Annotated in this window: 52 protein-coding genes and 7 pseudogenes (1 of these 59 running past the window's edge); 25 read left to right on the plus strand and 34 right to left on the minus strand. The window is 70.6% G+C overall.

Annotation, left to right across the window (positions count from 1 at the left end; all coding sequences use genetic code 11):
• Positions 1 to 201 precede the first annotated feature (201 nt).
• The gene (locus tag ACIQCJ_RS24705; RefSeq protein ID WP_402712550.1) at positions 202 to 402 is read right to left on the minus strand and encodes a hypothetical protein; all 201 of its coding nucleotides are present in this window, start codon (positions 400 to 402) and stop codon (positions 202 to 204) included.
• Positions 403 to 510: 108 nt separating this feature from the next.
• Positions 511 to 1,701: an MFS transporter gene (locus ACIQCJ_RS24710; protein WP_402712551.1), complete on the minus strand. Its 1,191-nt coding sequence runs from the start codon at positions 1,699 to 1,701 to the stop codon at positions 511 to 513.
• Between the two features lie 80 nt (positions 1,702 to 1,781).
• Between ACIQCJ_RS24710 and ACIQCJ_RS24715 the strand changes: the two genes are divergently transcribed.
• The 4 genes from ACIQCJ_RS24715 (at position 1,782) to ACIQCJ_RS24730 (ending at position 4,600) form a co-directional block, all read left to right on the plus strand.
• Positions 1,782 to 2,171 (plus strand): MerR family transcriptional regulator, encoded by a 390-nt coding sequence (locus ACIQCJ_RS24715; RefSeq protein ID WP_266608394.1) that lies wholly within the window; start codon positions 1,782 to 1,784, stop codon positions 2,169 to 2,171.
• Between the two features lie 890 nt (positions 2,172 to 3,061).
• Positions 3,062 to 3,319, plus strand: a complete 258-nt coding sequence (locus ACIQCJ_RS24720) for a hypothetical protein (RefSeq protein ID WP_402712552.1) — start codon at positions 3,062 to 3,064, stop codon at positions 3,317 to 3,319.
• Positions 3,320 to 3,525: 206 nt separating this feature from the next.
• Positions 3,526 to 3,753, plus strand: coding sequence for a hypothetical protein (locus ACIQCJ_RS24725; RefSeq protein ID WP_402712553.1), 228 nt, complete (start codon positions 3,526 to 3,528; stop codon positions 3,751 to 3,753).
• Positions 3,754 to 4,093: 340 nt separating this feature from the next.
• The gene (locus ACIQCJ_RS24730; protein ID WP_402712554.1) at positions 4,094 to 4,600 is read left to right on the plus strand and encodes a hypothetical protein; all 507 of its coding nucleotides are present in this window, start codon (positions 4,094 to 4,096) and stop codon (positions 4,598 to 4,600) included.
• Positions 4,601 to 4,775: 175 nt separating this feature from the next.
• On the opposite strand, the pseudogene ACIQCJ_RS24735 reads toward ACIQCJ_RS24730, so the two are convergent.
• Positions 4,776 to 5,393, minus strand: a pseudogene (locus ACIQCJ_RS24735) (IS701 family transposase); the annotation flags it as partial.
• 146 nt (positions 5,394 to 5,539) lie between these two features.
• Positions 5,540 to 5,758, minus strand: a pseudogene (locus ACIQCJ_RS24740) (transposase); the annotation flags it as partial.
• A gap of 53 nt (positions 5,759 to 5,811) precedes the next feature.
• Between ACIQCJ_RS24740 and ACIQCJ_RS24745 the strand changes: the two are divergent.
• Positions 5,812 to 5,976 (plus strand): hypothetical protein, encoded by a 165-nt coding sequence (locus tag ACIQCJ_RS24745; protein ID WP_402712555.1) that lies wholly within the window; start codon positions 5,812 to 5,814, stop codon positions 5,974 to 5,976.
• Positions 5,977 to 6,179: 203 nt separating this feature from the next.
• On the opposite strand, the gene ACIQCJ_RS24750 is transcribed toward ACIQCJ_RS24745, so the two are convergent.
• The 3 genes from ACIQCJ_RS24750 to ACIQCJ_RS24760 all read right to left on the minus strand — a co-directional run bounded on the left by ACIQCJ_RS24750 (position 6,180) and on the right by ACIQCJ_RS24760 (position 11,226).
• Positions 6,180 to 8,033 carry an SGNH/GDSL hydrolase family protein gene (locus ACIQCJ_RS24750; protein ID WP_402712556.1) on the minus strand — a complete coding sequence of 618 codons (1,854 nt, stop codon included), beginning with the start codon at positions 8,031 to 8,033 and terminating at the stop codon, positions 6,180 to 6,182.
• A 1,711-nt stretch (positions 8,034 to 9,744) separates the two neighbouring features.
• Positions 9,745 to 10,038 (minus strand): VOC family protein, encoded by a 294-nt coding sequence (locus tag ACIQCJ_RS24755; protein WP_402712557.1) that lies wholly within the window; start codon positions 10,036 to 10,038, stop codon positions 9,745 to 9,747.
• A 537-nt stretch (positions 10,039 to 10,575) separates the two neighbouring features.
• Positions 10,576 to 11,226 carry a hypothetical protein gene (locus tag ACIQCJ_RS24760; protein WP_401307578.1) on the minus strand — a complete coding sequence of 217 codons (651 nt, stop codon included), beginning with the start codon at positions 11,224 to 11,226 and terminating at the stop codon, positions 10,576 to 10,578.
• A 258-nt stretch (positions 11,227 to 11,484) separates the two neighbouring features.
• Here ACIQCJ_RS24760 and ACIQCJ_RS24765 point away from each other — a divergent pair, with 258 nt between their 5' ends.
• The 3 genes and pseudogenes from ACIQCJ_RS24765 to ACIQCJ_RS24775 form a co-directional block, all read left to right on the plus strand.
• The gene (locus ACIQCJ_RS24765) at positions 11,485 to 12,375 is read left to right on the plus strand and encodes a helix-turn-helix domain-containing protein (RefSeq protein ID WP_402712558.1); all 891 of its coding nucleotides are present in this window, start codon (positions 11,485 to 11,487) and stop codon (positions 12,373 to 12,375) included.
• A 194-nt stretch (positions 12,376 to 12,569) separates the two neighbouring features.
• A pseudogene (locus ACIQCJ_RS24770) lies at positions 12,570 to 12,770 on the plus strand (transposase); the annotation flags it as partial.
• A gap of 247 nt (positions 12,771 to 13,017) precedes the next feature.
• Positions 13,018 to 13,299 (plus strand): annotated as a pseudogene (locus ACIQCJ_RS24775) (transposase); the annotation flags it as partial.
• Here ACIQCJ_RS24775 and ACIQCJ_RS24780 read toward each other — a convergent pair.
• Positions 13,182 to 13,598, minus strand: a complete 417-nt coding sequence (locus ACIQCJ_RS24780) for a hypothetical protein (RefSeq protein WP_402712744.1) — start codon at positions 13,596 to 13,598, stop codon at positions 13,182 to 13,184. The pseudogene ACIQCJ_RS24775 and the gene ACIQCJ_RS24780 sit on opposite strands and share 118 nt — an antisense overlap.
• A gap of 382 nt (positions 13,599 to 13,980) precedes the next feature.
• On the opposite strand from ACIQCJ_RS24780, the pseudogene ACIQCJ_RS24785 reads away from it, so the two are divergent.
• Positions 13,981 to 14,737, plus strand: a pseudogene (locus ACIQCJ_RS24785) (IS5 family transposase).
• A 170-nt stretch (positions 14,738 to 14,907) separates the two neighbouring features.
• Positions 14,908 to 17,601, plus strand: a complete 2,694-nt coding sequence (gene mgtA / locus ACIQCJ_RS24790) for a magnesium-translocating P-type ATPase (protein WP_402712559.1) — start codon at positions 14,908 to 14,910, stop codon at positions 17,599 to 17,601.
• A gap of 120 nt (positions 17,602 to 17,721) precedes the next feature.
• Here the strand turns inward: mgtA and ACIQCJ_RS24795 are convergent, their stop codons facing one another.
• The 3 genes from ACIQCJ_RS24795 to ACIQCJ_RS24805 all read right to left on the minus strand — a co-directional run bounded on the left by ACIQCJ_RS24795 (position 17,722) and on the right by ACIQCJ_RS24805 (position 19,164).
• Entirely contained in the window at positions 17,722 to 17,949 is a 228-nt protein-coding gene (locus tag ACIQCJ_RS24795) for a cation transporting ATPase C-terminal domain-containing protein (RefSeq protein ID WP_402712733.1), read from the minus strand.
• Between the two features lie 153 nt (positions 17,950 to 18,102).
• Entirely contained in the window at positions 18,103 to 18,324 is a 222-nt protein-coding gene (locus ACIQCJ_RS24800) for a cation transporting ATPase C-terminal domain-containing protein (protein WP_402712560.1), read from the minus strand.
• Between the two features lie 63 nt (positions 18,325 to 18,387).
• On the minus strand, positions 18,388 to 19,164 hold the full coding sequence (locus ACIQCJ_RS24805; RefSeq protein ID WP_402712734.1) for an ATP-binding protein: 777 nt from the start codon (positions 19,162 to 19,164) through the stop codon (positions 18,388 to 18,390).
• 136 nt (positions 19,165 to 19,300) lie between these two features.
• On the opposite strand from ACIQCJ_RS24805, the gene ACIQCJ_RS24810 reads away from it, so the two are divergent.
• The gene (locus ACIQCJ_RS24810; RefSeq protein WP_402712561.1) at positions 19,301 to 19,585 is read left to right on the plus strand and encodes a hypothetical protein; all 285 of its coding nucleotides are present in this window, start codon (positions 19,301 to 19,303) and stop codon (positions 19,583 to 19,585) included.
• Here the strand turns inward: ACIQCJ_RS24810 and ACIQCJ_RS24815 are convergent.
• A pseudogene (locus tag ACIQCJ_RS24815) lies at positions 19,577 to 21,057 on the minus strand (transposase). The gene ACIQCJ_RS24810 and the pseudogene ACIQCJ_RS24815 sit on opposite strands and share 9 nt — an antisense overlap.
• Positions 21,058 to 21,125: 68 nt before the next feature.
• Positions 21,126 to 21,401 (minus strand): hypothetical protein, encoded by a 276-nt coding sequence (locus ACIQCJ_RS24820; RefSeq protein ID WP_401854492.1) that lies wholly within the window; start codon positions 21,399 to 21,401, stop codon positions 21,126 to 21,128.
• Between the two features lie 309 nt (positions 21,402 to 21,710).
• Between ACIQCJ_RS24820 and ACIQCJ_RS24825 the strand changes: the two genes are divergently transcribed.
• Both ACIQCJ_RS24825 and ACIQCJ_RS24830 read left to right on the plus strand, forming a co-directional pair.
• Positions 21,711 to 22,040: a substrate-binding domain-containing protein gene (locus ACIQCJ_RS24825; protein WP_391162708.1), complete on the plus strand. Its 330-nt coding sequence runs from the start codon at positions 21,711 to 21,713 to the stop codon at positions 22,038 to 22,040.
• A gap of 154 nt (positions 22,041 to 22,194) precedes the next feature.
• On the plus strand, positions 22,195 to 23,661 hold the full coding sequence (locus ACIQCJ_RS24830) for a glycoside hydrolase family 6 protein (protein ID WP_402712562.1): 1,467 nt from the start codon (positions 22,195 to 22,197) through the stop codon (positions 23,659 to 23,661).
• Positions 23,662 to 23,831: 170 nt separating this feature from the next.
• Here the strand turns inward: ACIQCJ_RS24830 and ACIQCJ_RS24835 are convergent, their stop codons facing one another.
• Positions 23,832 to 24,167: a cellulose binding domain-containing protein gene (locus ACIQCJ_RS24835; RefSeq protein ID WP_402712563.1), complete on the minus strand. Its 336-nt coding sequence runs from the start codon at positions 24,165 to 24,167 to the stop codon at positions 23,832 to 23,834.
• A 294-nt stretch (positions 24,168 to 24,461) separates the two neighbouring features.
• Here ACIQCJ_RS24835 and ACIQCJ_RS24840 point away from each other — a divergent pair, with 294 nt between their 5' ends.
• Entirely contained in the window at positions 24,462 to 24,893 is a 432-nt protein-coding gene (locus tag ACIQCJ_RS24840) for a DDE endonuclease (protein WP_402712564.1), read from the plus strand.
• A gap of 3 nt (positions 24,894 to 24,896) precedes the next feature.
• On the opposite strand, the gene ACIQCJ_RS24845 is transcribed toward ACIQCJ_RS24840, so the two are convergent.
• The 3 genes and pseudogenes from ACIQCJ_RS24845 to ACIQCJ_RS24855 form a co-directional block, all read right to left on the minus strand.
• Positions 24,897 to 25,397 (minus strand): hypothetical protein, encoded by a 501-nt coding sequence (locus tag ACIQCJ_RS24845; RefSeq protein ID WP_391047897.1) that lies wholly within the window; start codon positions 25,395 to 25,397, stop codon positions 24,897 to 24,899.
• Positions 25,398 to 25,480: 83 nt separating this feature from the next.
• Positions 25,481 to 25,726 carry an NUDIX hydrolase gene (locus tag ACIQCJ_RS24850; protein WP_401854487.1) on the minus strand — a complete coding sequence of 82 codons (246 nt, stop codon included), beginning with the start codon at positions 25,724 to 25,726 and terminating at the stop codon, positions 25,481 to 25,483.
• Positions 25,727 to 26,858: 1,132 nt separating this feature from the next.
• A pseudogene (locus ACIQCJ_RS24855) lies at positions 26,859 to 27,038 on the minus strand (hypothetical protein); the annotation flags it as partial.
• 140 nt (positions 27,039 to 27,178) lie between these two features.
• Here ACIQCJ_RS24855 and ACIQCJ_RS24860 point away from each other — a divergent pair.
• Positions 27,179 to 27,535, plus strand: a complete 357-nt coding sequence (locus ACIQCJ_RS24860) for a hypothetical protein (RefSeq protein WP_402712565.1) — start codon at positions 27,179 to 27,181, stop codon at positions 27,533 to 27,535.
• Positions 27,536 to 27,540: 5 nt separating this feature from the next.
• Here ACIQCJ_RS24860 and adh read toward each other — a convergent pair whose 3' ends face one another.
• The 5 genes from adh to ACIQCJ_RS24885 form a co-directional block, all read right to left on the minus strand.
• A complete protein-coding gene (gene adh / locus ACIQCJ_RS24865) occupies positions 27,541 to 29,058 on the minus strand; it encodes an aldehyde dehydrogenase (RefSeq protein ID WP_188283206.1) in 1,518 nt (505 codons plus the stop codon).
• Between the two features lie 187 nt (positions 29,059 to 29,245).
• A complete protein-coding gene (locus ACIQCJ_RS24870) occupies positions 29,246 to 30,478 on the minus strand; it encodes a GAF domain-containing protein (RefSeq protein ID WP_402712566.1) in 1,233 nt (410 codons plus the stop codon).
• 313 nt (positions 30,479 to 30,791) lie between these two features.
• A complete protein-coding gene (locus ACIQCJ_RS24875) occupies positions 30,792 to 31,238 on the minus strand; it encodes a hypothetical protein (protein ID WP_391047891.1) in 447 nt (148 codons plus the stop codon).
• Positions 31,239 to 31,415: 177 nt separating this feature from the next.
• Positions 31,416 to 33,314, minus strand: coding sequence for a coagulation factor 5/8 type domain-containing protein (locus ACIQCJ_RS24880; protein ID WP_402712567.1), 1,899 nt, complete (start codon positions 33,312 to 33,314; stop codon positions 31,416 to 31,418).
• A 195-nt stretch (positions 33,315 to 33,509) separates the two neighbouring features.
• Positions 33,510 to 33,929 carry a TOBE domain-containing protein gene (locus ACIQCJ_RS24885; protein ID WP_355335071.1) on the minus strand — a complete coding sequence of 140 codons (420 nt, stop codon included), beginning with the start codon at positions 33,927 to 33,929 and terminating at the stop codon, positions 33,510 to 33,512.
• Between the two features lie 242 nt (positions 33,930 to 34,171).
• On the opposite strand from ACIQCJ_RS24885, the gene ACIQCJ_RS24890 reads away from it, so the two are divergent.
• Positions 34,172 to 34,567, plus strand: a complete 396-nt coding sequence (locus ACIQCJ_RS24890) for a molybdopterin-binding protein (protein ID WP_188283203.1) — start codon at positions 34,172 to 34,174, stop codon at positions 34,565 to 34,567.
• 60 nt (positions 34,568 to 34,627) lie between these two features.
• Here ACIQCJ_RS24890 and ACIQCJ_RS24895 read toward each other — a convergent pair whose 3' ends face one another.
• The 4 genes from ACIQCJ_RS24895 to ACIQCJ_RS24910 all read right to left on the minus strand — a co-directional run bounded on the left by ACIQCJ_RS24895 (position 34,628) and on the right by ACIQCJ_RS24910 (position 37,492).
• On the minus strand, positions 34,628 to 35,935 hold the full coding sequence (locus ACIQCJ_RS24895; protein WP_402712568.1) for a hypothetical protein: 1,308 nt from the start codon (positions 35,933 to 35,935) through the stop codon (positions 34,628 to 34,630).
• A gap of 134 nt (positions 35,936 to 36,069) precedes the next feature.
• Entirely contained in the window at positions 36,070 to 36,417 is a 348-nt protein-coding gene (locus tag ACIQCJ_RS24900) for a hypothetical protein (protein WP_402712569.1), read from the minus strand.
• Entirely contained in the window at positions 36,410 to 36,943 is a 534-nt protein-coding gene (locus ACIQCJ_RS24905) for a SigE family RNA polymerase sigma factor (RefSeq protein ID WP_391162695.1), read from the minus strand. Before ACIQCJ_RS24905 ends, ACIQCJ_RS24900 begins: the two co-directional genes overlap by 8 nt.
• Positions 36,944 to 37,030: 87 nt before the next feature.
• Complete coding sequence (locus ACIQCJ_RS24910) at positions 37,031 to 37,492, minus strand: SRPBCC family protein (protein ID WP_402712570.1); 462 nt, start codon at positions 37,490 to 37,492, stop codon at positions 37,031 to 37,033.
• A gap of 218 nt (positions 37,493 to 37,710) precedes the next feature.
• On the opposite strand from ACIQCJ_RS24910, the gene crcB (ACIQCJ_RS24915) reads away from it, so the two are divergent.
• Complete coding sequence (crcB, locus tag ACIQCJ_RS24915; RefSeq protein WP_402712571.1) at positions 37,711 to 38,232, plus strand: fluoride efflux transporter CrcB; 522 nt, start codon at positions 37,711 to 37,713, stop codon at positions 38,230 to 38,232.
• A complete protein-coding gene (crcB, locus tag ACIQCJ_RS24920; protein ID WP_402712572.1) occupies positions 38,229 to 38,603 on the plus strand; it encodes a fluoride efflux transporter CrcB in 375 nt (124 codons plus the stop codon). The genes crcB (ACIQCJ_RS24915) and crcB (ACIQCJ_RS24920) overlap by 4 nt, the downstream gene beginning before the upstream one ends.
• 13 nt (positions 38,604 to 38,616) lie before the next feature.
• On the opposite strand, the gene ACIQCJ_RS24925 is transcribed toward crcB (ACIQCJ_RS24920), so the two are convergent.
• Entirely contained in the window at positions 38,617 to 39,414 is a 798-nt protein-coding gene (locus ACIQCJ_RS24925) for a hypothetical protein (RefSeq protein ID WP_402712573.1), read from the minus strand.
• A gap of 75 nt (positions 39,415 to 39,489) precedes the next feature.
• Positions 39,490 to 40,365, minus strand: coding sequence for a LysR family transcriptional regulator (locus tag ACIQCJ_RS24930; protein WP_401720368.1), 876 nt, complete (start codon positions 40,363 to 40,365; stop codon positions 39,490 to 39,492).
• A 214-nt stretch (positions 40,366 to 40,579) separates the two neighbouring features.
• Between ACIQCJ_RS24930 and ACIQCJ_RS24935 the strand changes: the two genes are divergently transcribed.
• The 5 genes from ACIQCJ_RS24935 to ACIQCJ_RS24955 all read left to right on the plus strand — a co-directional run bounded on the left by ACIQCJ_RS24935 (position 40,580) and on the right by ACIQCJ_RS24955 (position 46,160).
• On the plus strand, positions 40,580 to 42,070 hold the full coding sequence (locus ACIQCJ_RS24935; protein WP_402712574.1) for an FAD-linked oxidase C-terminal domain-containing protein: 1,491 nt from the start codon (positions 40,580 to 40,582) through the stop codon (positions 42,068 to 42,070).
• 1 nt (position 42,071) lies between these two features.
• A complete protein-coding gene (locus ACIQCJ_RS24940) occupies positions 42,072 to 43,298 on the plus strand; it encodes an FAD-binding oxidoreductase (RefSeq protein WP_402712575.1) in 1,227 nt (408 codons plus the stop codon).
• The gene (locus ACIQCJ_RS24945; RefSeq protein WP_402712576.1) at positions 43,299 to 44,981 is read left to right on the plus strand and encodes a (Fe-S)-binding protein; all 1,683 of its coding nucleotides are present in this window, start codon (positions 43,299 to 43,301) and stop codon (positions 44,979 to 44,981) included.
• A gap of 180 nt (positions 44,982 to 45,161) precedes the next feature.
• Complete coding sequence (locus ACIQCJ_RS24950; protein ID WP_355335042.1) at positions 45,162 to 45,518, plus strand: hypothetical protein; 357 nt, start codon at positions 45,162 to 45,164, stop codon at positions 45,516 to 45,518.
• Between the two features lie 288 nt (positions 45,519 to 45,806).
• A complete protein-coding gene (locus ACIQCJ_RS24955; RefSeq protein ID WP_355335039.1) occupies positions 45,807 to 46,160 on the plus strand; it encodes a PRC-barrel domain-containing protein in 354 nt (117 codons plus the stop codon).
• 159 nt (positions 46,161 to 46,319) lie between these two features.
• Here the strand turns inward: ACIQCJ_RS24955 and ACIQCJ_RS24960 are convergent, their stop codons facing one another.
• The 4 genes from ACIQCJ_RS24960 to ACIQCJ_RS24975 all read right to left on the minus strand — a co-directional run bounded on the left by ACIQCJ_RS24960 (position 46,320) and on the right by ACIQCJ_RS24975 (position 52,027).
• Positions 46,320 to 47,600: an alpha/beta hydrolase gene (locus ACIQCJ_RS24960; protein ID WP_402712577.1), complete on the minus strand. Its 1,281-nt coding sequence runs from the start codon at positions 47,598 to 47,600 to the stop codon at positions 46,320 to 46,322.
• Positions 47,601 to 47,610: 10 nt separating this feature from the next.
• Positions 47,611 to 48,363 (minus strand): response regulator, encoded by a 753-nt coding sequence (locus tag ACIQCJ_RS24965; RefSeq protein ID WP_391162682.1) that lies wholly within the window; start codon positions 48,361 to 48,363, stop codon positions 47,611 to 47,613.
• Complete coding sequence (locus ACIQCJ_RS24970) at positions 48,360 to 50,591, minus strand: sensor histidine kinase (protein WP_402712578.1); 2,232 nt, start codon at positions 50,589 to 50,591, stop codon at positions 48,360 to 48,362. Before ACIQCJ_RS24970 ends, ACIQCJ_RS24965 begins: the two co-directional genes overlap by 4 nt.
• A gap of 794 nt (positions 50,592 to 51,385) precedes the next feature.
• The gene (locus tag ACIQCJ_RS24975; RefSeq protein ID WP_355335028.1) at positions 51,386 to 52,027 is read right to left on the minus strand and encodes a GntR family transcriptional regulator; all 642 of its coding nucleotides are present in this window, start codon (positions 52,025 to 52,027) and stop codon (positions 51,386 to 51,388) included.
• Between the two features lie 172 nt (positions 52,028 to 52,199).
• On the opposite strand from ACIQCJ_RS24975, the gene ACIQCJ_RS24980 reads away from it, so the two are divergent.
• Positions 52,200 to 53,060, plus strand: a complete 861-nt coding sequence (locus ACIQCJ_RS24980) for a MaoC family dehydratase N-terminal domain-containing protein (RefSeq protein ID WP_402712579.1) — start codon at positions 52,200 to 52,202, stop codon at positions 53,058 to 53,060.
• Between the two features lie 50 nt (positions 53,061 to 53,110).
• A complete protein-coding gene (locus ACIQCJ_RS24985) occupies positions 53,111 to 53,986 on the plus strand; it encodes an HpcH/HpaI aldolase/citrate lyase family protein (protein ID WP_402712580.1) in 876 nt (291 codons plus the stop codon).
• Between the two features lie 72 nt (positions 53,987 to 54,058).
• On the opposite strand, the gene ACIQCJ_RS24990 is transcribed toward ACIQCJ_RS24985, so the two are convergent.
• Positions 54,059 to 54,826 carry an enoyl-CoA hydratase family protein gene (locus ACIQCJ_RS24990; protein ID WP_355335020.1) on the minus strand — a complete coding sequence of 256 codons (768 nt, stop codon included), beginning with the start codon at positions 54,824 to 54,826 and terminating at the stop codon, positions 54,059 to 54,061.
• 52 nt (positions 54,827 to 54,878) lie between these two features.
• A protein-coding gene (locus ACIQCJ_RS24995) for a LysR substrate-binding domain-containing protein (protein WP_355335767.1) crosses the window boundary here: on the minus strand, positions 54,879 to 55,502 show its 3' portion. 312 nt of this gene lie beyond the right edge of the window; 624 of the gene's 936 nt are visible here — the last part of the coding sequence; the start codon falls outside the window, past its right edge; the stop codon is at positions 54,879 to 54,881.

Consider the following 55,502-nt stretch of genomic DNA (forward strand, 5'->3'; position numbering starts at 1 on the left):
CCGCGGTTCCCGCGAACACCGCCCGCATCCTGGGCATCATCGGCCTGGACCAGGTTTTCACCATCCACCCGGACGCCACGACGGCCACCGCCCGCCACTCCGCCGCCAGTTGATCCTGCTCCGGACAGCGTCAGCCAAGGGGGCCAGCGTCCGGGTGGCCGCGCTCTGCCGCCTCCGCCAACCCCGCTGCTGCGCGCTCCATTACTTGCCGCCTGCCTGCTCCAGGGCGGCCTCGTAGGCGTACAGCGCGGCGATGACCGTGGCGCGGTCGGCGGGGTCGAGACCGCGCATGACGCGTTCCCAGGCAGAGGCACTGCCGGAGAGCCATGCGCCGATCGGTGCGGCGTAGCCGTTGGCGGTGGCCCCGGTGCGGCGGGGGAGGTGGAAGGCGATGCCGCCCACGGCACTGGCCGCGCCGGTGATCAGAACGTTGTCTGGTGGGTGCGGCCGCCAGCGGCCGGGCGGGCAGGGAGACCCGCTCGGCCCGGGTACCGCAGCCGGGACGGGGAATCAGGCGTTGACCGAGGCTTCGTGTCCGGCGTCCTTCGCCGATGTCCGTGTCCGGGGCAGGACGAGATAGGTCAGGGCCAGTCCGATCAGGCTCAGGACCGCGCCCGCCAGGCCGGTCCACCGCAGAGCGCCGGCGGCGACGATCGCGCCGCCGATGACCGAGCCGGCTGCCGCACCGAGGTTGAAGGCGCCCACGTTGACGGACACCGCCAGGCTCGGCGCGGCGCCCGCGTGGTACAGGATCAGTCCCTGTAGCGGGGCGATGGTCGCGGTGGCGAACAGACCGAGTACCAGGACTGCCGCCACGGCGGTGGGCTGCCACACCACGGCGAACGGGATGAGCGAGAGCGTCGCCGCGAGCCCGCCGAAGACCCCGCGTACGGTGGCGCTCATCGACTTGTCGGTCAGCTTTCCGGCGGTGAGGTTGCCGAGAAAGCTACCCGCGCCGTAGGCGAGCAGCAGACCGGAGACCGCGTCGGCGGAGAAGCCGGAGACCCGGGTCAGCAGCGGCGCGATGTAGGTGAACAGTGTGGCGACCCCGGAAAAGCCCACCGCGGTGGTGGCGATGGCGAGCATGACCGGCCGACGGGTCACCACGCGTATCTCGTCACGCAACCGCGTGGACGGTGCTTCCTGACGGGGCAGTACGGCGGCCAGGAGCACGGTGCCCACCAGGGACAGAACGGTCAGCGCGGCGAATGGAGCCCGCCATCCGGCGCTTTGCCCGAGCAGTGCCCCCAGGGGCACTCCGAGGAGCGTGGCCACGGTGAAGCCGGAGGCCACGGTGGCGATGGCCGAGCCCGTCTTCTCGGCCGGGACCACCCGAACCGCCGTCACCAGCGCCAGCGCCAGGAAAGCGGCGTGACTCAGCGAGGACACCACGCGGCCCACCAGGAGCAGGCCGAACGACGGCGCCACGGCGCTCGTCGCACTGCCCGCCGCGAACAGCAGCATCAGCCCGATGGCGAGGCCCTTGCGCGGCAGACGCGAGGTCAGCAGGGCCATGAGCGGCCCTCCGACCACGACTCCGAGCGCGTATGCGGTCACTGCCTGTCCGGCGGTTCCCACGGAGACGCCCAGATCCTCGCCGACCTGGGGCAGCAACCCGGCGATCAGGTACTCCGAGGTACCCACGACGAAGACGCTTACGCACAGTGCGGCGAGCGCCGCGAAACCCTTGTTCACCTTCATGCCGCAGACGCTAAAGTCTCACATGGGTATGAGAGTCAAGCCCGAACGGGCAATGTTCGCGCGACTGTCAGGAGGTCCCTGTGCGTATCGGTGAGTTGTCCCGGCGTACCGACGTGGCCGTGTACTTGTTGCGCTACTACGAGGAGCAGGGTCTCCTCCATCCGCAGCGTCGTCCCAGCGGTTACCGGGAATACGTCGAGGAGGACGTCGCCGTGGTCCGCCGCATCCGCAGCCTGCTGGCCGCCGGCTTGGGCACCTCCACGATCACCGCGGTCCTGCCGTGCCTGCGGGATACCGGCGACCGTCTCGTCCCCACCTGCTCGGACCTGCTCGCCGACCTCCACCAGGAACGCGATCGCATCGCTCAGGCCATCAGCGACCTTCAGGCTTCCATGGACGCGCTCAACAACGTCATCGCTGCGGCCCCAGCCGACGTCACTCGCAGGGCACTTGCTTCACTCGACGTGTGAACGAATCGACTCTCACCGCCGTACCCCGACGGCGCTGAGGTCCCCAAGGTGGCGCCCGGCCTGTCGAAAGGGTTACGGAGTTGGCCCGCGTATGGCCCGGATCTTGGTGACCGACTCCCGCCAGATGCCGAGCAGTGCCCGCACCTTTACTTGTCCTCGCGGCACCCGGATTGCCACCGCGGTCCTGCCCGTGGAAGCGCACCGGCGGACAGGTGCGAGGCAGAAGCGGCCGTGCGGCATCGCGGTCACCGTCGAACAGCCGGGGTCGTGCGAACTGTCCAGGAGCCGCCGGGTCGTCGGGGTCCCTGTGAACGTCTGTCTCGGCTGCGGGCACATGCTCCATGCCGTCCCAGCAACCCCATTCTGATTGCGGAGAACGCCGTCCGTCCGCGGGGGCCGGGGTGGTCGTATGGGCTGATATGCCATACCGCCCAATAGGCGCAGACCAGCGCGTCGGCTACGAAGGGGCTTTGTACCTGTGCTACGGCAGAGTCCTCGGCGCGAGTGTTGCCAACACATCTGCGAGAGTGGGCTTTGGTGAGTTGGGCGATGGCCGCACCAACCAGGCCCCCGCGGCGCCGCCGCACCGGCTAATCGTGGCATGCCATGATCCTGGCGGGCTGGTGCCACCGGCATCACGCCATACGCTGGGGATGCCGCGTCGGAACAACGCTTCCAGCCGAGGCCGAGGTGGTCGTGCTTGTGCTGCCGAAGCGAAGGTGTGGAAGCAGCGCGGCCAACCTCGGGCAGGCCCGATATTCTTGGTACCGGCCGTATCGGTTCGTAAACGGCGCTTTGCGCCTCCGCGGGTCCGCTCGATGACGCAGTGGCCTCGCCGGAGTTCGGGTCTCCTGGAGTGCCGTAGAAGTGAGCGTCCCAGGCGATCGGCTGTGGCTGAGCCTGGCGAACTCCGCGGCGAGATTGTGGACTTCTCCGCTGTGGATCAGGGGGAATATGACCTGGCCTCTACCGCGCTGCCCCAAATGCTCTGTCAGCAAAGCTGTGACCAACTCGCCGACGAGTACGCTGCCGCAGACCAACTGGTTCAGCAGATTGCCTTAACTGTTCTTGGCGGGGCCAAGGGCGGCAGGAGAGGATCGGCCCTGCTGACGACCGTCGGCCTCTTGGATTTGAGGGGGCGCGCTTGAGTGGCGTCATGAAGGACGTACTCCTCTGGGGCCCAGGTGGTCGCGTTCTCATTGCTGTTACCAGAGGCACGGGATCCAGAATTGGTTACGTCTTCAATGTGGTCAACGTGGACGGTAATATCGTCTTCCTCGACTACCAGTTAGGAAAGGCCCAGCCGGTAGGCTGGGGGAGTGCTAACTCATGAGGATGAACTGACGAGCTGTCAATGACTGAAGTGCTGGGCGCTACCTCTACTTTGTTGGTGCAGGGCGGTGCAGGCCGGGACCCGGAGACGATGAGGCTTGAGCCGGAGCACGCCTACGTCGAGGACGGGCACGCAGTCATTCCCTACAACTCCCGAGCCTTTTTGGACGAAGGCCGAAAAAGGGAGCGGCTGCTGGGAAATCTACCGGTCCTGGTAGATCTCTCTCTACTGGAGTGTGCCGATACATGACCGTCCAGGAAGTACTGGCACGCCCAGAGGCTCAGGACAGCGAATGATACGGCGATGAGTTCGCCTTGCTTGACCGGACGGCCCTGCCGCCCGACGGAGTCGTAGCGGTACTGCGCCACGGCTGTGGCTGTCGAGGCGCTCGCGCCGGCGGCGGTTGCCCACAAGTTGATGGCTGAGACTTGTCCCGGTGCATCACCCGCCGGTCCTCCCGCCGCAGCGGGCAACCGGCCTCCCGCGAAGCCGAACGCGACTGATCGTTCTCAACGGCACCACGGTCACCCTGGCACGAAGCGACCCTGACCCTGGGCCCCGAGGCCACTTTTCCATAGAGTCCGTGGACGTGACCATTGTCCTGAACCTCGCCACCATAGTGATCGCCTCTCTGGCATTGCTGCTGGCCCTGCGGCAGAACCGCCTCAGCAACGGAGGGAACCACCTGCCGGTGATCCTCGAAGCCTTCAAGTTAGTCCACGGCCCGGAGTCGACCTACCTCGAAGATGAGAAGTATGTCTTGAACGATCTAGCCCGGCACTCCGTTGACTGCGGCGTTACCGAACTTCCCGACGAAGCTCGCCCCCATGCATTGAAGATAGGGATGTTCTTCGACGACCTCGGCAGGCTCGTCGCCCACGGCATAATCGATCAGGAACTGGTTGTCGGCTCCTTCGGTACGGGAATCGTCCGCATGTGGGACGCCCTGGCTCCATACGTCTACCAACAGAGACGCGTCCACGACAACCACTTCTGGATCTACTTCGAGGACCTCGCAGCCCGCACCGCTGCTACACCGAACACCCTGGTCTACGCCGCCTTGGGCCTGCGTTCACGCCCACCTCGGAGCCGGTGACACCCAGCGTCATCGCTCGCCCCACCCAGCACAGCATCCGTGACGGAACTGGGGCGGCGGCCTCAGGATCGGCGGCCGCGAGCCGGGCAGCGAACGCCAGTTGGTCGACGCCCGTGCCAGGATCGAGTCGGGTGAGCGCGGACAGCACGGCGTGGGTGAGCGAAGGGGTCGGCAGGAGGACGTAGCCGGTCCGACGGTGTTCAAGGACTGTCCGCAGGTGCGGGTTATCGCCGTAGACTTCGTCGCCCGCGACCCAGCGAACGGGAGCTCCCGCGTCCAGGGCCCGCGCAACCATGGGGGCAGCGAGTTGGGGCTTGGAGGCGAAGGCCAGATCGTCCGGGATGCCCGCGCTCCGGCAGCGTTCCGGGTTCTCAGTCCACGAGCGTGGCACGTACAGGGCTCGGTCGATGGCGGCGTGTCCGCGGGCGGCGGAGTAAACGAGATAGACGGTGACCTGGACGTTCTCGATGTGGCCGGCCGTGCCGGTGTACAGGCGCTGGACGCCGACGGTCGCCGTGCCCTTCTTCAGGTCGCCCGTCTCGTCGACCACGAGCACCGCCTGGTCGTCGGCGAGGTGCTCGATCACGTAGGCGCGCACGTCGTCAGGGACTGCGTCGGCGTCCCATTTCGCACGGTGGAGCAGGTGCTGCATGCCGTCTGGGGCTGCGTCGCCGGCGTGCTCGGCCAGCGTCCAGCAGTTCTTCCTCGGCAGGTCCGAGACTCGGCCGAGCACCAACGCGGTTGCGCGACGTCGGGGTTCGACCCGAGCGAACCGGCCCGTCACGCGACTCATCAGCTGGTCGAACATCGCCCGCCACCGGGCAGGCACTCCGCTGGGCCCCGCGGCCACCGCCTGATTTTCGTTTGTCCACACAACTCACGATGATCAACGGGGGCCGCAGCCATCTCCGCACCAGCCCCGACCAGCAAGGTCACGATCTACGACTGGAGTACTAACAACGGCCAACACAATGAGTTGACCTGTCGCAGGGTGATCAAGCAGCAGGCGAGTTTGAGGATGGCCTCGAGGATGTCAGCTCGTCGTTCCCAGTGGATGCGGAGTCGTTTGAAACCGTGGAGCCAGGCGAAGGTTCGCTCGACGACCCAGCGGTAGGTGCCCAGTCCGGTGCCGTGCCGAGTGCCACGGCGACCGACAGCACGAGCGCCGCAGCGGTGACGCACGAAGCTTCCCGCAGCGCCGGGAGCCCGGCGTGGCCTACAGTCCGGCGGCGGCCGAGGACTACGAGACGCGTAATGAGGCCAAGGTCGGCGTCTCCGACGTTCGGCGCATCGTTCCGCTCGAACACCCACCGGGCTGGCTGCGCCAGGACCAGCTGTGCCATCTCAGTAACCACCAGGTGCCTTCAACGGTGTAGGAGACGTGGCACAGCGGCCCGATCAGCGTCTTCACCCGCGTCGGCGTCCACCGCTGGTCCGCCCATCCGTGGACTAGCGGACCGCGCTGCAACTCTTGCTCCAGCCGGGCGATCTGCGCGTCACTGAGGCGAGGACGGCCGGGCGAACCCTTCAAGGCCACTCCAGCCTCGCGACACTCACCGGCGGTGTGGCCTGGCGGTGGTCAGACGGCGTCGATCACCCGCCGTACTGCGGATTCGATGGCGCGTTGTCCGGCGGGTAGGGGGTGGCCGCGGTTGTCGCCGCCGTTCCGGCCGACGTCGTAGACCCATGGTGAGGCGCTGCACAGTTCGTGACCGTCGAAGCTGTTCAGGACCGAGACGTAGGTAACGTGAGCGCGGGCGGCCGCGGCCCGGGTGGCGGCATCCATCTGCGCGGCCAGGTCGTTGAGATTGGAGCGCTCAGAAGGTGTGAGCCAGCCGCACCGCCTGGTGGCCGACTGCTGCGCGGGGAACAACCGCGGATAGCCGACCACGACTACCCGGGCATGCGGAGCTGTCGTTTTGACCAGCTGATAGGCGCTCAGCAGCTTCCCCGGGAGCGTCTGGCTGATGTAGCTCCTCGCGTGGGCGAGGGTGCGATCCAGGACGCAGTCGCTGAGGAAGCAGTGGGTCAGGATGCGGGAGAAGCCGACATCGTTTCCACCGATAGTGAGCGTGACCAGGCTCGGTGCGGGCCGAAGGGAACGCAGACGGGTCGTCACCTGTGCGGGTTCCCCCTTGAACGTCGAGCTGAGCGCCGAGATTTCCGCCCCTGAACACGCCAGGTGCGCTACGAGATGCACGGCCGCGTCGTCTACCGCCAGCAGCCGGGGCCACGCCTGCGGGCTACGATCGCAGGCGTGGGAAGCGGCGTCGAACGGCGGATTGCCCTCGCCAGAGGAGTAGGAGTCGCCCAGCGCGACAGTCGAGACCGGCGCCGGAAGCGCCGCACTGGATTTCAGGAGCGTGGCGCGAGGTTCGTCCATCCCCAGCCCCGGGCGCGGCATGGACACCAGCACGGTCTGCCAAGTGCCACATAGCCCGTCCGGGGCGGTGCACTGGACTTGTTCGACGTAGAGACGGCCTTCGGCTAGGGCGTACTGGCTGCTGTTTCCGCCTGCGCCGGAGTCGAGCGCGGAGGTGTCGAAGGAGTCCACCGGCGCGCCGGTGGTGTGGCTGTAGGTGTCTACCTGAAAGCTGGTGGAGGTGTACGCGTTATAGGCGACATTGCGCAGCAGCACGATATGGCCGCGGCTGTCGGCTTGGACGGCGACCGGTGCGTAGGCGCGGTTGCGGGCGTCGTCTCTTTCGGGGACGGTACGGGTGAACAGCAGATGGCCCCTGGGATCGACAGCGATCAGGCGGTCGGTGCTGCTTCCAGCCTGAGTGACAGTCAGCAGGACCGGCACCCCCCACGAGGCAGCGGTCCAAGCGTTGATGAGTGGGTCGGCGCAGTATGGCAGGGTGTAACGGCCGGTGCGGCCACTGATGTTGAACACATCGAGGCGGTTAACCGGGTCGTACCGCCAGCAGTCGGGTTTGGAGGTGGGGCCGCTGCGGTTGGTGAGGTACGCGAACACGTAGCCGTCGGGGTTCACAGCGAGCCGCTGCGGCATCTCGGCAGCGGCGGACACCACGCGAACGCGGCCGATGTCGTTGCCGTGGTAGTCGACGTACCGCACGCCGTCTCCGGCGTAGTTCTCCACTACCAGGCCCCGCCGGTAGGCCCCGACGATGCCGGAAGCGTCCGCGGACCGGTTGGCGAACAGCAATGCCCCGGTCGTCGCGGATATGCCGAAGATCACGGCCTGCCAGCCGCAGTTGGTGTACGCGGTGCCGGCGCCGTAGATGTTGCCGTCCGCGCCCGGGACGAGCTGTCCGTATCCGATAGCGACAGGAGACTGGCCGCACGTCACGCTGATGGGGCGGGTCCACTTCAACGCCGCGCCCTGGTACGCCGCCACGACCGAAGGATCGGTGCCGTTGCCGTGCGGGCGTGGGCGGATGCCTACCGTCAGACCACTGGCGCTCACCATGCTGACACAAGACGCCAGCGCTCCTGCGGGCGCGCCGGGAAGCGGAGACCCACCGGCAGTGAACCGCTGCACCATCGGCCCTGTGCTGTCGTTACCCGTGCATCCCTGGACGCTGGAGTTCCCCTGCAAGTCCGTATGGAGCAGCCCTGAACTCTCAACGGGCTGCTGCCATGCCGCAGCCGACGGCTGCGGCATGTCCTGCGGGAGTTCGGCACGTGCCGCGGGTGCCATGAGCCCCGCCGCTAATAGCATTCCTGTCATCGCTGCGACCAGCGCACGTCGTGTCCCCGGCATAAGTCCCACCCCTCAGCTCACCTCCGCGGACCGCCGGGCGGATCACCCGGGCCAAGCGGAATCAGGCGATGTTAGCGGCCGATGTGTCCTTATGAGCCCTGTTCGCCGTTATTGCCTGCCAGATGCTCATTTGGCATCTACTCCGATACGCACTGACAAGCACCTGCCTGTCAGCAGGCGCGTCCGCCCCACCGACTCTCCGGTGCCCTCTGCGCCGTCACAGGCCCCGGGCCCGGACGGATCCCGCTTCGAAATTCCCCGGGCCCGCTGTCACCGTGGATGACCCGTCTAACCGAACTAAGTTGATCGCATGGAGTTGACCTGTGTGGACTTGATTGAGTGAGACGGCTGCGTGTTGCGATTCCGTGGACCAGCACAACACCTAACTGTTCGTTCCCCACCAGCACACGCCCCCCTCACCCCTCGCGCGGACTGAACACGCTATCCGCCGACTCCCCCCGGCCGCTGGCCAAGCGAAGGACCCACCTCGGCGCAGCAACCCCACTCTGAGAACGCGGCCTCATTCCGTCACCCCGCACACGCCGTTTCGTCGGTGCTCCTTCGTGTTGGCAGGGACTGGAGCCGGATGACAGCGCCTCCCGGTCAGATACCGGCCGACGTCCCGGAAACCAGAACCGCCGCTCCCTCCTCGGCAGCAGCGGCTCGATCCGCTCCTACAGCTCATCCGACACAATCCACGGCGAGGCACCAACGACCAGCCCAACGCTCAACTCATAAGCCGGACCCGGCCACCAAAAACCGATCCACCTCATTGTGTTAGCCGTTGTAAGAACTCGTCTACGTGTGACGCCCCGACCGGGCGGCGGTGGCCGCACGAGTCTGCCCGCCGAACGAGCAGAGCGCGACGACCAGCTGTAAAGCTGACGGCGTACCGTCTCGCAGCCCCGGCCGTCCACGCCACCGGGTGACGCCCGGGTCTCGATTCCCTCCGATTCCAGTGTGGAATCCAGGTGGGCGCCTGGGTGCCGGCGCGCGGAGGGCATAGAGGCGGTCGGGGTCCCGGGGCGGGTTTCGCCGACTGCGGCGAGCAGTGAGATGAACTGGTCGGCGAAGTAGAGGCTGGGCACGGGCAGGCCGGCGTCTTCGGCGAGCAGTTTGCCCGCCGTGCGGGATACCGCCCGCTCGATTCGGGGTGCCGGGCCGGGATGCGGCTTGTACTGGCCGAGCCATGACGCGGCTGTGGGTTCGCCGCGTGGCAGGTGACAGGTACAGGCAGTGGGAGGCTGCGCGGTCCTCACCGGCGGCGTACTGCCACCACCGGCGGGCGTCGTAGGCGGCGTCGGCGAGGTGGAGGATGCAGCCCAGGACGCGGGCCGCAGCGTTGTGGGCAGTTGCTCGGTGACCCATTCACTGAGGTTCACGGCGCCCTGGGCCACGACGGCCTCGCCCAGTTGCGTCAGCGGCGCGGCGGGGCTCTGTGGGCCTGTTTCGCTGCCGCGTGGTCCAGGCCCACCCGGTCCTCGCTGAAGCGGTCCGAGGCGACCGGGCGCAGCCCGAGCAGGGAGTCACCGAGTCGGCAGCTGACGCCGCCGTAGAGGAACGACAGTTCCTCGCGCGTCTTGTCGTCCGCGTCCGCGGGCAGCTCGAAGGCCACGGGCAGTCCGAAGAGGTCCTCGTAGAAGGCGCGGGAGCGGTCGACGCCGGTGACCGTGAGGCGGATATGGGCGAAGGCGCGCGGAGTGATCTGCATCCACCCATCATGTGGCCCGGGCGACGGAACGCCCGGTAATCGGGGAAGCGTGAGCGTTCCGGGTGTTGGTGGCGGCCCGCACGGTACGGGCTATTTTCGACGTCGGATGATGATGTAGTACCCGACGACGATTACCAACGAGGCGAGGAACACTACGGCAACCGCCTGTCCGGCACCGGGCTCCGTCGTTGAAACGAGGCTGAGCTGACCGAATGCCTGTGTGGGATCAGGGATGCGATGAATCATTTATTGCCAGCGGCGGAGGCGCGGTGGCTGATCCACGCTATAGCCCCGATCATGCCTATACCGAAGACGAGGGGGATGACGGCCAGCGCCCCGTTGCCTTTTATCGCCGCGCTGACACCCAGAACGATAAGAATGACCGCCGCGAAACCTGCGGCACTTCGACGACCGCGACCGGGGATGGACGAAGGTCGTCCTGAAGCCGTGACCGGCGCAGTGCCGGGGCCGGGCGCTCAGGACGGCGCCCGGCACCGGGACAGGCGCTCAGGACGAGCCCTCGGCCCGCGCTACAGGTCAGTGGCAGGCCGGCAGGTGGGCGGCCTGGACGAAGCCCCAGCGGCCGGACGCGGGGGCGTAACCCAGGATCCAGGCACGGGTGTTGTGCTTACCGCAGTGCTCGGTGGTGAGGTAGAAGGCATCGCCCGCCCGGACGTTGCCGATGGCGAAGGACTTCCCGGCGTCGCGCAGGGTGCCGACCTGCCCGGTGCCCACGTGGACGAGCCCCCGCTTGGACTTGCCGGCGTGCGGGGCGCTCATCGCCACCGACTTGACCGCCCCGCTGCCGCCCACGGCACGACGGTCGGGGAGCTGGCGGTGGTGCGTGTCGTAGGCGTGCGGATCCGTCAGGCAGGATGTGGCGACGAAGCCCCAACTGGGCTCCCCGGCTGCTCCGTAGTCCTTCACCAGCGCGTAGCCGCGGTAGGTGTACCGGACTCCCACGTGGTAGGAGCCGCCCTTCGGTGAGCGCTGCGGCTTCGTCCATCCCCAGTCAGCGATGCCGGCCTTGGGGTAGTTGGCATGGATGAAGCAACTCGGCTGCGAAAGAGTGGTGGAGTGGGTGTACTTGTCGCCCTGCCCGTTGGCGGCGAAGGCGGGGGCCGCCAGGACGGAGGCGGACGCCGCTACTGTGGCGGCGGCGAGTGCGAAAGGCTTCCACAGACGCATGGGGGATCTCCTGATGTCGTGTCGTCGAGGTGTCGTCATGTCGTCGCGCCGGTGCGAGCCGGGGCGTCCGGCCGGGTTCCGGGCCGGACGGGCTACGAGCCCGGGGGCCGGGGCGGCCGGGCGTCCGCCGGACAGCGGCGCCACTGACAGGTCTAGGTGTCCAGGGGGGTGTCCGCCCAGCTCTCCGTGTCCGCGGACGTCCGCGGACACCGGCGGACACCTGACGCGGGCAGAGCTTTCGAGGGGACGAGGAACGGGATGACACAGGCACCGGACCCGGTCGCGGCATGGCACGACCTGATGGCGGCACTCGTGCGACGATCCGGGCTGAGCGTGCGCCAGCTCGCCGCCAGGGCGGGCTACAGCAGCACCTACTGCAACGAGGCGACCAACGGCACGCGCGTCCCGCCGTGGCCGGTGGCCGAGGCGATCATCACCGCCCTCGGGGACGGTGCCGAGGCCCGATTACCCGCCTGGCGTGCCGCTCGCCAGGCCCTGGGGATGTCCGCGGACACCGGCGAGAACGCCGACGCCGGCCCGCTCGTCCCCCCGGCCGTCACCCCGCCGGGAGCGCCGGGAGCAGCCGCGCCCCGCGGGCCGGCCGAAGTCCCGCCGACGCCCCCGGCCGAGGCTCCCCCGGGGGTGCCCGCCACCCCTGACCCGCGCCCGGCGTCCGCCGACGGGCCCGCGACCCCTGCCGCCGGGCCGACCGCACAGCCGGCGCCGCCCGGAGCCACCCCTGCGCCGCGGTCACGGCAGCGGCGGGTCCTGCTCACCGCCTCAGTGACCGCGGTCGTGATCGCGGTGCTCGGCTACGCGGCCGTCGCGTTCCACCCCACCGGACACCGGAACGGCGCCGTCCCGTCCGGTCCCGGCCGCACGCCGGGGCGGTCCCAGCCGGGCGACTTCCCCTGCCGCGCCACCCGGCAGTACGTCGTCACCAGCGACGGTAACGTCCTCGACGCCCACGGCGCCCCGGTGGGCGACGGCATCCACCGCGGCGACTACTTCGACCTGGCCCCGGAACAGCCGCACAGCCACTACGCCCACCGCTACTACGGCTCCGTCGTCGGACGCGAACTCTCGGGCTACGTCGACCAGGCCAGGATCCACCTGAGCGGCACGGTATGCCTCACCCCCCGCCGCTGAGACGCCGGCAGGCCAACGGATCGCGGCGTGGCCGACCGGCCCCGCGGACGCCCAGGTGCCCCCGCGCAGGCAGAGGTCGCTGGTCTGCGCCGGGGTGACGGGGTGACGGGGCAAGCGCGTACGGGCCGTGACCCCTGATCTTGGACACACGAGACACCGGATCCTGAGGACCTGAGGACGGACATCTCGTGGTCATGAAGAGCTATCCGCCGCAGTTCAAGGCGGACGCGGTCACGCTGTACGAGTCGCGGCCCGAGGCAGCGATCAGGCAGCTTGCCGCTGATTCGGGGATCGACCCGGCGACGTTGCGGAACTGGGTCCGGGCGGCCGGAGTCAGCCGGCCACGGGGACGCCGGACAGCGGCACCCGCGGAACCGCCGACGCCGTTGGAAACGGAGAACACGCCCTGCGCAAGAAGGTCCACGAACTGGAAGAGGAACGGGAGATCCCGCGGAAGGCGGCCAAGTATTTCGCCGGGGAGACGCGCTGGTGAACCGCTTCCAGTTCGTCGCCGACCACCAGCGCCGCTACGGCGTCAACCGGCTGTGCGCCATCCTCGGCATCGCCCGCTCCAGCTTCTACTGCTAGCACGCAACAGCCGGTGCACGGTCAGCCCGGCAAGCGGCAGACGCTCACCTCGCCACCCGGATACGGGAACTGCACCGCGAATCGGACGGCACCCACGGCGTCCCCAGGATCACCGCCGAGCTCCGGAAGGCGGGCGAGTACGTCAACCACAAGCGCATTGCGCGCGTGATGCAGAAGATCCCTCGGCCAGGCTTTTCAGCAGGAATCGCGAACATCACTCAATTCCTACTAGCGGCTACCAGACCAGCAGTTACAGGTCCGATATTCTTCTTGATTTCCTCCATCGGAAGACCTGATCCAGCAAGGATTTCGATTACTCGAATCTTCACTGCTTGACGAACCTCCGAACTGGGGGAAGTGACGAGCTCTTCAAGGAGGTGAGCACATCTCACCACCACGGGGTCACCTGGTAGCTGTCTCTCTAGCGCAGGGACGAGCACAGGCCAGACAAACGCCTCGGACAGCAGCGAATAAATCCCTATTTCCTGCGGAACTAGACCTAGGTCGCGCGCCGACTCGACCTCAGCGGCCTCCAGCTCCTCAACCAAGGGAGAGCACTCGGGCAGCCAGTGGAGCAGAGCTGCGCGCATATACTCGCCATCAGGAGATACTTTTTTAGACACGGGCACAGTCACCTCGTTGCATCATCGATGTTTTGGGGGCTACGCCACAGGGGGAGGCCCGCAGTCCCCACCAGAAATCTCACAATAGCTAATCCCGCCCCTCAGATACTGTACAACAACGTCGACTATGAGGAGGCTATCGGTAATGCCACCTAGCGTACTCAGTATGCCCGCTGTTCTCAGGCGCGGGCCGCTAGTCCGGAGCGCAGGCTTGTATGGCCTCTCCTGGAACTGCGAACCTGTGACCGATTCAAGCGCTGGCGAATTCGCAACCCGGTTAATTTCACCGCGAATAGTCCTATCAGCCTCAGTGGGTTCGTTGAGGTACGTCGTAACCTCGCCAGCCTTGTCGACGGATTCGTCCGTTCGTGATGGCGTGAGCAAGAAGCCGTGGATCGTGGATGACGGGTTGTGGGCTCGGATCGAGCCGCTGCTTCCGGCATGGCCGGACCTGTCGCCGGGCCCGCGGCCCGTGGATGATCGGCGCTGCCTGCAGGGCATCCTGTTCGTGCCGTACACCGGCATCACCTGGCAGCAGTTGCCGCTGGAGCTCGGCTCCGGCTCCGGGCAGACCTGCTGGCGGCGCCTGGGTCGTTGCAGGCGGCCGGAGTGTTCGAGGACCTGCACCGCACACTCCTGGCCGAGTTGAACACGGCCGGCCTGATCGACTGGACACGCGCCTGCGTGGACGCCTCCCACGTACGCGCGAAAAAGGGGGCGAGGCGACAGGCCCCTCGCCGGTTGACCGCCGCACGACCGGCAGCAAACACCACCTGATCAGTGACGGCGGCGGCATTCCGTTCCACGTGATCACCTCCGCCGCCAACGTCAACGACCGCCCGTCGCCGGCCGAGTCGGGCACCCCCGCAAACGCCGCGACGCCCCTGCTCGGGGACATGGGCTACGACAGCAACCCCAACCGGCGACAACTGCGCCAGCGCCGGATCCTGCCGGTCATCTCCCGCAAGGGATCACGGGACATCATCGGCCTCGGCAGGCTCCGCCACGTCGTCGAGCAGACCTTCGCCCAACTCCACCAGTTCAAGCGACCTGCCGTCCGCCGGGAACGACGCCTCGACCTCCACAACGCCTTCGTCTCACTCGCCTGCGCACTCATCTGCTGGCGACGCCTCAACAACGCATCCTCATGATCATGTTACGAGTTCTCAGGTGTCAACGCCCGCTTCGGTCGCATGTCAACGCCCGCGAACCTGCCCGCACGTTGGCGCGCGTGGCCACTCACCGGTGACGCGCGTACGGTTGGCACGATGCCCCGGTCCCCGGCAGCGGGTTTTTGATCTGTCTGGAAGAGGCGCATCGGGTGCATGTATTTCACGGAAACCCAAGGGCGCGTGGGCGCGCAACAGCGGCGCCCGGGGGCATCGACGCCCGGACGCCGCACACGGTCACTGCGGCGGCCAGTCTTCCGGCCGACCGTGTCGTCGGCGAACTGGCCTCCAGCAGGGACGGTCTTCGCGCGAAGGCGGCGGCGGAGCGGCTGCTGCGATGGGGGCCTAACGCCGTGTCGTCGCACCGTGCGCGGGCGCTTCCCGTGCTGTGGCGGCAACTGCGGTCTCCGCTGCTGGGACTGCTGCTGGCTGCCGCGGCCGTCTCCTACGGTGTCGGAGAGCGCAGCGCCGCCGTGATCATCGCGGTGATCGTCGCCCTCTCGGTGGGCCTCGGCTTCGTCAACGAGTTCCGGGCCGAGAAGGCCGCCGAGGCGCTGCACAGCCAGATCCGCCACCAGGCGGTCGTCTTCCGCGACGCCAAAGCGGTGAGCGTTCCGGTGACCGACCTGGTACCGGGAGACGTGGTCAGCCTCCGGCTGGGTGACATCGTGCCCGCCGACGTGCGGCTGCTGGAGGCGACCGACCTGGAATGCGACGAGTCCGTCCTCACCGGTGAGTCGCTGCCGGTGTCCAAGGCGACGGACCCGGTTCCGGCCGGGACGGCGCTGGCAGACCTGACCTGCTGCGCCCTGATGGGCACGGTCGTCCACTCCGGCAGCGGCCGCGCTCTGGTGGTCTCCACCGGCGCCGATGCCGAGTTCGGGAAGATCGCGGTCGGGCTGAGCGGCCACCAACTGGAGACGGAGTTCCAGCGCGGGCTGCGCCGATTCTCCATGCTGCTCGTCTACGTCGCGGGCTCCCTCACCGCGTCGATCCTCGTGATCAACGTGGCGCTCCACAAGCCGCTCATCGACTCGCTGCTCTTCTCGCTCGCCATCGCGGTCGGCATCACCCCCCAACTGCTCCCGGCTGTCGTCTCCACCAGCCTGGCCGCCGGGTCGCGGCGCATGAGCCGCCGCAAGGTACTGGTCAAACGCCTGGTCTGCATCGAGGACCTCGGTGACGTCAACATGCTGTTCACCGACAAGACCGGCACCCTGACCCTGGGGCGCATCGACTTCATGCGCGCCGTGCCCGCAGGCGACGACTCTCCCGAACAGGTACTGCGCTGGGGCCTGTTGAGTACCGAGAGCAATGCCGCCGACGGCTCGGCGGTGAGCGGCAATCCACTGGACGCCGCCTTGTGGGGCTCACCCGCGGCGCAGACCCAGCACACGGCTCTCGCCGCCTGGACGCAGGTGGCGGTACTGCCGTTCGACCACCAGCGGCGGATGGTCTCCACCGTGGTCCGCGACGGCTCCGGCACGGCGATCCTGGTCACCAAGGGCGCCCCGGAGAGCGTGCTGGAGCGCTGCGTCGACGTACCGGACACCGCCAGGAAGGCGCTGGAGACCGAGTTCGCCGCGGGCAACCGCGTCGTGGCCGTCGCCACCCGGCCGGCTCCCGGTTTGCGGAAGCCCACCGCCCCGGACGAGAACACCCTGCACCTCAGCGGCCTGCTGGTATTCCTCGACCCGCCCAAGCCCGATGCGGCAGCGGCGCTGCTCCGGCTCGCTGGCCTGGGGATCGACGTCAAGATCGTCACCGGCGACAACCCCGCGGTGGCGGTCCGGGTCTGCCACGACCTGGGTCTGCCTGCGGCCACCGCCCTGACCGGGACAGACCTGAACACGCTCGACGACAACCAGCTCATCGAGGCGATCGAGCGCACCACGGTGTTCGCCCGCGTGAGCCCGGAGGACAAGGCACGCATCGTCCGTGTCCAGCGCACCACCGGAAACGACGTGGCGTTCCTCGGTGACGGCGTCAACGACGCCCTCGCCCTGCACGCCGCGGATGTCGGGATATCCGTCGACTCCGCCACGGACGTGGCCAAGGACGCCGCCGACGTGATCCTGCTGGAGAAGGACCTCGACGTGCTCGCCGACGGGGTCACGGAGGGACGCCGGATCTTCGCCAACACCATCAAGTACGTCCTCATGGGCACGTCCAGCAACTTCGGCAACATGTTCAGTGCGGCCGGTGCCTCGCTCTTCCTCAGCTTCCTCCCGATGCTGCCGTCGCAGATCCTGCTCAACAACCTGCTGTACGACTCCAGTCAGCTCGCCATCCCCACCGACAACGTCGATGAGGTGCAACTGCGCCGCCCCTCGCACTGGGACATCGGTTTCATCCGTCGCTTCATGATCTGCTTCGGGCCGATCAGTTCGGTCTTCGACTTCGCGACCTTCGGCGTCATGCTGTGGGTCTTCCACTCCGGTGCGACGCAGTTCAGGACCGGCTGGTTCGTCGAGTCACTCGCCACCCAGACGCTGGTGATCTTCGCCATCCGTACCCGCCGCATTCCGTTCTGGCGCAGCCACCCCAGCCTTCCCCTGGTGCTGGCGGCGTTCGGCGCGGCTGCGGTCGGCGCCGTACTGCCGTCGACTCCGCTGGCCCACACCCTCGGATTCCAGCCTTTGCCGGCAGGGTTCTTCGCGGCGCTGGCGGCCCTGACCGTCTGCTATCTCGGACTGATCGAAGCGGGCAAGTGGCTCTTCTACCGCACCTTGCCGTCGCCGGACACTGTTCCCTTGCCACACGCGGGTCACCGGCGCCTGCTGCGACGGCGGGCCGCACGCTTCAGCTCGCTGAAGCGTGCGGCAGGCGGCACGGCCCGGGTGTAGGCGTGTACTGACCCTGAATCGATGACTACGGCGTCCCGGCCCTCTGGCCTGGTGTGTTCCGGCGGCGGAGCCACCGGAGCGGTTCGTCGGCTCCTCAGATGATGAAGGGGAACGGCGCGATCACGGCCAGCTGTGACGGGCCGAGCGACGCGGTGCCGAAGAGGTCCTGGAGCGGGGGCGTATAGCGACGGCTGCCGTGAAGACCGGTTCGAAGGCGATGCCCCACGGCAGGCGCGGGTTGGACCGCAGGCCGATGGTGAACAGCGAGGCGTCGTCGGTCCGGGCGGCGAACGCCGTGCTGATCTGGCAGGCGACGATGTCGGCGAAGGTGATGGTCGTGGCCTGCAGATAGGCGTGGTGAAGGGCCGTACCGCCGCCGGTGGGGTCGCCGGGGTGCCAGCCGGCCCGTCAGAGGGTGAAGAAGAAGCCGCCCAAGACCAGGACCGCCGAGATGCTTCCCAGGAACGCCCAGGCGCGGATGAGCAGCGCCCGGTCGATGACTCAAGCGGTGCGGGGTCGCGGCGGCCGGTCCATCACTCCGGGTTCGGCGGGCTCGCGTCCCAACGCCAGCGCGGGCAGCGTTTCCGTTCCGAGGTCGATGGCGAGGATCTGCAGGACCGTCAGCGGCAGCGGCAGCGGCACCGCGCCACCGGACAGCGCGACCACTTCGCCGCGGGCGCGCAGGGTGTCAAGGGACAGCAGGAGTTCCCCACTCGCGGACAATTGATCTCCCCACTGACGGACGCTGGAAATCCCCGGTGGATTGCTGATCTCGCCGCTGGTTGGTCAGCCGAGCGGGGCGACGCCGCGGCCGGTGGTCGCCTCGGCGAGACGATGGCTGTCGCCCTGCGTTACGACGACGTGAGCGTGGTGCAGGAGCCGGTCGACGGTCGCGGTGGCGAGGGTCTTGGGCATGATCTCGTCGAATCCTGAGGGATGCAGGTTGCTGCTGACGGCCAGACTTCGCCGTTCGTAGGCGGCATCGACCAGCCGGTAGAAGCCTTCGGCGGCTTCCGGCGAGACCGGTAGTAGCCCGATGTCATCAACGATGATCAGATCGGTTCGGGTGATCCGGGTGATGGCCTTCGAGACGGAGTCGTCGACGCGGTGACGACGGATCAGGGCCCCGAGGTCTTCGATGGTGAACCAGGCGACCGTCATCCCGGCGTCGACCGCGTACTGGCCGAGCGCTTCGCTGAAGTGCGACTTCCCGGTCCCTGACGGGCTGACGGCGCAGAGGTTCTCGCGCCGGCCGACCCATTCCAGGGTCCGCAGCGCGGACTGCGTCGGGATGGGGCTCGAAGACGCCCCCTCGTTCCAGATGTGGAAGGTCTTGCCGGTCGGAAAGGCCGCGCGCGTGCGGCGGGTGCGGAGGTTGGCCGCATCCTCGGCCAGAAGGGCCCGGACGATCTCGGCGGGATCCCAGCGCTGGGCCGGCGCAGTGGGGACGATCTCGGTCGTCGCCCGGCGAATGTGGGGCAGCTTCAACCTGCGGGTCAGCGCGATCGCCTCGTCGAACGCGGCGCCGGACGTCGCGGCGACCGCCGAGGCCGGTGCCTGCATGCGGGGTCGCGTCGCGGCCGGTTGGGCGGGACTGTCCTTCATGAAACAGGTGCTCTTTCCAGGTCAGGGGCCGACGCGGATGCCCGTCGGCCAAGATGGTGGAGTTGCTGTCATGGGGGTCAGATAGGTTGCCCGGATGACTGACACGGACCCGCTGGTGCCCGTCCTCGCCGGATTCGTGGTCGACATCGTCTGGTTCCTCGACAGCTGCGAGGACGACGAGGTCGCCCCCGACTCCGCGGTGAAGATGATGGAGAGCGTCGCCTGGTTCCTGGGGCGTCTGCCCCAGGACCAGCGCGACCGGATGCTGCAGGTTCTGGTGGACCTGGCCGAGGCCGAGGAGACCCCGAGCCGGCGGGAGTTCTTGGAGGAATTCCCCGCCGCGCTCGGGCTGATCGATGAGCCCGAGGACTCAGACTGAGCCGAAGCCCGACCAGGCGGAGGCGCCCGGCTGCAGGCTGTGGGTCTCGCTTCGGTGGACCGGCTCTGCGCGGTCGTGCTCGTCCTGGTGGCCCAGGATCGACAGCAGGTCACCCTCGGTGAACCGTCCGACCGTCGCCGCGGCGCCGAGCGCACGGTCGACGTCGGCCGCTCCGTAGAGCTTGGCGAGCGCGACCGCGTCGGCCATCTTCGCCCTGATCCTGCGGATGCCGGTGGCGGCGGCCTCCATCAGCCAGGTCGCCGCCATTGGCCCGATGGCCAGGAACTGGGCCTCGGCCGGGTTCGTCGGCTTCGGCGTGCGCTCGCCCCGCGGGGCGTTGGGGTAGTGCTCGTCGGCGATCCGTGGGCTTCCCGGCGCCGAGCGAAGGTGGCGGGCGACCTCGACCGCGCTGCCTCTGCTCAGCGCGGTGACGATCAGCTCGTCGCCGTGGAAGCGGACCCAGACCCGCTCGTCGACGAACTGGTGCGGGACCGAGTAGCGGACCGACTCGACCGAGATCGTGGAGTCCTTGCCGACCCGGCGGGTCTCGCCGAACGCGGCGGTGAACGGCTGCTCGGGCACCGGGTGCAGCCGCAGCCGTTCCTCGGCCAGCAGCTCGGCCGGGATCCGGCGGGTCTAGCGGTGAATCCGGCCGTTCACCTCCGTCATGAAGTCAACGCATGCCTGCTGGAGTTCGGTGAAACGTCGTAGTCGGGGCGGAGATTGACCGCTGTGGGGACCAGGTCCCGCTTCGCGATCCTCACCGTCGCCTCCGTGCCGCCCTTCGAAGCCGGATCGGCCGGCATGCACGAGCGGACGACCGTGCCGTAGTAGCGGGCGATCGGCACCAACTCAGGATTGCGGACCGCGATCATGGCCACGTGCTCGACCGTGACGGTCTTCTCGTTGTCGGTCAGGCAGTAGGTCGGGACCCCGCCCAGCGTGCGGAACGTCGTGTCCAGGCAGGCCGTGACCGTGGGCAAAGTCTTGTCGAGTACCGGGATGACCACCCGGAACCGGGACCAGGCCAGCCACGCGCACCACAGACTCGTGCGTCTGCCGTCGATCCGCGGGCCTTCGCCCCAGTCCCACTGCAGCCATATCGCCGGCTCGGGTATCCACGGCCGGAAGACCCTGCGGTTCCCGGCCCGATAGGACTCCTTAGCCGCCGCGACGGCCCGCCAGGTCGTGCGGTCGGTGCCGGTGAAGCCCATCGCAGCGATCTTCTTGTGAACAGCGTCGGCGCCGACCCGGCCTCGGGACCGCTCGACGAGCTCCTCCACCTTCGGCAGGAAGTCGTCGATCAGCTTCGATCGCACCACCCGCTCGGTCGGATCGACACCCTGCCCGCGCAGCTGCACATAACGGCGCACGGTGTGGTGGTCGCAGCCAGCCAGCTCGGCCGCCTTCCGGTAACTCCCCGTGAGGTCGTGGGCCTCAAGAATCTCCATGATCTCCTCATCGCTCTTCACCCCGCCCACTCTGAGTCATGGGCTGAATGGGTCTGCGGGGAGATCAGCTGTCCATCACCGGGGAGATTTCATGTCCACCAGCAGGGAGCCCAACTGACCGCCAGCGGGGAGTCTTCTTTGTTCCTCTGACACAGGGCCTCGCAGATGCGCAGTTTCGCCTCGGGCGACGTCCTAGCGAACACGATCTCCTCGTCGCCCGAGATGAGGGCGTCGAGGCCGTCGTCACTCATCGCGTCCAGCGCCGTGCCGGCCACGACCGGGCTGCCCTTGCCGCCGATGCCGACCTGGCGGGCGATTTCAGCGCCGGTGAGTCCGTAGTCACCGGTGACGACATGGATCCGCATGCCTGCCCGGTCGCGGCCTGCACCGCCTGTGCGACACCTTCGCGGGGCGTGTTGGCCATCGCCACCAGACCGACCAGGGGCAGCCCGGCTTCGGCTTCCTGCCTGTTGTCCAGAGCCCCGGGTACGACGCGCCGGGCGACGGGTTTCGAGTGCGCCCTTGGTGTGCACCACGAGGTCGCCGGAGGTCTGGTCCACCGTCGACTTGCGCTTGAGGTGGGCGTCGAAGTGGAAGACGGCCCGGCGTGCGGCCATACGCTGCGATGAGGTCACTCCTACCCCGAGCTCCGATGCCAGCCGCCCGCCAGGGACATGGTGCACGACGGCCTCGACTTCGACGGTGTCTTCTGCGCGACCGGCACGGTGGCGATGGGCGTGCCGCGCGGCCTCGCCGACTCAGGGGTGCGGGTGCCCGGTGAGGTCAAGCTGATCGGCCTCGACAACGTCGAGACGAGCGCATACCGCGCCCCCTCGCTGTCCACGATCGACCCGGACGACGACGCGAGGGCACAGTCCGCGGTCGGCCTCCTGGCCCGGCGGTCGCGTCGTCGGTCAAGGACCAGGAAGGGATCGTCAGCCGCTTCACTCCGGTGGCCAGGGAATCGACCTGCCGATGAGGCCAGATGGACCGCGGCAGAGTGAGCCGGCCCGAAAGTGCGTCCCGCGCAGGGGATGACGGGCCCTCGTCGTACTCGCTAGGCTCAATCCAGCAGTGGGAGCGCTCCCACATACCCCGTCGCATCTGGCCCTCGCTCCCTGAGGGCCCTCTCCCCCCACGAGAGCACGGAGGAAAACTGTGACACCCCCCATCGGTACCCCACGCCCGGCCGAGGCGGTCAAGGCTCCCGCGCGCGGGTCGCGGCTGCGCAAGGCCATGGCGCTCGGCGTAGCCGCAGGTCTCGCCGCCACCGGCATCGTCCTGAGCACCGAGATCACCGCGGGCGCCGCGGCGCAGGGCAGCCTCCCGACCGGGACCCAGCTCTACGCGGACCCCAACTCCCAGGTCGTCCGCTGGGTTGCCGCCAATCCCGGTGACTCCCGCCAGCCGGTCATCGCCCGGCGGATCGCAAGCCAGCCGCAGGCGATCTGGTTCTCCAACTACCGCCCCTCCACCGTCACCGGTGACGTCCGGGCTGTCACCACGGCCGCGGCCACCGCCGGACAGGTGCCGGTGCTGGCCGTGTACGAGATCCCCAACCGTGACTGCGGCGGCGCGTCCGCAGGCGGCGCACCGGACCTGGCCTCGTACGACGCCTGGGTGCGCAACTTCGCCGCCGGGCTGGGCAGTGGCCGGTCGATCATCATCCTGGAGCCCGACTCCATCGCCCTGACCACCTGCCTGACCGCACAGCAGCAGGCCGACCGGTTCGCCTCGCTCTCCCGGGCGGGAGCCGCCATCCACGCCGCCGCACCCAACGCAAAGGTCTACCTGGACGGCGGCCACTCGGCCTGGAACAGTGCCTCGGAGCAGGCCAATCGGCTGCGCAGCGCCGGCATCCTGACGAATGCCGACGGCCTCTTCACCAACGTCTCCAACTTCAATACCACGGCCAATGAGGTCAACTTCGCCAAGAACGTGCTGGCCGCGCTCGGCAACCCGGCCAATCTGCACGCCGTGGTGGACACCAGCCGCAACGGCAACGGTCCAGCGGGCGGCGGGGCATGGTGCGACCCGTCTGGCCGGGCGATCGGCGCCTATCCCACGACCAACACCGGCGACGCGGCGATCGACGCGTTCCTCTGGGTGAAGCCGCCAGGCGAGGCGGATGGCTGCGCCGGCGCCGCAGGTACCTTCCTGCCGGACGTGGCATACGCGCTGGCATCCGCCGGAACCTCGGACCCCGTTCCGCCGACGACCCCGCCGACTACCGCCCCGCCGACCACCGTTCCGCCGACTACCGCCCCGCCGACGACCCCGCCGACCACGGCCCCGCCCACGACAGGTGCGGCCTGCTCCGTCAGCTACAAGATCGTCAGCGCCTGGACGGGCGGCTTCACCACGGACGTGACCCTGCGCAACACCGGCGGCAGCGCAGTCAACGGCTGGTCGCTCAAGTGGACTTTCCCTGCCGACCAGAAGATCACCAGCGCATGGAACGCCACGACCACCCAGTCCGGCGCCACCGTGACCGCCACCGACCTGGGCTACAACGGCGCCGTCCCCGCGGGCGGCTCCACCAGCTTTGGTTTCCAGGGAACAGGCTCCGGCACCACCTCGCCCACCGCGTTTACGCTCAACGGCTCTGCCTGCACCGTATCCTGACGCACCATCCGCTCTACGGCGGTGGCCGGCCCGGAAATCTTGCCGGGCCGGCCACCGCGGTACGCCCGGCACGGGCAATTGATTGGACGAGCCCCCACGCGGGGGAAAGCGGTATTGACCGCGTCTTTGAGTCTGACTGGGGCCGGCCCTGCCGGCACCGGCTGACAAGGTCAGGCGGCCGCGCACACCGTTCCGTTGACTCGGAAGCCGTACGGCACGACGTTGCTTGTGCGATAGGCGGCGGTGAATCCGATGTCAACGGCGCCGCCGGGTGCCAGGGTGGCGTTGTATCCGGCGTCCCGTGCCGTGACGGTCTGGCCAATTTGGGTCAGTACGCCGTTCCACGCGTTGTCGATCCGCTGGTCACCGCCGAAGACCCAGGTCACGCCCCAGCCACTGGTGACGGTGTAGGCGGTCGTGCAGTCCGTGCTGGCCGAGGAATTGGCGGCGACCATCAGCGGTACGGACGCGGCCGAGACAGTGCCGCCGGTGTCGGCCGCCTTCACGGTGAAGGTGTAGGCGGCGGATCAAGGTCGAGGCCCGGTACGCGGGATGGTTCCCAGAAGGTGTCTGCGGTTGGTCCACCCACGACCCAACCCTGTCAGTCCGTCACGAACATACCTTCGGGGAAGAACGTGCCCCCGACGGGAACGTCGACCTCGAAGAGCTCGTTGGTGGACAGGACGAACCGCAGACGTTCGTTCTCGCCGCAGTGTCGGGATGAGTGGCCCAGCAGCAGGAAGTGCTCGTGGGGCCTGAACTCGAACTCGCCCTTGGCCGGGATGACGACCTTGTCCAGGATGACCTGCTACAAGCCCGGTGAGCAGTCCAGGCTGATCTACGCGATCCGCGAGTACCGGGGCCGCAAGGACGAACCGAAGGGCTTCGGCTGGAAGGACTACCGCGACCTGGTCATCCGCGCCCACACCCAGCTCGGCGGCCCGATCGTCCTGGTCTGGGACAACTTGCGCATGCACCTGGTCGCACCCTGCGGGCGTTCTTCGAAGCCGACACCGCCTGGCTCTCCGTGTTCCAGCTACCGACATACGCTTCCGGACCTCAACCCGCAGGAGGGCGTCTGGTCACTGGTCACACGCGACATCGGCAACCTCGACGCCGCCGACCTCAGCCAGATCACCCGCGCGGTGAAACGCAAGCTCAAGATGCTGCAGTACCGACCGGAGGTCATCGATGGCTGCCTGACGGGCACCGGCCTGAACTTGTCGGGGTAATCGTCAGAAGTAGCCGAAGAAGCGATTCCACCAGGTGGGCCGCTGGATGTGCGGGTGCAGTCGGCTCGGCCCGTCGTAGTCGCTCTCCAGCAGTTCCTCGGGAACCACGACGTAGCCGAGCTCTTCCAGCGCCCGGTTGACCCTGGCGAGGTCAGCACCGTCCAGCTCACCCTCAGCCTGCGCGTCGTCCGTCCCGAGGAAGGCACCAGGATTGTCCGCGCACACCAGCGCCAGTGAGCCGAACTGGCTCACACAGACGACGATCCGGGTCCCGCACACAGTCGCGTCCCCGGGCACGTAAATACGTCCGTACTCGCTGGAGTCCTGATTCTCCTGCCCGGCCACGGTCGTGCAGTGAGCTGCGAAGTCACCTTCGAGTCGGTCTACCAGCTGACCGAAGCGCACGGCGATCTCGCGACGGTCGAAGTCCCGCGGCCACTCCAGCCACTCAGGATCATCCAGCTCACGTAGCAACACCAGCAGATCCGCGTTGTTCTCGGTCATGCACTCATCCTGCCGCGACGCCTACCCGGGAGCCAGCGTGGGCAACGCGATGCACACCGCTCCCCGACAACACCCGTTCAGGTTCAATAGCCCAGGGACCGAATCGCGGTCGCGCATAATCCCGTTTCTTCGCCGGTCTCGCGGACCGCCGCATGCTGCGGGTTTTCGCCGGGCTCGATGCGTCCGGCGGGGAACTGCCACAGCAACGTGCCCTCTGGAACCGTGCGGCGCACCAGGAGCACGCACCCGTCATGAAGGATCACGGCGGCGGCGACCGATGGCTCATGCCCAGGGCGCAGACCCGCAGCGGTGGTGAGTGTCCCCGTCATGGTGAACCGGCGGCAGTGGTGAGGAGACGGCTGGTGGCGCCGTGGCAGCGTGCAGGCATCGAGGCGATCCTCCCGTAGTCGTTTGGGTGGGGATGGCCGCGCCGCGTGGGCGGCGCGGCCATCGGTTACCGGCCGACGTGACGCCGCCGGCTAGTGGGGGTGGCTATCCCCGGACCGGTTTGACGCTGCCGGTAGTTGGGGGGCCAATGTCGGAGCCTGCTCCGGGCGGTAACCCGATACGGAACAGACGGAACTGCACGACGTGGTCCTTCGGGTGCGATGGAGCTGACACGGTTGTGGGTGTGCCGGGCTCATTGGGCCAGGAAGCTTGCTCTGGCGGTGGTGATGCCGAGCTCTGGCAGTTGGGTCTGCCGCACGATTGGGTGACATCTTGACCTGACCTGTCAGCCAAACGTGCAGCAGACCCCGAAGGCCACCTCACGGTCGTCCGTGGCGACTGACAGCTGACCCTTGCGCGCCGCCCACCGGCCGATTCCCGGCCACCTGATGGGCTATTGCGGCAAGGCGCTTGCTGCGCGCCCCTCATCGGCTTCCCGTATGTGCGCCAACTGCCTTCGCTTGGTCGAGTCCCTCGACCGCTTCCGGCAGCGGGTACCTGAGCTGGACCTGCCCGAATCGGAACCCTGCCACGGCGACACCCACCTGTGGACCGTCAAAGGCCAGACGAACCCGGTCACAGGACACCTTCGCGACGGACTCGTCGGGACCTCCTGGCCCCAGCGCCGCCATTTCGACGTCTTCGGCGGGCCCGCCCGCGCCCTGCGCGCGGGCGACGCCTACCGCCTGTCGGGCTGCGCGCACACGCACGCACTACGTCGAGGCTGCAACCGATCGCAATTTCTATTGTTGCGAATGGTATTCCCACCTCGTTTGGTGAATTCCGATGGTGGGGCGGGTGCAGTCTCTTCTGTGTCCGCCCCGCAAGTGCCGCTAATTGCAGTTGCTCAGAATTGAATCGACATCCGGGATGCTGACCCCGAATGTGATTCCGATTTTCGCGATCGAACGCTTGTTGCTCTGACGATGAGGCGAGCGGCATTTTTTACACCCCACAGTCCCCGAATCGCGCGCTTGATTTTCAGGATCTTGACGGCGGGCAGCCACCGTGATGCTAAGACAAGGCCATGGCGCTGGCGCACTTGAGGATTCTCCAAGCTTTGCGCATTTTGCCCAGACAGGACTGACCGTTGAGATCATACGTCAGCGGATCGGCAGAATATCCGTAGCGATTCGGCGAGACGTCGGCGACCGGATCATTTTGCAGGAATCGTCCAGATGCCGGATCGTAGAGGCGTACCCGGAAGAACCCGTGATGACGTCCAGATCGCCGTCAATGCCGTGGATGGAAACTCGCAATATACCCCTGCCGCCGTTCGCTATGGCTGGCTCGGGGGCGAACAACGTAGGTCTTGATACTCGGGAAGCGGCCGTATGACCTTCGGTACGCGGGCATCTCTTTCTGGCTGGCCTCCGGCGGTGATCCTGCCGAGGGCGCCCGAAGGGCCGGGCATCCAGGTCATGTTCAGCTGCTGCGCCACGTTTCTTGCTGGAGCGCAGGACTACGCCGACGGTCGCATCGAGGAATCGGTGCGGCTCTGGGGGCAGATGGCGGAGACCGTCGACGGCGGGCCTTGGGCGGCCCGGTCCGGAAATAGACCGGGACAGCTGGTCAGAGGGGGGAACCAGGGGGAGATGTCGGGAGAACACCGGGCGCCGTACACCGACGGCGCTGAGGACACCAAGGCGGCGCCCGACCTGGCGAAAGGCCAGGTCAGGCGACATATTTGAGGAGTCTAGAAGAAGCCGAGCTTCTTCGGGGAGTACGAGACCAGGAGGTTCTTGGTCTGCTGGTAGTGCTCGAGCATCATCTTGTGGTTCTCGCGGCCGATGCCGGAATTCTTGTAGCCGCCGAAGGCCGCGTGGGCCGGGTAGGCGTGGTAGCAGTTGGTCCAGACGCGGCCCGCCTTGATCTCGCGGCCGAGCCGGTAGGCGGTGTTGCCGTCGCGGGTCCAGACGCCCGCGCCGAGGCCGTACAGGGTGTCGTTGGCGAGCTTGAGGGCCTCGTCGGTGGAGTCGAAGGTGGTGACCGAGACGACCGGGCCGAAGATCTCCTCCTGGAAGATCCGCATGTTGTTGGTGCCGCGGAAGATCGTCGGTTCGATGTAGAAGCCGCCCTCCAGGCCGGGGACGGTACGGCTGGTGCCGCCGGTCAGGACCTCGGCGCCCTCCTGCTTGCCGATGTCGAAGTACGACAGGATCTTCTCGTACTGGTCGTTGCTGGCCTGGGCGCCGAGCATGGTCGCCGGGTCCAGCGGGTCGCCGCCGACGATGGCGCGGGTCCGCTCCAGACACCGGGCCATGAACTCGTCGTAGATCGAGGAGTGGATCAGTGCGCGGGACGGGCAGGTGCAGACCTCGCCCTGGTTGAGAGCGAACATCACGAAGCCCTCGATCGCCTTGTCCAGGTAGTCGTCGTCCGCGGCCATCACGTCCGGCAGGAAGATGTTCGGGCTCTTGCCGCCCAGTTCCAGCGTCACCGGGATGATGTTCTCGCTGGCGTACTGCATGATCAGCCGCCCTGTGGTGGTCTCACCGGTGAAGGCCACCTTCGCCACCCGCGGGCTCGACGCGAGCGGCTTGCCCGCCTCCACGCCGAATCCGTTGACGACGTTGAGCACACCGGCGGGCAGCAGGTCGGCGATCAGCTCGATGACGACCAACAGGCTGACCGGAGTCTGCTCGGCGGGCTTGATGACCACGCAGTTGCCCGCGGCCAGCGCCGGCGCGAGCTTCCATGTGGCCATCAGGATCGGGAAGTTCCACGGGATGATCTGGCCGACCACGCCCAACGGCTCGTGGTAGTGGTACGCGACGGTATCGGCGTCGATCTCCGAGATGCTGCCCTCCTGCGCGCGCAGCGCTCCCGCGAAGTAGCGGAAGTGGTCCACCGCCAGCGGCAGGTCGGCGGCCAGCGTCTCGCGGACCGGCTTACCGTTCTCCCACGTCTCGGCCACCGCCAGCCGTTCGAGGTTCTCCTCGATCCGGTCGGCGATCTTGTTGAGGATGTTCGCCCGCTCCGTGGCCGAGGTGCGGCCCCACGGACCGGCGGCCGCGTGCGCGGCGTCCAGGGCCAGCTCGATGTCCGGCGCGGTGGACCGCGCGACCTGGCAGAAGGTCTCACCGGTCACCGGGGACGGGTTGTCGAAATACTGTCCCTCGGCCGGTGCGACCCAGTCGCCCCCGATGAAGTTGTCGTACCGCTGGGCGAAGCTGACGATGCTGCCCTCGGTGCCTGGCTGCGCGTAGACCATGACGGCGCTCCTCGGTGTACCGGTGTGCGGGTTACGGTGTCAGCACTCACTGTGGTGGCCCGAGGTTGGCAAAAGGTTGGCGGCGCGGGGCCTGTGCGGACGCCGGGGCGCGCAAGGTTGGCGGCCCCGGGCCTGTGCGGACGCCGGGGGGCGGGCGCCGCTTCCCGCACGGCCGGAGACCGTCGCGTCAGCTCCGCAGCGCCGCGTTCAGCCGGCTCGCCGCGATCCCGCGCCGCGCGTCGCCGGGACCGAGCAGCCGCAGCGCGTGCTCGTGCACGGCGGCGTCGTACGGCGCCCGCTCCCCGTACCGCAGCGCGTGCTCGGGGCGGGTGTCGGCGAGCACCGCCTCGCGGACCACCACTTCCAGATGCTCGCGCCAGGCCACGATGCCCGGCGCCTCCGACATCGGCAGCAACGGCCCGCGGTAGTGGCCGACGGCCGCCGCGATGTCACCGCACTCCAGCGCCCGCAGCACCTCGGCCGCGTCGCAGCTCACCGGCACCGTCAGCGCGTACCGCCTGGTCGCCACCCCGCCGTTCAGCGCGCGCCGCAGATGCGACAGCTCGGCCTTGAACGTGGACGCGGTCACGCAGCGGTCGCCGTACAGCGACGCCCGCAGCCGGTCGGGCGCGAAGCCCTCGGGCTCCAGGGCGAGCAGCGTCAGGATCTCCAGTTGGCGCGGCGGCAGATGCAGCGGCTCACCGTCGCTGCTGGCCTGCGCCGTACCGAGGCAGCGCAGTTCGAGACCGGCGGGGCGCTCCGGCTCCGGAGCGCCGTCCAGCAGCCGGGCCTCGATGGCGGAGGCCAGGGTGCGTACGGTCGGCAGGGCCAGCGGGTGCGAGCGGTCCCAGGTGGTGGAGAGGTCGAGGACGCCCAGCACCCGGCCGTCGGGGGCGTGGATGGGCGCGCAGTAACAGACCCAGCCGTGCAGGGCGGCGACCAGGTGCTCGGCGGAGAAGACCGTGCTCGGGCGGCCGGTGCGCAGCGCCAGGGACAGCGCGTTGGTGCCCATCGCGCGCTCGTCCCACCGCCCGCCCGGCGCGAAATTGACCCGCTCCGCCCTGCGCCGCATCAGCCTGCCGCCGCACGTCCACAGGATCGTGCCGGACTCGTCGGTCACCGCCGCGACGAAACCCGCGTCCTCGGCGATGCTGTGCAGTTCCCCCGACAGGTCGGCGACCGGTGCGCGCAGCGGCGAACCCTTCCACCGCGGATGGACCGCGCCGTCCTCGGAGACCGGCGCGCTGTCCCGCGCGGGATCCACCGTGCCGACGCTGCGCACCCAGGAGTCGGTGACCTCACGGCGCAGCGGAGCCGGGCCCGCCGGATAGCCCCCCGCCGACCTCAACTGCGGTACGCGGCGGGCCCATTCGTTTTCCAGTACGGTCCTGCGGTGCTGGAGCGCACCCTGCTCTGCCATGGCCTTCCCGACTTCTGTGTCGTCTTCGTCGTCGACATGGATGTCCGGGCACTGCCGGGTGCCACCTCGTAGGGGAGGCGGCGTGATCCGCATCATAATCGGACACCTCGCCCGCAGGAAGGCTGTTCGCGGCAGTCCGCACCGCGTTCACGTCCGGTCGGCAGCAGAACGGCACGGGCCGCTCGTACCGCTCGGGCCGCTCGTACCGCTCGTACCGCTCGCGCGCCTCGTACGGCTCCCAGGACGCGACGGAGGGCGGCGCCCCCCGTGTCACGGGGGCGCCGCCCTCACGGCATCCGAGGACCGCGGTCGGTCAGTGGCCGAACAGGTGCCGCGCGTGACGGTGCCGCGGTGCGGCCGCCGTCTCGGAACCGTCGGCGCTGTCGGCCGCCGTGGAACCGCCGTACGCGTAGTCGGTCCCGGTGTCCCCGGCCGGTGCGGCCGTGGTGTCCGCCGTCTCCAACCGGGCCGCCAGCGCGTCACGTTCCCTTGCGTTGTCCTTCGCGGCCCTGCGGGCCTCGGTGAGCTTGCGGGACTTGCGCCGGTGGCTCACTCCGCCGCCCATCGCCATCGCGGCGCCGAGGCAGAAGATCAGGGCGAGCGCCAGACCGGCGCAGAAGATCTGAAGGGTGTTCATGGTCGCGATGGAGTGCCCGAGCACCGACACGTTGTACTCGGGACCTCCCGACGTGTTGTCGGCGATGGCGAGGCCGGTGAAAGCACCGGCACCGGCCAGGAGCAGCAATCCCAGGATCAGCATTGCGGTCACCTCCGATGGTGAGCTGCGTACCCCTCGGCTACCCGCCGGACGGCATCACATACGTCCCGCCCGTATCGGCCGCCGATCGCCCGCCGCACGCGCCGCCCCGGTGACGCGGCGCGTCACCGGGTCCCGTCACTACGCGTCACCGCCCGCCGCCCGGGCGTGCGCGCGACGTCAGTGCGTCGGCGGGTAGCTCACCACGTCCACCGGGACCGTCGCCGAGCCCTGCGCCGCCGCGCCGTAGTCGTTGATGACGTGGTCGATCACGCCGTCTCCGTTGAGCGAGACGGTCAGCAGGTCGTGGAATCGTACGCCCGGGCGGTCGGGCACCTCGAAGCTGTGGGCGTTGTGGATCGTCGGGTCCACGTTGAAGAAGCAGTAGCTGCCAAGACCCCAGCCCTCGTGGTGCCGGACCGAATCCGCCACCTTGTACGCGGCCCAGCCCGCGACGCCGTGATGCCCGTAGGCGGCCTGATTCGGCGGGTCGTACGGCAACTCGTTCTGGAACATGACCGTCCGGCCGTGGTCGCCGTTCCAGATGACGTTGTACTTCTGGTAGTGCTCCACGAACAGGCCGGTGGCCAGGACGTGGTCACCGTTGACGACCACGCCGGTCTCCGCCGTGTTCACCGTCCAGCCGACGCCCGTACCGTGGTCCGCGCGCCAGGCCCAGATGTGGTCGAGCAGCACATTGTCGCTGTTGACGACCAGGCTCGTGGTGGCCTTGCCCGCGCCCGCGCCGCCGATCCGGAAGAACACGTCCTGGAGCGAGGTCGGGTCGCGCGGGTCCGTACGGCCGCCGCGCCTGCTGCCGACCTCCAGCAGGGCGGGGGAGTTGGTCTTCCCCGCGTCGAAGAGCAGCCCCGCGACGCGGACGCCCTTGACGTCCGCGACCGTCATCGGCACCGCGCCGCCGACCGGCGTGAGGGTGGGGAAGCCCAGGCCGAGCACCACCGTGCCCGACCACTTGACCTTGATGGACTCCGCCAGCCGGTAGACGCCCGGAGTCAGGAGCAGGTGCTTGCCCTGCGCCAGCGCGCGGTTGATGGTGCGCACCGAGTCCGTGGGCTTGGCGATGAAGAACCGGTCGATGGGGACCGAGGTGCCCTCGGTCGTACCGCCGGACCAGGACGCGCCGACCGCGTCCTGCCGCAGCGACGGCAGGAACACCCGGTAACGGCCCGCCGAGTCGACGTACAGGAAGGGCTTCTCGCGGCTGAGCGGGCTGGTGGCCAGCGTCGTGTACGGCGGGTCGGGGAAGGACTGCTCGGGGGCGCCGACGACACCCGCGAAGACCTGGTTCCACACGCCGTTGGACCAGGAGCCGACCGAGCTGTCCCGCGTCAGCCACTGCTGCTGCGAGGCGTTGATCACCTGCCCGTCCACCACCGAGTCGGCGATGAAGCCGCCGCTGGAGTAACCGCCCTGCCGGGGGAAGAGGAAGAGCTGGCCGCGGATGTGCACCCGGCGCAGCGGCGCGGCCTGCGACACCGCCCACCAGTTGATGCCGTCGGTCGGGTTGACCGCCAGATTCTCCGCCGAGCGCCAGAAGTTGGTGAGGGCGCTGTCGCCGCCGCCCGGCTGCGCCTGCCCCTCGACGCGCACCGCGCCGTTGATGGTCACGTCGTCGGGCGACAGCCCGAGGCCCGCGACCGAGGTGTAGTAGCCGAGTTGCGCGTCGACGTCGTACGTGCCCGGCTTGAAGAGGAAGGCGAAGCGCTGCGTGCCGAATTCGTTGGCGACCTGTACGGCGGTGGCCGCGTCCAGCGCGGCCTGGATGTCGGCGGCGGGCATGCTCGGGTCGAAGACGGTGACGTTCGGGCCGAAGTCGGGTTCCGTGGACGGCGAGTGGCCGCCGGGGGAGTGGGAGCCGGGGGAGTGCGCGCCGGCCGACCGCGCCGCGGCGGGGGTCGCGGCACCCGCCAACGGCACCACACCGGCGAAAGCGGCCGTGGCGATCAGCGAACGGCGGCTCAGACCGCCGCGCTCCCCGGATGTGTGCTGCGACTGCGATGGCGCCTGCGGCTGCTGCGAGTTGGGAAGTGCACTGTCTGCGGCCCTGAACGAAGACATGAGCTACGACCACCTTCTGACGGCGAGGGGGGAATTGAGAGCGCTCTCTTGGAGACGTACCCTCGCGGGCCGCGCGACTGGGTGTCAAGCACGAAGAGAGCGCTCTCTCGCAGCGAATCGGCTGGTGACTCCACCGGGTTCACCAGCACACCACTGGCCTCAGGAGTGCCGCCGCGGCCACCGGCGGACGGGTCGTCAGACGGTCGCGAGCGAGATCTCCGTCGACTTGATCAGGGCGGTGACGGCGGTGCCCTGGGCGAGTCGGAGGTCGACGGCCGCGTCCTTGGTGATCGCGGAGGTCAACTCGCCGCCCTCGACGGAGATCTTCACCGCGGCCATCGCGCCGCCCGTGGCGATGTCCGTAACGGTGCCCGGCAGTTGATTGCGGATGCTGAGCCCCGAGACCGGGCCCGTGGCAAGGGAGACCTCGGTCGACTTCACCAGGGCGCGGACCGCCGTGCCCTCGGCGAGGCCGAGTTCGTCCGCCGCCTCCAGGGTGATCGCGGCGGTGATGTCCTGGCCGCCGTCCAGCCGTACCTTGACGGTCGCCATCACCTCGCCGGGGGTCACGGACGCGACGGTGCCGGGAAGTTGGTTGCGGATGCTCAGGCTCATGGGGATACGCCTCGATCGCCGTATGGAATGTCGGATTTGCCGGGTGCGGCTCTGGCACTCTAACCGGGCGCCGTACGCGCGCCGGGGCGCGAACCGGCACGGCGCGTCCGCCGAGTCGCCGCCGCCTGCGCCCGCCCCCGTGCCGCCCGCCTCTGGCGTCCGCCGGAGTCCATCGAGAGGCCGCCGTGTCGCCGCCCGTGGTGTGCGGAGCCGGGTGGCGGGCTGCGCTTATTGTCTTCCCCATGCAGTCCTACACGATCGGCCAGGCCGCGCGGCTCCTGGGCGTCAGCCCCGACACGGTCCGCCGCTGGGCGGACGGCGGCCGGGTCGCCACCCACCGCGACGACAACGGCCGCAGGCTCATCGACGGCCGCGACCTGGCCGCGTTCTCCGTCGAGATCGCGCAGTCCGACAGCGCGGACGAGGACGCCTCGTACACCTCGGTCCGCAACGCCTTCCCCGGCATCGTCACCGCCGTGAAGCTCGGCGACGTCGCTGCCCAGGTGGAGATCCAGGCCGGGCCGCACCGGCTGGTGTCCCTGCTGACCCGCGAGGCCGTCGAGGAACTGGGCCTGGAGGTCGGGATGCAGGCCACCGCCCGCGTGAAGTCCACGAACGTGCACATCGACCGGGTCTGATCCGCCGCGCCTTCGTCCGCGCCACCGTCGCGCCTCAGCGTGTCGTCGCGCCCGCTGATGTCAGCCCGCCCACCGTCCCGAGGTGAAGGCGACAGTGAGGACGGTGGCCAGCGGCGCGGCGACGCACACGTACGCCGTGGTCAGCCAGGGGCGCCGTACGCTCCAGGCGGCCAGCCCCGTCCACAGCGGCCACCACAGCAGTGAGGCGCGCGGCACGGACATGTACCAGTACGAGGTGCCCAGCGCCCACAGGCTGAGCCCGAGGTAGACGGCCTCCGGCCAGCGGCGCCGCTTGAGCAGCAGGCAGAGCAGCGCCAGACCGACCGCCATGGCGACGAGTTCGAACTGGAACAGCAGCGCGTACGGCGTGGCCTGCGTGTGGTCGAAGGCGCCGTCCCAGGTGTGCCGCCACGCCTGCCACGGCGAGTGGAACGTCCGGTACCAGCCGCGTTCCTCCGCGTGCTTCCAGGCCATCCAGTCGCCGGTGCGCGCGTGCAGATACCAGGCGTAGACGAGCGCGGGCAGCGCGGAGAGCGCCGGCCAGTGCAGCAGCCGCAGCCGTTTGGTCAGCGGCCCCGAGGTCAGGAGCTGGACGACGAGCGCGGCGCCGAGGAACAGACCGCTGATCCGGACGGTGGTCGCGGCGGCGGCCAGCGCGGCGGCGAGCGGCCAGTTCCCGCGCTTGGCGGCCAGCCAGCAGGGCAACGCGAAGGCGAGGAACAGCGCCTCGGTGTACCCGGCGGCGAGGAAGACCGCGCAGGGGGAGAGCAGCAGGAAGAGCACGGCGCGCGATCCGGTGCCGTTCCCGTCGTCCGGGAGCCGGTCCGCGCCGCGCCCGGCTACGGACGTACGCGCGGACCGGCCGTCCAGCGCGGCGATCCGGGCCAGCGACAGCACGGCGACGGCCCCCGCCACGAACGAGATCAGCAGCCCCGCGGCGGTCCAGTCGCGTATCAGCAGGTGCACGGCGCGCAGCAGCAGCGGGAAGCCGGGGAAGAACGCCTCGCGGTTGTCGGGTGTGGCCGCGCCGCTGCCGAGAACGGCTCCCGGCACCGGCGCCGGGAAGTAGCCGTCGCGCGCGATGTGCAGGTAGTAGCCCCAGTCCCACTGCTCCCAGCGGGACATCATCGAGGGTGCCCGCTGTGCCTTGCCGTCGCCGGTGAACAGCCGCCCCGTGCAGTACGCGGTCGTCCAGACGCCGACCCGCGTGAGCGCGTACAGCCAGAGCACGGCGCGGTCGGTGGGGCCGAGGCGGGGGAGCGGCAGACGCCCCGGGAGCCGGTGGCGGAGCGGGACGGTACGGTCCGGCGGCTCGGACGGTACGGGGCGGGGCGCGGTCGCGGGCGGGGAGAAGGCGCTCTTGGGCATGGTCGTGCTCCTGAGGGGGCTGCCACGGACCGCTCGGGCGACGCGTGGGCGACGACGTACAGGTGGCGGTTCCGGGCATGCCGGACTGCCCGGCCGGCCGGTGCGGCCGGGGCGGGGTGCGACAGGGGGAGTGCTTAGCGGGCTGTCGTCATGTGGACCGTGCCGGTCGGCGGGTAGGTGCGGACCGGGTAGTCGGAGGTCGCGGTCGACGACGGGAGGCCGTTCGGGCCGGTGGTGGCGGGCCCCGGGCTCGTGGCGGGCGGGACGGCGCCGCCGTCACCGGGCAGCAGCGTGACCAGCGACGCGGTCGTACCGCCGATCAGGACGCAGGCCACCGCGGCGACCGTCGCGAGCCGCTGCCTCCGCTTGCGGTCGCCGCGGGCGCGGACGACGGCCGGGGGCGCGGGCGTCGCCGCGCGGCGACCGTCCGCCGCGGCGTTCTTGAACGCGGACCTCAAGCGCTCCTCGTGGGTATCAGGCACCAGGGGGCTCCTCTGCGTGCGGTTCCGGCAGATGCTGGGCGAGCGTGGCCCGGCCCCTGACCAGGTGCGTCTTGACGGTGCTGCTGGACACACCGGTCTCCGCGGCGATCTGGTCGACGGACAGGTCGCACACGTAGTGCAGGGTGACGCTCCGCCGCTGTCCTGGCGGCAGTTCGCGCAGCGCGGAGACCAGGGCGACCGTGCCGGGGCCCGGTTCCTCGACGGACGGCGGGCCGCCGTACCGCTGCCACGCCTCCTCCGAGCGCCGACGGCCGCGCCAGCGGCTGACCGCGAGCCGCCAGGCGACCGTACGGATCCAGCCCTCCGGGTTGCCGTCCCTCGCGAGCTGCCGCCGTCGGCTCCAGCCCCTGACGAACGCTTCCTGCACCACGTCCTGCGCCTCCGGCAGATCGCCGAGCATCACATAGAGCTGACCGGTGAGCCGTCTGACCGCGTGGGCGTAGAACTCTTCGAACTCCTCAGCGGTCAACAACGGCTCCCAGTTCTCTTCGGCCTCATCACGCATACGCCTGGGGCCGGACGTCCGGTCGACATCCACGGGAGAGAATCTGCTGTGACGGCCGCCACATGAGGTGGCGGCGCGCCGTGGCCGCTACTCCGCGGCGGGCGACTCGGCGCGTTCCTTGAGGCCGCGGGCCTCCATCTCCAGGTACCTGCGGGTCAGGCCGCCCGCCACCAGGCCGACCAGGCCGGACAGCGCGCCGCGCTGGGTGAGCACCAGGGTGAGGCGGGTGCCGTCGCCCTCCGGCTCGACCAGGTGGTCGCCGCTCGTGGTCACTCCGGGAACCGCGGACCGCCATGAGAACCGGGAACCCTCGTCCAGCGCCGTGACCGTCCACACCGCCTTGCGCAACTTGGGCTGCTCGACCGCGAATCGGCGTCCGACGGCGACGACGTGGTCCGCGCTCCCGCTCCGGCTCGCGCCGTCCGCGTCGAGCGGGCGGACGGAGGTCATGGAGGCTGTGAGAGCGGGCCAGTCCTCGACGGCGACGAGCACCTCCCAGACGCGTTCGACGGGAGCGTTGACGGTGATCGAGGTCTGGTAGGTCGGCACAGGGACTCTCCCTCGCGGTCGCGTGGCTCCGGCAGGAGACAGACTCCCACGCGCCCCTCGTACCGCGCCGGGTAGCATGGCGGTCTGCGGCGCTCCCCGGAGCACCGCGCGGCGGTGGGGCCCGCCGTACCCGAACCACGGCGACACAGCCGTCAACGGTCCCTACTTGCGACGCGCGCACGCCAAGCTTGGGCGTGCCCGGTGAGTAGGAGACGAAAGTGGCAGAAGTCCGGCCCGTGACGCCCGACGAACCCGTGGACCCCGACATCGATCTGCACGACCCGGCACAGCGCGAAGCGTCGCGCGAGGGCCAGGCCCCGGTCGTCGCCGTGGTCGCGGTCGGCGGCGCGATCGGCGCGTGCGCCCGCTACGGGGCCGCGCTGCTCTGGCCGACGGCCTCCGGCACCTTCCCGTGGACGACGCTGATCGTCAACGTCGTCGGCTGCGCGGTCATCGGTGTCCTCATGGTGCTGATCACCGACGTCTGGAACACGCACCGTCTGGTGCGGCCCTTCTTCGGCACCGGCGTGCTCGGCGGCTTCACCACCTTCTCCACCTACGCCACCGACATCCGGGCCCTGATCGACGGCGGGCAGGCCCGTACCGCGCTCGCGTATCTGGCGCTCACGCTGCTCGCCGCCCTCGCCGCGGTGTGGCTGGCGGCGGCCGCGACCCGGCACGTGGTGCTCGGGCGGCTCGCGGACCGGGCCGAGCGGGCCGACGAGGCGGAGGCGCGATGAACTGGCTGCTGGTCATCGTCGGGGCCATGGTCGGCGCTCCGATGCGCTACCTCACCGACCGCTCGGTCCAGAGCCGGCACGACAGCCTCTTCCCCTGGGGCACCTTCACCGTCAACGTCGTCGGCTGTCTCGTCCTCGGCGTCGTGACCGGCGCGGTCACCGAGGGCGCCGCCTCGTCCCATGTCCAGGTGCTGCTGGGCACCGGCCTGTGCGGCGCCCTCACGACCTACTCGACCTTCTCCTACGAGACGCTGCGGCTGGCCGAGAGCGGCGCCCGCTTCTTCGCCGCGGCCAACGCGGTGGCGAGCGTGGCGGCCGGGCTCGGCGCGGCCTTCGCCGGTACGGCGCTGGCGCAGGCGTTCTGGGGCTGAGCCGCGGGGTTCGTCAGCGCGCCGACAGCACGCTCATCAAGTGACGTACGGCGCGGGGCAGTTGGGCGCCGAACCGCTTCGTGTCGACATGGGGCGGGGGTTCGGGTGAGCCGTCCGCGTCCGTCGGGCGCTCGCCCGCGCCGATCCACTCCTCGGTGGCGCCGGCCTCGATCGAGAACACGGCGCCGCCGTGCAGGACGTCCACGGTCTGGCTCGTGGAGTCACCGGTGAGAAAGGCGCGGTCGCCGAGGCCGGTGACCGGCCTGCTCGTCCGCGGGTCGTGGACCATGACCACGCCGCTGCCGGCGGCCGGCTCGGCCGGGTCGGCGTCCCGCGCCTTCAGTCCGTCCTCGAACTCCGTCCGGGGGTCGGTCTTCTTGTGCAGGTCGACGCTGACCGAGATGGTGTAAGAGGTGATCCAGCCGTCGTTCTCCGACGTGTTGCCGACCAGGCGGCACGCGATGTGGTCGAGCGTCCTGCCGACGTTCATCGGTCCGGGGATCTCGCTCATCGAGGACAGGCCGATCATGTCCACGAGGGGCTGGAGCGCCGCCACGGTGCACGGATCCGCGAGGCGGTATCCGTGCAGGTCGGGCGGGGCCGTACGGCCGTAGTCGGCACCCCGCAGCGCACCGGCCCAGGCCGCCGACGCGACGACGGCCCCGGCGAGCGCCCAGACCCAGGGCCCGCGCCGCCGGTGCACACCGGACAGCCGTCCGCCGCGCGGCTCCCGCGGCCGGTCGTCGTCGCCGATGACATCGACGGGCCGGTCGTCGCCCGACCCGTCCGTCAGCTCGGGCTCGGTGATCACGCCGCCCCCCTCGTCGCGTTGGGGCCACCCTATGGCGGGGGCACGGCGCGCGGACGGGGGACGGGCGTGATCCGGTCAGCGGTCCAGGTACGACAGGAGTTCCCGCGCGGCCGGTCCTGGCCGGTCGTCGTCGGGCAGGGCGACGGAGACCGGCCAGCCCGGGTCCTCGGCGCCGGTGATCGGCACGGCGCACAGCGACGCGGCCGACTCCTTGCGGGCGATGGGGCGCGGGACGACCGCGATGCCGAGCCCGTAGCGGACCAGGTCGATCACCGTGTGCACGTCGTACACCTCGAGGGCGACCTGGCGGGAGGCGCCGCAGGCGGCGAAGGCCCGGTCGGTGAGCTGCCGGGCGCCCCAGTCGGCGTGGAAGTCCACGAAGGTCTCGCCGTCGAGGTCCGCCCACTTCACCTGCGGCTCGCCCGCCAGCCGGTGGCCGGGGTCGCAGAGCAACACCATCGGCTCGGTGGTCAGCGGCAGCAGGCGTACGCCCTCGGGCGGCGCTCCCGGCAGGGTCACGAAGGCGACGTCGAGATGGCCGTCGGCCACGTCGTCCGCGAGCACGGTCGAGCCCGCCTGGCGCAGCCGGACCTCGACATTGGGGTGCCGGGCGCGGAAGCGGGCCAGCAGGTCGCCGATGTCGATGGTCACGCACTGCTCGATGCCGACCGAGAGGGTGCCGCGCAGCAGCCCCTGCACCGCGGCCACGGCCTCCCGCGCGGCACGGGCGCCGGCCAGCGTACGGGTCGCCTCCACGAGCAACGCCCGCCCGGCGCCGGTGAGTTCGACGCTGCGTGTGGTGCGGACGAACAGCGGCGAGCCCAGCTCGCGCTCCAGCGCGCGCACCGAGGCGGACAGCCCGGACTGGGAGACCAGCATGCGCTGGGCGGCCCGGGTGAAGTGCCGCTCCTCGGCGACCGCCACGAAGTATTCGAGCTGGCGCAGTTCCATGATTCAGCACTCTAGCTGCTGAATCGAGCCCCATTGTTCCAAGCCCGGACGGAAGGCGGCGGTCGCGGCCTGTGGCCGCCTGGGGCGGGAGGGGCGGTCCGTGCGGGGGTGACGAATGCCACCCGCCACCCTTGACGTGCTCGGAAGGCGACGGCATTCTTCCATCATTCGGTATTCAGTTACCGAGGAGTGGAATCAAGCGGAGGAGTGCGCGATGACCGCCGTCCCGGCCGACGCGGACCGGCCCACGCCCAAGGCGCCAGGGCTCGCGGCCCGGCTGCGCGCCTCCATCGGCGCGGAGAAGGTCCTCACCGACCCCGCCCAACTGCGCACCTACGAATGCGACGGCCTGACCAACTTCCGGGTACGGCCCGCCGTCGTCGTCCTCGCCGAGCACCGCGACGACGTCGTGGCGGCCGTGCGGCTGTGCGCCGAGGCCGGAGTCCCGTTCGTCGCCCGCGGCTCCGGTACCGGGCTGTCCGGCGGCGCCGTCCCCGTCGCCGACGGCGTCCTCATCGTGCTGTCCAGGCTCCGCCGGATCGTCTCCGTCGACCCCGACAACGCCCGCGTCGTCGTCGAGCCCGGCGTGATCAACCTGTCGGTCACCCGCGAGGCCGCCCCCTACGGCCAGGCGTACGCGCCCGACCCGTCATCGCAGCAGGTCTGTTCCATCGGCGGGAACGTCGCGGAGAACGCGGGCGGCGCGCACTGCCTCAAGTACGGCTTCACCGTCAACCACGTCATGGGCGCGGAAGTCGTCCTGCCCGACGGCGAGGTGGTGCACCTCGGGGGCACCGCGCCCGAACACCCGGGCCTCGACCTGCTCGGCGCGTTCGTCGGCAGCGAGGGCACGCTCGGCGTCGCCACCGAGGTCACCGTCCGCACCATCCAGGCGCCCGAATCCGTACAGACCATGCTCGTCGGCTTCCACACCGTGGAGGACGCGGCCGGAGCGGTCAGCGACATCATCGCGGCGGGCATCCTGCCCGCGGCCATCGAGATGATGGACGCCCTCGCTATCGAGGCGGCCGAGGCCGCGGTCAACTGCGGTTACCCGCAGGGCGCGGTCGCCGTCCTCGTCATCGAACTCGACGGCCCCCACGTCGAGGTGGACGAACAATTCGTCCAGGTCGAGCAACTGGCCACCGCGCGACACGCGTTCGAGACCCGCATCGCCCGCGACGCCGCCGAGCGCGCCCTGATGTGGAAGGGCCGCAAGTCCGCCTTCGCGGCCGTCGGCCGGATCAGCCCCGCCTACTACGTCCAGGACGGCGTCATCCCGCGCACCCGGCTGCCCGAGATCCTCACCGAGGTCGGCCGCCTCGCCGAGCGCGCCGGAATCCGCGTCGCCAACGTCTTCCACGCGGGCGACGGCAATCTGCACCCCCTCATCCTCTTCGACGACACTGTCCCCGGCGCCGCGCACGCCGCCGAGGAGCTGGGCTTCGCCATCCTCGACCTGTGCGTCGACGCGGGCGGCTCCATCACCGGGGAACACGGCGTCGGCCTGGAGAAGAAGTCGCGGATGACCCGGCAGTTCACGGACGAGGACCTGGACACCATGCAACTCGTCCGCTGCGCCTTCGACCCCGACAACATCGCCAACCCCGGCAAGCAGTTCCCGACCCCGCGGCTGTGCGGGGAGCGCCCCGGCGTCCGCACCGCCGCCGACACGCACGACCCGGCGCTGGGCGAGGTGTTCTGACATGACCGCACAGCGCCGCGCGCGTCCGGACACCGCGCAGGCGGGCGCCGTACGGTCCGAGACCGTCGAACCCGCGACCGCCGCCGAGGTCGCCGAACCCCCGACCGCAGCGGAGACCGTCAAACCCGCGACCGCAGCGGAGACCGTCGAACCCGCGACCGCCGCCGAGGTCGCCGAGATCCTGCGGAGCACCACCGGCACCGTCGTCCCGGTCGGCGGCGGTACGAAGACCGGCTGGGCCGCCCCTGCCACCTCCTGCGACCTGCTGCTGCGCACCACGGGACTGGGCCGGGTCGTGGAGTACGCGCCCGGCGACCTCGTGGTCGTCGCCGAGGCCGGGGTGCCACTGGCCGACCTGCAACGACAGCTCGCGGAACACGGCCAGATGCTCGCCCTCGACCCGCCGGAAGCGGGCGCCACGCTCGGCGGGATCGTCAGCGCCAATGCCTCGGGGCCGCGCCGACTGCGCTACGGCACCGCCCGCGACCTGCTCATCGGCGTCACCGTCGCCCTGGCCGACGGCACGCTCGCGCGATCGGGCGGCAAGGTCGTCAAGAACGTGGCCGGATACGACCTCGGTAAGCTCTACACCGGAGCGCACGGCGGCCTCGGCGTCCTGGTATCCACGACCTGGCGCCTCCACCCGCTGCCGCCGGTCACCGGCGCGGTCACCGTGCCCGTGCCGGACAGCGCAGAAGCGGGCAGGTACGCCGCGCTGCTCGCCCGCTCCACGCTCACCCCCACCGCCGTCGAACTCAACTGGTCCTCGCGGGCAGGGGAGTTGACCGTACTCTTCGAGAGCAGCGCCGCTTCCGTACGCGCCCAGTCGCGTGCCGCGATCGCGTTGCTGGGGGCGGGGGCGCACGCGGACGAGGTCCCCGGCTGGTTCGGAGCGCGGCCGACCGGCGGCCTCGTCCTGCGGCTTGCCCACGAACCCTTCGCGCTGCCCCGCGTGCTCGACGCCCTCCCGGACGGCGCTTCGGGCACCGCGTCGGCCTGCACGGGAGTGGCGTACATGGCGGTGCCCACCGACACCGACCTCGCGGCGCTGCGGGCGTCGATCGCCCCGTACGACGGCTCCGCGGTGGTGATCGCCGCCGACGACGCGCGCGACGCGCTCGACCACTGGGGGCCGGTCGCCGACTCGTTCGACCTGATGACGCGGGTCAAGGACCGCTTCGACCCGGAGCGGCGTCTGTCGCCCGGCCGACTGCTCGGAGGACTCTAGATGGCCGCGGACACCCCCAACGGGCCCCTTCCGCACGGGAATTCGGCGCATACGTCCAAGGACGCCTTTAAGGGCTCCTCCAAGGACGCTTTCAAGGGCTCCTCCAACGGGTCGCTCCCGGACGGGGGTTCAGTGGGCGCCTCCAACGGGTCGCTCCCGCCACGGGGTTCTGGGGAGCCCCCGGTCCCGGTGCCGCCCGTACTCGGTGTGTCCGTCGCGCCCAGCGCGGGCGCCGCCACCGTCGCCCTCGGCATGCCGGGCAGCGCGCCACCGCCGGGCAGCGCCTTCGACGCCCACCACCCGCCGGACGCGGCGCTCGTCGGGGACTGCGTGCACTGCGGCTTCTGTCTGCCCACCTGCCCGACGTATGTGCTGTGGGGCGAGGAGATGGACAGCCCGCGCGGACGCATCGACATCATGAAGGCCGGACTCGAAGGCGACGCTTTCGACGCCGGCAGCGTGCGTCACCTCGACCAGTGCCTCGGCTGCATGGCGTGCGTGACGGCCTGCCCGTCCGGCGTGCAGTACGACAAGCTCATCGAGAGCACCCGCGCCCAGCTCGAACGCCGGGTCCAACGGCCGCGCGCCGAAAGGCTGTTGCGCGCCCTGATCTACGGCCTGTTCCCCTACCCCCGCCGCCTGCGCGCCCTGCGCGGACCGCTGCGCGTCTACCAGGCGAGCGGTCTCGGGCGGCTGCTCGCCCGCGGCGGAGTGCTGCGACGGCTGCCGCGCCCCCTCCAGGCCATGGAGTCGCTGGCCCCCAGGCTCGGCCACGTCGACAAGCTGCCGGAACACACCCCCGCCGCCGGCGCCCGCCGCCGTACCGTCGGCCTGCTCACCGGCTGCGTCCAGGGGACCTTCTTCCCCGACGTGAACGCCGCGACCGTACGCGTCCTGGCCGCCGAGGGCTGCGACGTGGTCGTACCGCGACGTCAGAGCTGCTGCGGCGCGCTGTCCGCGCACGCGGGCCGGGCCCCCGAGGCGGAGGGCTTCGCCAAGTCCGTCATCGAGACGTTCGAGGCGGCCGGGGTGGAGACCGTCGTGGTGAACGCCGCGGGCTGCGGGTCCAACCTCAAGGAGTACGGCCACCAGTTGCGCGACGAGCCCGACTGGGCGCGGCGCGCGGAGACGCTGGCCGCCAAGGTCATGGACATCACCGAACTCCTCGACGAATTGGGCCCGGTGGCCCCCAGGCACCCGCTCCCCATGACCGTCGCCTACCAGGACGCCTGCCACCTGGCGCACGCGCAGGCCGTACGCGACCAGCCGCGCCGACTGCTGCGGGCCGTTCCCGGCCTGGAGACAAGGGAGTTGGCGGAGGCCGAGATCTGCTGCGGCAGCGCGGGCACGTACAACCTGCTGCACGCGGAGCCCGCACGCGAACTCGGCGAACGCAAGGCCAAGGCGGTCCTGGCGACCGGCGCGGACATCATGGTCACCGCGAACCCCGGCTGCTGGATGCAGGTCGCCACCACGTTGGCCCGCATGGGCGAGCGGCTGCCCGTCGCCCACACCGTGCAGGTGCTCGACGCCTCGATCCGGGGTGTCCCCGTCGACCGGCTCCTGGCCTGGGCACTCGAAGGACCCGGCACCGTCATCTCCTACGCCACCCCCGGGAGCCGCGCCACGCGGCGGAGCTCCGGTGAGGCGGAACCGCCCGGGCGCGCCCCGGTCGGCCGATGACGCGTTGACATGCGGTGACGCCCGGAGTTCACTGGCCAGTACGGCGTAGGGCGGTACGCGGCGCGCCTTCGGCACGCCACAGCCTTCAGCTTCCACCGATCTCATGGTGTTCGGGTGGGCGTCGGCACGACACCACGGCCCGGATCACGACCCGCACGGCAGAGAGAAGTGGCACTTCACATGATGTATGACGCCGAACGCGCACGGCAGCCCGCGACCGGGGCGGAGAATCCGGCGTTCACCGAACGGTGGGCCAAGCGCGAGTCCCGGCCCGAGCCGCTGCTGCCGCAGAAGGAGCGCGACGACTCCGCCGCGCTCCTCCAGCGGGCCGCGGGCTCCTTCGGCGAGAGTCCGCGCCAGGCGCTGGACGAGGCCGACCAGGCCCTCGACGCGGCCAGCGGCCACCTCGCCGAGGTGCTGGCCGAGCGGCTGCGCGTCCTGCGCGCCCGCTGGCAGGACGCAGACGGCGTCCCGGACGGCGCCGTGGGCCTGCTGCGCGACTACCGTGAACTCACCGAGCGCCTGCTGCGCCTCTGACCGAGGGTCCGAGGGCCGCGCGAAGCCCGCTGGCGGAGAGCGATTCTCCGGCCCGGCGGGCTTTTGTCGTGACCCCGATCACACCTGGACGCCGGGCGTCCGGCCGGAGCACCGCGCCGTTTCCGCTGCTCAGACGAATATTTGCCGCACGGCAATAATCTTCGGCATATGAGGTGTGCGTGCGGGACGGGCGGGCACGCGACGGTGTGAGTAAGCGTCACTGACTATCGGATGACACAACGTCACTACCGCGAATCGGGACGGAAATTGCGATAAAGGAGCCGCGACATGAGTGACAATATCTGGGGCTACGAGCAGACCTCCGGCCACACGGCGGGAACCGACCTGATCGGATACAAGGTCGAGGCGACCGACGGCCACATCGGAAAGGTCGACAAGCACTCCGATGACGTCGACTCCGCATATCTGGTGGTCGACACGGGTGTGTGGATTTTCGGCAAGCACGTACTGCTCCCGGCCGGCACCGTGAGGTCGATCGACGCGGCGGACCAGAAGATCTTCGTCGAGCTGACGAAGGAGCAGATCAAGAACTCCCCTGAGTTCGACAAGGACAAGCACGTCGGCGACGCCGGATACCACCAGCAGGTGGGCGAGTACTACGGCAGCCACCGTAACCGCTGACACAGCGAGCGGCAGGGAAATTTGGGGCCGCCCCGGCACTCGCCGGGGCGGCCTTTTCCCGTGGGCGCGTGAATTCCGTGGGAGCGTGAAATGCCCCCGGGGGGTTTGTCACCGCACGGGCATCTCACGCCGGCATGTCACGGGCATCTCACGGGTGCCTCACGACGGCGGAGCCGTCCCGGTGTAGGGCCGCAACGGAAGCGGCCGGTCCAGCAGGAAGGCCACGAGCGCCGACTCGTAGACCGCGGGCCGGTCGATCGCGATGGCGTGCCCGGCGCCGGGCACGTACACCAGGGTCGCGTCGGGAAGTGTGCGCTTGTAGTCGTAGGTGACCTCCCACTTCTTGTAGTCGCACTCGCCGCGCATGATGAGCGTCGGTATGCGCGCCGTGCGCAGCCGGGGACGCGGGTCCGGCAGGTGCTTGGCGTCGTCGATGGTGAACTGGTTGACGTAGAAGCCCGTGCGGTTGTCCGGGAGCCGCGCCGGGGGTCGGCCGGGGCACTGGGCGGCGGGCAGTGACGTGGTGAGGATCTCCCGGAAGCGCTGGTCGGCCTCCCGGTCGCCGACCAGGTGGTGCGCCGCGTCGGGGTTGACCGACTGGAGCAGGGCCATGGCGATCATCCGGGGAGTGTTGGTCAGCTCGTCGACCCGCTTCCTGGCCTCCGGCGTCAGCCGGTCCCACAGCTCACCGGTCTTGCCGTCGGGGAAGGCCCCGTACCAGAGCACGCCCGGCGAGCTGAGGACGGCCTTGGCCACCCGGTCGGGATGCGCGGCCATGTAGTGGGCGGCGAGCGAGCCGCCCCAGGACTGGCCGACCAGGATGATCTTCTCCGCGCCTATCGTCCGGCGGATGGCGTCCAGATCCGCCACCTGCCGGGCGACGGTGTACTGCGTCACGTCGCGCAGCCTGCTGGAGCGTCCCGAGCCGACCTGGTCGTACGCGTAGACGTCGAAGCCGTCGGCGGCCAGTGCGCGGCCCGCCCGCGAGATGTCGTCATTGGCGGTGCCCGGACCGCCGTGCAGGAAGATCACCGGTGCGGGCCTGGCCGTGCCCGTGGCCGCCGCCTCGCGGTACGCGATCCGGGAGCCGGTCGGCAGCGCCCAGAAACGCACGTCCGGCGGCACTTTCCCGTCCGCGGGCCGCGGCATCGGCCGCAGGACGGTCGCCCCCGACAGCGCCGCGGCCACCACGGCGAGCACGGTGGCGGAGATCACCGCGGCCCGGCGCCGACGGGCGACGCCGAACAGTACGAAGCCGGGCCACGCCACGAGGAAGGTGACGCCGAACAGGACGGCGAGGGCCGCCGCCACCAGGAGCGGGACGGAAGCGGTGGCCGCGCCCGCGCCGATGAAACCGGCCACGGCCGCGGCGAGCCCGAGAACCGCGGCCACCAGAAGAAGCAGGACGCCAGCGGTGCGGCGTAGGAGTGTCTGTGCCATGTCGGAAACGCTATGAGCGCCCCTGGCCGCGTTCCTCCTGCTCAGGGGCCGGATCGACAGGGGGGCGCGACGGCCGGACGGCGGGGACCGACCCCGCCGTCCGGCGGGGTCGGCGTACGCCCGGCCGGATCAGCCCCGACTCGTACGCGGCGATGGTGGCGTGGACGCGGTCGCGTACGCCCAACTTGCCCAGGACGACGGCGACATGGTCCTTGACGGTGGCCGCGCTGATGCCGAGCGCCTCGGCGATCTCCGCGTTCGTCCCGCCGCGCGCCACCTGGACGAGCACCTCGGTCTCCCGGGGCGTGAGCGCGGCCAGCGGCGCCGCGTCGTCGGGACCCGGCGCGGACGTGAAACGGTCGATCAGACGGCGGGTGATGCCGGGGTCCAGCAGGGCGTCCCCCGCGGCGACGACCCGCACCGCGTCGATGACGCGCTCGGGTTCGGCGTCCTTGAGCAGGAACCCCGCGGCCCCGGCCCGCAGCGCGGCGAACACGTACTCGTCCAGGCCGAAGGTCGTCAGCACCAGGACGCGGGTCTGCGGCACGTCGGCGGTGATGCGCGCGGCGGCGGCGATGCCGTCGAGCCTCGGCATGCGGATGTCCACCACCGCCACGTCGGGGCGCAGTTCGGCGGCGAGGGCCACGGCGGCCTCCCCGTCGGCGCACTGGCCCACGACGCTCAGATCGGCCTCGGCGTCGAGCACCGCGGCGATACCGGCCCGCACCACGGCCTGGTCGTCCGCGACCGTCACCCGGATCATGCCGGCACCACCTCGGGAAGCCATACGCGGACCGTGCCGTCGCCGGTCGTCGCGAGCGTACCGCCGACGGCGTCGGCCATCGCGTGCAGCCGCCGCAGCGACGGTCCGGCCGGGGGTCGGCGATGGACGACGACCTCGACCCCGTCGGCCGCGTAGTGCACGGTGACCCGCGCCTCGTCGGACATCAGCGCCTCCGCCGACCGGTAGGCGGCGACCTCCATCGCGGCCGGAAGCGACCGCACGCGCCCGGTCAGCCGGGCCGTCGCGCGGTGCCTGGCGGCCAGGGCGGCGATGCCCGCCACCGTGGGCGGCGGTACGTCGTCGTCGGCGTCGAGCGGTTCGCGGACCTCGGTCAGCAGCTCACGCAGCGCCCGCAGGCCGCCGCGCGCCTCGGCCAGCACCTGCGGCAGGTCGTCGGCGTCGGCCGCGGCCACCATGGCCGCCACCGGGCGGCGCGCCGTGGCGCGCAGTTCGGCGGCCAGCCGCAGCCGTTCGGCCCGCGCCGCCTCGGCCGCCGCCCGGTTCAGCGCCGCTCGCCGGGCGCTCTCGCTGTCGGCTCCGGTGCGGCGGCGCCCGCAGGACCGGACCCCGCACGCCCAGACGGCCGCCGCGGGCACCGCTGCCAGCGCGCCGAACACCGCCCAGCCCAGCGCGACCCGCCGCACGTCCTCGCTGACCATGGCCAGCCCCGCCACCGCGGCGACGCCGAGCACCGCGGGCCAGGTCCGCCGCGCGCCCGGGGCGGTCGGCGCGCGGGCCGCGACCGAGTACAGCAGCACCAGATCGCCCCACCAGCACCACAGCAGCAAGTCTGTGGTGTGCGGCGCGGTGACGCCCAGCCGGTCGCAACCGAGCCACAGCAGCACCACGGCCGAGGCCGCCAGCAGGCCGCTTCGCGGTGCCGTACGCCGCCGGGCGAGCGGCAGCGCGTGCAGGACGAGCAGGGCGAGGAGCGCGATGTGGCCGGTGGCCCCGGCGCCGCCGGGGAAGACGTCGGGGCCGCCGCCGGGCAGCAGAGCGGCGCCCAGCGGAACCGCCAGGGTGAGCAGGGCGAGGGCCGCGTCCAGTGCCGCGGGGCCGCGCCGACCGGACCTGAAACGGGCGCTTTCTCGTACGGCGGTCGGCCCGGTCGCCAGCGGCAGCCGCGCGCTGACCCGCCACCCCGTGCCCACCGGGCCCGCCGTCAGCCGCCCGCCGTCGGCCGCGACCGCCTCGGCCAGCGCGGTCAGGCCGCTGCCGCTGCCGAGGTCGTCGGCCGCGGGCGCGCCGCCGCTGTCCCGCACATGGACGACGAGGTCGCCGCGTTCGACGGCCAGCCGCACCTCCACCGTCGCTCCGGCCGCGTACCGGACGGTGTTCGTCAGCGCCTCACGGACGACGCGGAAGGCCAGCGAGGCCGTGGCGGGCTCCACCGCGGGCTCCAGGGCGGCGACCGTGCGGGTGTAGCGGACGCCGGGGAAGGCCGCCACCAGGGCGTCGACCTCCTCCAGGCGGCGGGGCACCGCGAGCGCGTCGGCCAGCGCGTCGAGTTCGAGGAGCGCCAGCCGCCCCTCGTGGCCCGCGTGCCGGGTGGCCTCCGCCATCAGGTCCTCATGTCCGAGCCGCAGCGCGGCGGCGGCCGACACCGTGACACCCGTCAGCCGGTGCGCCACCACGTCGTGCAACTCGGCCGCGAAACCCCGGCGTTCACCGCGCGCGGTGTGCCGGAGCAGGTCGGGCGCCCGCCGGGCGTACTCCTCCCGCGCGGAACCGAGAGCCCGGCGCCATCGGCGGGACCGGCCCCGTACCCATACGGCCGCCGCGCCCGCACAGGCCAGCAGGGCGCCTGCCGCCACGATCCGCGGCTGCGCGCCGTGCCACAGCACGAGGCAGCCGACGGTCAGGGCGGCGAGGAGCGCCCCGAGCGCCGACGCGCCCGCGGTACGGCGCAGGGCCAGTGAGTACAGCGCGACGAGCACCGCCGCCACGGTCACCGGTGCCCAGGCCAGGACCCGCGAGACATCCGCGCCCACCACGGCGGCGACCGCGGCGGCCAGGGCCGCGGCCGGGGCGGCACGCCGGACCGCCATCGCACCGAGGGCGACCGCGACGGCCGCCGCGGCCAGCGCCGTACGGGCCGGACCGGGCGACGCGTCCCGCCCCAGCGCGGCCACAGCCCACCAGAGCGCTTGAAGGACAGCCAGGATCCCCGGCACCAGACGCGCCGAGCGCTCGCGATGCTCTCCCATGGCCCGGAGATTACCGGCCGGGCGACGCCCAGAGCGGAGGGTTCGGGGCCGTACGACGCCACGCGGCGCGGACGCGGGGCGAGCCTTCCGCCGATGCCGATCAGGTACTTGGCGCCGCAGCGGTCGCAGATGCCGCCGTCTCGGGTGCGGCTGGGCGGCCGAAGCGAGGGGCGTGCCCTCCGGGGGGAAGAGTGCCTGTGCGGGTGATCTCCCTGCCACGCGTCAGAAGAGCGGTGGCTCGCCGCGGGCCCTGCGGCAGACGAGCCAGGAGCGGATCCCGGCCCTGCTGCTCGCCCGCGGGCCGCCGCACCGCGCCGGGTCGGCCCGCCACGCGGGCGTGTCCCGGACGACGGCCGCCACGATCGTCAGCGGTCTGATGGCCGGTGTCCGGGCGTCGAGTCCGACGCGGCGCGCCCCGACGGACTCGACGGGCGGGTCCTCGAACGGCTGGCGGTCGACCCCTCGCGGCCGTGGTCGTCGGCATGAACCACACCTTCGACGGTGTCCGGGGCACCTCGGCGAATGGTCCACCGGGAAGATCGCGGGCGAGGGCGCGCCGCTGGATCCGGGGTCCGGCCGCGCGGAGCGGATCGCCGCCGGGTCGGCATCCTTCGACGGATGCTGAACGACCACGGCCCGCGCCGACGCGGCGCCGCCGTCGCCCTGATCGAGATCGCCCGACCTGGCCGCCGCCCTCAACCGGGTCGGCGTGCGAGAGGCCACGGCCCGACGTCCCTGCTCTGTCGGCGGGGAGGAGGTCAACACCGGCTCCTCGTAAGGGAGTCGGGCTCGCGTCAGCGGCTCTCGTGGTGCCGGGCCAGCAGTTCGCCCGCGTGCCGGACGTGGTCGGCCATCGCCGTACGGGCCGCGTCCGGATCGTGGTCCGCCAGTGCGGTCAGGATCGCCTCGTGGTCGTGCGCGGACGCCTCCGCCCAGCCGTCGACGCCGGAGAAGAACATCCGGGGCGCGTAACGCGACGCGGTCCGCAGGAACCACAGCAGGCGCGGGGAGCCCGCGGCCCGGTTGATCTCGCGGTGGAAGAAGTGGTTGAGCTGTTCCACCCGCGCGGCGTCACCTGCCCGGTGTGCCGCGACGAGCTCTTCCTGGAGCGCCACGAGCCCGTCCAGCGCCTCCGCGGTGAGGCGACGGCTGGCGAGCGCGGCCAGTTCACCCGAGACGAACGCGTGCACCCGGTAGATGTCCTCGATGTCCGAGCGGGACAGCGGCAGCACGACGAAGCCGCGGTTCGGCTCCAGTTCCACGAATCCCTCGCCGCGCAGCAGACCCATCGCCTCGCGTACCGGCGTGACGCTCAGCCCCAGCCGCTGGGCGAGCGGTTCGAGCCGCAGGAACTCACCCGGCGCGACCCCGCCCGAGACGATCAGATCGCGTACGTACGAGGCGACGTCGTCGGACCTCCGGCGCCCGTCCGTCACCGGCCGCACCCACTCTCTCCGCTGATCCTCTGCCGGGTTCTCCGACGGTTTCCCCTGCTGGGACGGCGTTCACCCTACATCATGTACGATCTTGAGAAATCGTATATGAAAGGTCGGTGGCCATGGCGTCGAGCGTGCGGGTACGCGGGCCGGTCGTGGGCAGGAGAGGCCGTTGACCGCCCCCGAATTCGAGAAGATCGCCGCCACCTGGCGACCCGAGCCCGCGCAGGTCAGCGGCGCGGTGGAACGGGGGACCACCGACAAGCTCGCCGCGCTGTTGGACGTACCCGCCCCCGAGGACGGCGCCGAACTGCCGCCGCTCTGGCACGAGGTGCTGCTGCGCGACGCCGTCGGGATCGAGCGGATCGGCGCCGACGGACACCCCGAGGGCGGGGCGCTGCTGCCGCCGCTGGCCGACCGGCGGCGGATGTTCGGCGGCGGCACGGTGGAGGTCGTCGCGCCGCTGCGGGTCGGCGACCGCGTCGACCGCATGAGCCGCGTCGCCGACGTCCGGGTGCGCGAGGGCCGCTCCGGCGTGCTGCTGCTGGTCACCGAGGACCACGTGTGGTCGGTCGCGGGCGAGGACCGGATCAGGGAGCGGCGCGACATCGTCTACCGCCGCGCGGCCGACATCGGACCGCCCACCGCCACCACCGGAGGCGCGGTGTCCCCGGTCACCCCGTCGGCCACCCATGTCCCCGACGAGCGCTACCTGTTCGCGTACAGCGCGCTCACCTACAACCTGCACCGCATCCACTACGACGCCCCGTACGTCCGCGAGGTCGAGCACCACCCCGGCCTCGTCGTCCACGGCCCGCTGCTCGCCCTCTGGTGCGCCGAACACGCCCGGTACCGCCTCGGCGCCGCGCCGACGCACCTCACCTACCGGCTGACCTCGACCGCCTACGTCGGCCAGGAGGTCACCGTCGGCTCGGCCGGGCGGGAGGACGGCGCCCTGTCCATCGAGGCATGGTCACAAGGGCGTTGCTGCGTACGGATGACCGCGCGGGACGCCGCACCCGCCGCCGACTGAACCGGCCGCGCCGTCGCCGCCGGGCACCATCGAAGGAGAGCGGATCAGCCATGGCACCTTCCGAGGACAACGAGAGGGCGGGCCCGTACGGCGGAGGCGACCGTACGGGTGTCGCGGACGCGCTGGGCCGCGCCCGGTCCTTCCTGTTCGTGCCGGGCGACCGGCCCGAACGGTTCGACCGGGCGCTCGCCAGCGGTGCGGACGCGGTCGTGGTCGACCTGGAGGACGCGGTGCCGCCCGACGCGAAGGAGGCCGCGCTGGCCAACGCGACGGCGCTGCTGGGCCGCGCGCCCGGCGTGGTGATCCGCGTCAACGACCCCCGTACGCACCGTGGTTCGGCGGATCTGGCGGCGTTCGGCGCGGCGGGCGCGCCCGTCGCGGTCGTCGTCCCCAAAGCCGAGGACGCGGCCACGGTCGCGGCGGTCCTGGCTGCCCTGCCGCCCGGCTCCGCCGTGCTCCCGCTGATCGAGACGGCGGTCGGCGTCCTCGACGCCCGGCTGATCGCGGGAGCGCCCGGCGTCGTCCGGCTGGTCTTCGGACACCTGGACCTCTGCGCCCAGTTGGGGCTGCGGCCCGACGACACCGCGCGGCTCGTCCCCGCCAGATTCGCCCTGGTCGCCGCCTCGGCCGCCGCGGGACTGCCCGCTCCCGTGGACGGCGTCTGCACCGAAGTCCGCGACCGGGAAACGGTGTTGGCCCAGGCCCGTGCGTCCCTCGACAGCGGCTTCACCGGCAAGTTGTGCATTCACCCCGCCCAAGTGCCCGCCGTCCACGAGGCCCTCGCCCCCGACCCGGACGAACTGGCCTGGGCCCTGCGGGTCCTCGAACTCACCACGGAGGACGAGGTGAAGCTCGTGGACGGCCACATGGTCGACCGCCCCGTCCACCTGCGCGCCCGCTCGATCGCCGCCCGCGCCGATCGGTGACGTGTCGGCGTAGCGGTGTCCGGCGGTGGCCACCGGCCACGCCCAGGCGGTCCGTGGCCGTACCGCGTGGAGTCACCCGGCGGCGCGCCACCGGGGCGGGCGGCGCTCCATGAACGCGCGGATGCCCTCCTGCGCCTCCTCGCTGGCGAACAGCCGCGCCGACAGCGCGGTGAGGTCGCTCGCGTCCGCGGCGATCCGCCGCCGCCGGTCCGCCGTCAGCAGCTTCTTCGTCTCGGCGGAACCCTGCGGTGAGGTTTCGCGGACGGCGGCGGTGAAGCGGGCGACGACGGCGTCGATCCCGTCGGCCGGGGCCGCCGACGTGATCAGGCCGATCTGCGCGGCGCGCGCCGCGTCGAAGGTCTCGCCGGTCAGGTAGTAGTGCGCGCCCGCGCGCGGTTCCATGACGTCCAGCGTGCACAGCGAGATGATCGCGGGCGTGACGCCGATCCGCGCCTCGGTGAAGGCGAAGGACGCGCTCTCGTCGGCCACCGCGATGTCGCACGCGCCGACGATGCCCATCCCACCGGCCCGTACATGCCCGGTGACCCGCGCGATCACCGGCTTGGGCAGCTCCACGATCAGGCCGAGCAGCGAGACGATCGCCTGCGTCGCCGCCGTCATCGAGCCGCCGCCCGCCTCCGACAGGTCGGCGCCTGCGCAGAACGTACGCCCGGTGTGGGTGAGGACGACCGCGCGCACATCGGCGTCGGCGCCCGAGGACTCCAGGGCCTCGGTCAGCTCCGCGACCAGTCGGGAGGAGAGCGCGTTGCGGTTGTGCGGCGAGTCGAGAGTGATCGTCGCGACCTGGTCGCGTACGACGTGACGGACGAGCTGCGTCATGGAGGACACCTCGGGTTGGCGGCGGTCGACGGTCCCTGCGGTCGGGACGATGCTAGGGCCCGCCCGGTGGCCCGGCCACGGAGCCGGGGAGGGGCAGGGGGAGGTCCGTGATCTGGCGCAGGGCGTCGAGGACGACGTGGACGGCCGCGCGGGGCGGGGAGCCGCGGCGGATCGCGGCGGTGATGGTACGGGATACGGGGGTCGCGAGCTCGCGGGTGGCGACGCGGTAGCGGCTGTGGGCCACGGTCAGGCCGGGGAGGAGGGTGATGGAGAGCCCGGCCTCGACGTGCTGGAGGGTCATCATGTAATTGCTGAAGCGGCAGACCACGCGCGGTTCGAACTGGGCCTGGCGGCACAGCCGCAGGGCCAGCCCGGCCATGTACGACTGCGGCATGTCCAAGGACCACGGCTCGTCCGCGTACGCCGCGAGGTCCGCGGCGCCGCGTCCCGCCGCGGGGTGCTCCGGCGGTACGACCAGCAGGATCGGGTCCCTGGCCAGCGGGACGAGGTCGAGGTCGGGGCCCAGGGGCAGCTCGTCGAAGTCGGTGGTGGTGATGATGACGTCCGCGTCGCCGCCGCGCAGCGCGGGCATGCTCTCGTGCGGCTCCAGTTGCAGCAACTCGATGTCGAGGCGCGGGTGTTCACGGGCCAGTCGGGTCACGACCGGCACGGCCAT

Origin of the sequence: Streptomyces sp. NPDC093221 (assembly GCF_044753885.1) — a bacterium.
Taxonomy (GTDB): Bacteria; Actinomycetota; Actinomycetes; order Streptomycetales; family Streptomycetaceae; genus Actinacidiphila.

Bases quoted from the DNA above. Each gene is read 5' to 3' on its own strand.
- ACIQCJ_RS24710 (WP_402712551.1), bottom strand. From the start codon at position 1,701: ATGAAGGTGAACAAGGGTTTCGCGGCGCTCGCCGCACTGTGCGTAAGC.
- ACIQCJ_RS24725 (WP_402712553.1), top strand. From the start codon at position 3,526: ATGACTGAAGTGCTGGGCGCTACCTCTACTTTGTTGGTGCAGGGCGGT.
- ACIQCJ_RS24750 (WP_402712556.1), bottom strand. From the start codon at position 8,033: ATGGTGAGCGCCAGTGGTCTGACGGTAGGCATCCGCCCACGCCCGCAC.
- ACIQCJ_RS24755 (WP_402712557.1), bottom strand. From the start codon at position 10,038: ATGCAGATCACTCCGCGCGCCTTCGCCCATATCCGCCTCACGGTCACC.
- ACIQCJ_RS24760 (WP_401307578.1), bottom strand. From the start codon at position 11,226: ATGCGTCTGTGGAAGCCTTTCGCACTCGCCGCCGCCACAGTAGCGGCG.
- ACIQCJ_RS24765 (WP_402712558.1), top strand. From the start codon at position 11,485: ATGACACAGGCACCGGACCCGGTCGCGGCATGGCACGACCTGATGGCG.
- ACIQCJ_RS24805 (WP_402712734.1), bottom strand. From the start codon at position 19,164: ATGCAGGCACCGGCCTCGGCGGTCGCCGCGACGTCCGGCGCCGCGTTC.
- ACIQCJ_RS24810 (WP_402712561.1), top strand. From the start codon at position 19,301: ATGACTGACACGGACCCGCTGGTGCCCGTCCTCGCCGGATTCGTGGTC.
- ACIQCJ_RS24820 (WP_401854492.1), bottom strand. From the start codon at position 21,401: ATGCGGATCCATGTCGTCACCGGTGACTACGGACTCACCGGCGCTGAA.
- ACIQCJ_RS24825 (WP_391162708.1), top strand. From the start codon at position 21,711: ATGGTGCACGACGGCCTCGACTTCGACGGTGTCTTCTGCGCGACCGGC.
- ACIQCJ_RS24840 (WP_402712564.1), top strand. From the start codon at position 24,462: ATGACCTGCTACAAGCCCGGTGAGCAGTCCAGGCTGATCTACGCGATC.
- ACIQCJ_RS24845 (WP_391047897.1), bottom strand. From the start codon at position 25,397: ATGACCGAGAACAACGCGGATCTGCTGGTGTTGCTACGTGAGCTGGAT.
- ACIQCJ_RS24850 (WP_401854487.1), bottom strand. From the start codon at position 25,726: ATGACGGGGACACTCACCACCGCTGCGGGTCTGCGCCCTGGGCATGAG.
- ACIQCJ_RS24860 (WP_402712565.1), top strand. From the start codon at position 27,179: ATGACCTTCGGTACGCGGGCATCTCTTTCTGGCTGGCCTCCGGCGGTG.
- adh (WP_188283206.1), bottom strand. From the start codon at position 29,058: ATGGTCTACGCGCAGCCAGGCACCGAGGGCAGCATCGTCAGCTTCGCC.
- ACIQCJ_RS24870 (WP_402712566.1), bottom strand. From the start codon at position 30,478: ATGGCAGAGCAGGGTGCGCTCCAGCACCGCAGGACCGTACTGGAAAAC.
- ACIQCJ_RS24875 (WP_391047891.1), bottom strand. From the start codon at position 31,238: ATGCTGATCCTGGGATTGCTGCTCCTGGCCGGTGCCGGTGCTTTCACC.
- ACIQCJ_RS24880 (WP_402712567.1), bottom strand. From the start codon at position 33,314: ATGTCTTCGTTCAGGGCCGCAGACAGTGCACTTCCCAACTCGCAGCAG.
- ACIQCJ_RS24885 (WP_355335071.1), bottom strand. From the start codon at position 33,929: ATGAGCCTGAGCATCCGCAACCAACTTCCCGGCACCGTCGCGTCCGTG.
- ACIQCJ_RS24890 (WP_188283203.1), top strand. From the start codon at position 34,172: ATGCAGTCCTACACGATCGGCCAGGCCGCGCGGCTCCTGGGCGTCAGC.
- ACIQCJ_RS24895 (WP_402712568.1), bottom strand. From the start codon at position 35,935: ATGCCCAAGAGCGCCTTCTCCCCGCCCGCGACCGCGCCCCGCCCCGTA.
- ACIQCJ_RS24905 (WP_391162695.1), bottom strand. From the start codon at position 36,943: ATGCGTGATGAGGCCGAAGAGAACTGGGAGCCGTTGTTGACCGCTGAG.
- crcB (WP_402712572.1), top strand. From the start codon at position 38,229: ATGAACTGGCTGCTGGTCATCGTCGGGGCCATGGTCGGCGCTCCGATG.
- ACIQCJ_RS24930 (WP_401720368.1), bottom strand. From the start codon at position 40,365: ATGGAACTGCGCCAGCTCGAATACTTCGTGGCGGTCGCCGAGGAGCGG.
- ACIQCJ_RS24935 (WP_402712574.1), top strand. From the start codon at position 40,580: ATGACCGCCGTCCCGGCCGACGCGGACCGGCCCACGCCCAAGGCGCCA.
- ACIQCJ_RS24940 (WP_402712575.1), top strand. From the start codon at position 42,072: ATGACCGCACAGCGCCGCGCGCGTCCGGACACCGCGCAGGCGGGCGCC.
- ACIQCJ_RS24945 (WP_402712576.1), top strand. From the start codon at position 43,299: ATGGCCGCGGACACCCCCAACGGGCCCCTTCCGCACGGGAATTCGGCG.
- ACIQCJ_RS24950 (WP_355335042.1), top strand. From the start codon at position 45,162: ATGATGTATGACGCCGAACGCGCACGGCAGCCCGCGACCGGGGCGGAG.
- ACIQCJ_RS24955 (WP_355335039.1), top strand. From the start codon at position 45,807: ATGAGTGACAATATCTGGGGCTACGAGCAGACCTCCGGCCACACGGCG.
- ACIQCJ_RS24960 (WP_402712577.1), bottom strand. From the start codon at position 47,600: ATGGCACAGACACTCCTACGCCGCACCGCTGGCGTCCTGCTTCTTCTG.
- ACIQCJ_RS24965 (WP_391162682.1), bottom strand. From the start codon at position 48,363: ATGATCCGGGTGACGGTCGCGGACGACCAGGCCGTGGTGCGGGCCGGT.
- ACIQCJ_RS24970 (WP_402712578.1), bottom strand. From the start codon at position 50,591: ATGGGAGAGCATCGCGAGCGCTCGGCGCGTCTGGTGCCGGGGATCCTG.
- ACIQCJ_RS24985 (WP_402712580.1), top strand. From the start codon at position 53,111: ATGGCACCTTCCGAGGACAACGAGAGGGCGGGCCCGTACGGCGGAGGC.
- ACIQCJ_RS24990 (WP_355335020.1), bottom strand. From the start codon at position 54,826: ATGACGCAGCTCGTCCGTCACGTCGTACGCGACCAGGTCGCGACGATC.